Source organism: Shimia sp. R10_1 (assembly GCF_017744095.1).
Lineage (GTDB): Bacteria > Pseudomonadota > Alphaproteobacteria > Rhodobacterales > Rhodobacteraceae > Shimia.
Map to the genome: position 1 here is coordinate 56,014 of NZ_JAGHQX010000005.1, position 57,671 is coordinate 113,684.

Genomic DNA, 57,671 nt, shown 5'->3' on the forward strand with positions numbered 1-57,671 from the left:
AATGAAGCACTTGATGAAAGCCTCTGTCACGGCGTTCGCCCTGATGGCTGCCGCCCCAGCCATGGCGGCGGATAAGATGACCCTTCTGCTGGATTGGTTCATCAACCCCGACCACGGTCCGATCATTGTGGCCCAGGAGAACGGCTATTTTGCCGAGCAGGGGCTTGAGGTGGAAATCGTGCCACCTGCGGACCCATCCATGCCACCACGTCTTGTGGCGGCAGGTCAGGCCGATCTCGCTGTATCCTACCAGCCGCAGCTGCACCTGCAAATTCATGAAGGTTTGCCGTTGAAGCGCGTCGGCACTCTGGTTGCGACCCCGCTGAATTGCCTTCTGGTGATGAAAGATGGCCCGATCAAAACCCCTGCGGACCTGAAAGGCAAAAAGATCGGTTTCTCCGTGGCTGGCGTTGAAGAGGCGGTTCTGGGGGCAGTCCTGAACAAATACGGCGTTGATCTGGCAGATGTTGAACTGGTGAACGTGAACTTCTCGCTTGGGCCATCAGTCATGTCGGGTCAGGTCTCTGCGGTGATTGGCGCTTATCGTAACTTTGAACTCAATCAGATGGACATTGAAGGCGCGCCGGGCACCTGTTTTTACATCGAGGAAGAGGGCGTGCCGTCTTATGACGAGCTGATTTACGTTGCCAATCCTGACACCATGGATGCCGACAAAGTGGCGCGGTTCCTTGCGGCGACTGAAAAGGCCACGCAATACATCGTGAACAACCCCGACAAGAGCTGGGAAATCTTCTCCAGCACCTCTGTGGAACTTCAGGATGAGCTGAACGTGCGCGCATGGGCGGACACATTGACCCGTTTCGCTCTGCGCCCAGCTGGTTTTGACGCTGGCCGCTATGCACGTTTTGAGCAGTTTCTGCATGACAGCGGTATGATCGACAGCATCAACCCAGTTGATGCGATCACCATTGATGTGACTGCAGAATGAGTGCGCCAGATTATGGCCGTGCCTTCGCGCTATTGCGCGCGGAGGCGGGCGACGCATGGGGGGCTTACACCCGCCACGCGTTTGTCGAAGGTCTGAAAGACGGCACGCTGTCGCGCGAGTCCTTTCTGCATTACCTGCGTCAGGATTATGTCTTCCTGATTCACTTCTCCCGCGCTTGGGCGTTGGCGGTGGTGAAATCGGAAACCCACGAGGAAATGCTCGCCGCTGTGGCCACGGTGAATGCGCTGGTCGCGGAAGAGATGCAGCTCCATGTGGGCATCTGCGAGGCCGCAGGCATCCCACAAGAAGAGCTTTTTGCGACCCCGGAACGTGCCGAAAACCTCGCCTACACCCGCTTTGTGCTGGAGGCAGGCTACTCCGGTGATCTGCTTGATCTGCTAGCGGCGCTTGCGCCCTGTGTGCTCGGCTATGGTGAAATCGGTGCGCGTCTGGGTCGGGAGAAATCTTCAGAGACCTACGCAGACTGGATCGCCACCTATGCCGGCGAAGGCTTCCAGGGCGATTGCGCGGCTGTTGGGCAGTTGCTTGATAGCGCGCTTGAACGTCGCTTGGGCAAAGACTTTGACAAGAGCCCTCGTTTCGCAACGCTGTGTGAGAAATTTCGCAAAGCCACAGAGCTTGAAGTCAGCTTCTGGCAGATGGGCATGACACCATGATATCAGCGCCCGGCATCCTCTTTGAAGGAGAGGCGACCATTGAGGGGCGCAGGCTTTTTGCGCCCTTGTCTCTGACGCTGGATGCCGGGCGCTGGACCTGCTTGCTGGGTGGGTCTGGCGTCGGCAAAACAACGGTTTTGCGACTGCTGGCTGATTTGCCAACAGGCGCTGATTTTGTCGGCAGCATCACCGCCACAGATGGCACAAATGTCGCCGACCAGATTGCATATATGGCGCAGGATGACCTTTTGCTCCCATGGGCCACGGTCGAAAAAAACATTGTACTAGGCGCTCGCCTGCGCGGTCAGAGAGCAGATGAGGCCAGATTGGCCCGTCTTCTGGATCGCTGTGGGTTGCGCGAACATCTGGGCAAACGCCCCAGCGCGCTTTCTGGCGGTCAACGTCAGCGCGTGGCGCTGGCGCGCACCCTGATGGAAGACAAACCAATCATCCTCTTGGACGAGCCGTTTTCGGCGCTGGATGCGCAGACACGCGCGTCGATGCAGGATCTGGCTGTGGAATTGTTGGCGGGACGTACCGTATTGATGGTGACCCACGATCCCGGAGAGGCTGCGCGGTTGGGCCATGCGATTCACGTCATGACGTCAGAAGGGCTGACCTCGGTCCTCCCCCCCGATATCGCCGTGCCCCGCGCGGTTGACGCCATTGAAACGCTGACCTGCCAGTCAGATTTGTTGCGCTTACTGATGGGGCAAGCCGCATGAAGATATTCCCGGCGCTTGCCGCAACAGTCTTTGCCGTAGCGATTTGGCAGCTGATCGTTTCGATCACCGATTTGCCGCGTTTCATCTTGCCTGGACCTCTGCTGGTGGCTGAAACCTGGTGGACCAATCTTGCCGTGATTGCGGAGCATACTTTGGTGACTGCGCAGGAAGTGCTGATCGGTCTCGCCATTGGCACGGCGCTGGGCATCGTGACCGCACTTCACCTAGCGACGTCCAAAACCGCCCGCATGTTGGTGCAACCGATCCTTGTGTTTACGCAAGCGCTGCCGGTGTTTGCGCTTGCTCCAATCCTGACACTCTGGCTTGGCTATGGCCTGTGGTCCAAAGTCGCCATGGCGGTTCTGATCATTTATTTCCCGGTGACGTCTGCGTTTTTTGACGGTTTGATGCGCACGCCATCGGGCTACCTTGATCTTGCAAAAACCATGCAAGCCAGCCCGTTTCGCGTGCTGTGGCTGATCCGCGTGCCCGCTGCGCTGCCGTCATTGGGCGCAGGTGTGCGGCTGGCCGCGGTTTATGCACCGATTGGCGCAGTCATCGGTGAATGGGTGGGGGCATCCAAAGGACTTGGATACCTGATGCTGCTTGCCAATGGCCGCGCCAAAACCGATCTGATGTTTGCGGCGATGCTCACGCTTGGTGTGTTGTCGGTGTTTCTCTACCTCATGGTTGCAAAACTCACCCGCCTGCTGGGGGACCGAGAAAGTTAGGCCTTGATATGTGGATTTCCCAAACGTTGCTTGATTTTGCGCCTGACACATTGGGCGCAGATCCCAGAATGTAAAAATCAGTCTGAAAATATGCTTTTGGATTATTGGTTAAGGGTTCTTTAACCACTCAGTGCCACTCACAAGGCAGTGAACAAAACAACTTATTGCTGATCCAAACATGGCTCGACTGCGCACGACAAAGCGAATTTTGCGCCTACGAAGTGGGGTTGCGCTGAGCATTTTGCTGGTCGCATCCATTGCAGCCATGTGGATCGTGTTGGCCGGCCGCGAGGCGGTTGCAACCCAAACGCGCAATACGACCTGTATTGATACGATCCTTTTGTCTTTGTCTGAAATGGCAATCGCGCTGCATCAGATTGAGGATGCGGACAACGTCTATCGCGTTAGCGCGTTCGAAAGCCAAATCCGGCAGGCGGTGGTTGCGGCCGACGAAGCCCACACCGCGCTATCTGACGAAAAAGGGGTGAACGCGTTCTCTCCTGCGGCCCAGGATATTCTGCGGCAGGCAACGTTCAACCCGCTGCAGGAACTTTCTGAAGTCATCTCCTTGGCGGAAATCGTGGTCGATCCGGCTGAAGTCGACGAAGCAACTCACACAGCGGCCAATCTTGCATCAGACTTGGCATACCGATTGATGCCATTCTTTGATCGCATCCGGCAATATGAACTGGAAGCGGCGGAGGTGATTGCAGATCGCCAAGTCATTTATGGCGCGGCCGCGTTGCTGGTGTCTCTCTGTGGGGTGGTGTTTGCCGCCCTTTTTGCGCACCTCCCCATGGAACAATATGTGTTGAACGCCCAGCGCGATATTGAACGCAGTCAGCGGGCCGCCGAAGCTGCTTCTGAGGCAAAAACGATGTTTCTGGCGACAATGAGCCACGAGATCCGAACGCCGTTGAACGGTGTGTTGGGATTGGCAGATGTGTTATCCGACACCAAGCTGGATCCCGACCAACGGCGCATGCTGGGGATGATTTCGAGCAGCGGCAACAACCTGTTGCAGATGATCAATGACATCTTAGACCTTGCAAAACTTGAGGCCGGCAAAACCTCTCTTGAGTTTGTAGATTTTGATCTGGAAATGGTATGTCGGGAGACAACAGAACTTTTTTCCGGTCAGGCAGTGCGCCGGAACGTGCGTTTGAACGTGGAGTCGGCACATTCAGAGGCTGGGTGGTACCTGCACGGAGCTCAAGGAGCCGTTCGGCAAATTTTGAGCAATCTGGTAGGCAATGCGGTCAAGTTTACGGAAAACGGGACTGTTTCTGTCCGACTTGAAGATGTGCCGGGACCGGAAGGCGCACCAAGATTTGTGCGTCTGTCCGTAAGAGATGAGGGTATTGGCATTTCTCCGGATTCTCTGAAACGCATTTTTGATCAGTTTGAACAGGCAGATGCCTCCACAACAACCCGGTTTGGGGGCACAGGGCTTGGGTTGGCCATTGTGAAGCACTTGACGGAAACGATGAATGGTCACGTGCAAGTGAGCAGCGTTGTGGATGAAGGGTCTGAGTTTTCCTTGGTCTTCCCCGTTGCAAAAGCCTTGGCGCGCAAACAGGCGTCCAAAACGCAATTTACCAGCACATTTGATAAACGTGTGCTTGTGGCCGATGATAACAAAGTCAATCAAATGGTGGCACAAAAGCTGCTGCAGAAACTTGGGTGCGATGTGCAACTTGCAAGCAACGGGCTTGAGGCTGTGAACAAGGCGAGATCGTGGGCCCCCGACCTGATCTTGATGGATGTGCGCATGCCCGTCATGGATGGTTTGCAGGCCACACGTGCCATCCGCATGGATGCATCCATACCCGGCTCCGCTACTCTGCCAATCGTTGGGCTCTCAGCAAACACACGAGGCGAACATGAGGAGGCAATAGCCTCCGTAGGAATGAGTGGGTATTTGCACAAACCAATCAATCGCGAAGCCCTTGTGGCAGAGTTGATGCGGCATTGGACAACAGAAGATGCAGACGGCTTAGATCCGAATGATCTGCCTAGCGGCTTAAGCGCGTGAGATTTTTAGGGATACGCTGGGCCTCGCTGCTGATAGTTGGCCTATTGCTGCCTTTGCCAGCACTGTCAGAGGATGTGCCTGCAACGCTTTATTCTTGGCGCGGCAGCGTCCCGCAGGATGTTTTTGACAGATATACTGAGGTCTATGGAGAGGATCTGATTGTAGACAGCTTCATGGCTGCCGATGAAGCCGAAGCCCGTCTTGCGCTTAAAGACGCGCCTTACGACTTGGCGGTTTTGCCGATTGAAGTCGTTCCGCGATTGTTGGCGAACAACACACTTCAGCCTGTGAAGACCCAAGTTGCGGCGCTGAAGGATGTCGCCCCGACACTTCATTTGGATGTGTTCGACGCACTGCTGCCCGATGTGTCCGATTATGTTGTGCCCTATCTTTGGGGATCGACAGGGATGATCATTGATGTGCCAGCAGTGCGTGCACGCCTTCCGAATGCGCCGCTAGACAGTTGGTCGTTGCTGTTTGACTCAAAGAACGCGGAGGCGCTCGCCGATTGTGGCATCTCGATTGTAAACTCCTCGCAAGAGGTTCTTGCGCTGACATTGAGTTATCTGGGCAAAGATCCCAATCGGTTTTCAGAGGAAGCTTTGGATGCGGCTTTCGGGACCCTTTCGCAAGTTATGCCCTATGTCAGCAGCATCAGTGATCTGCACTACAGCAAACTCAGGAACGGCGAAGTCTGTATCGCCCTTGTTTGGAGTGTGCCTGGGGTGGCGCCAAAAATAGAGGGCTTTGGGGAGCAATACACCTATGTGCTCCCCAAAGAGGGGGCAATCATGTGGTCCAACGTGCTGGTCGCTCCTCGGAAAAGAGAGCCATCCGCCCATCTCCAACAGCTGTTGTCGTTCGTTTTGTCAGAAGAGGTCTTTGAACGCCTGGCCGCGCATTCCTTTGCGTCGATGTCGCCTTTCGGCGAAGACGTCGCGCTGTCGCCGATGCAACACATGCTGAAGGCGGAAATTTTCCCAACCAATCAAATGCAGAGACTCTTTATGCTAGAGCCGCTCACCGGAGCGCAGAAACACGATCTCGACACAAGATGGCGGCGGCTGCAGATCGGTCGATATCAGTAAGCGGTGGGCCCTTCGGCTTTGTTCAGAAGGACGCCGAGTATTGGTTTGACGCCAGAAAAGATCCGTTCGACCTTCTCCAACTCCTCGGCCGTTGACACACCGCCGCCTGCCACCAACAGGACCGCGTCCACATTGGGCAAAAAGCCGAGAACATCGTCAAACTCCAAGGCCGGCGGCATATCAAACAGCATCACATCGGCGCAGAGCGTCTCTTCCAGCTCTTCCAACACAGAGGTGATCATTTCTGTTTGAAACAATTCCGCAGAGTTGTCTTCCGGGCGATCGTTCAGCGCCAAAGCCAGATTGGGTGCAGCTTTCACCAGAAAGTTCTCAGGTGCGATCACGCCGCTTAAATAGTCCGCCATTGTGTCGTGGGCGGTCAGCCCCAGTGTTTTGTCCAGACTGGGGGCGCGGAGGTCTAAATCCAGCAAAACGGTCCGCACCGAGTTCAGACGTGCCAAGGCGAATGCCAGATTGGCGGAGACAAAACTGCTTCCGCAACCACGCGTCGGCGCCGTGACCGCCACGCGACTCCAGCCATGTTCGTTGAGTGCCTGCAGCATGCGTGTGCGCAGCATGTCAAATGCGGCATGGGCCGGGTGGCTGCGTGATGCACTGATGATATGGTTTTGCGCCAAAACAGCATCGTCCACCGCGGCCACGCTGAGGTTGTTCCAGAACACCTCTGGATCCTGTAATGCAGGCAGGCTGTCCGCGGGCTCACAGTCCGCTTCGATTTTGGTGTGCTCGTGTTTCATGGCGCAATTGTACCGTCTGTTTGGCAAAGAATTTATCAATCCAAACCGGTCAAAAGAAAGGCGGCATTGCGGAGATTGGGCGTCTCTTTCGCATAGGATCTACCTGAAAGGCTCTGTGCAGCCTTTATTGGTCTGAGATTTGTCGCCATGTCACTTCTTCCCGCGGGAGATATCGGTTCCTTATGGTTTTAGTCTGATACACTGGACATGGACCTCAAGCATAGATAATCAAACACAAACTGCCCAGCCAATCAAAGCCAAGCAGCGTAGATATCGGGAGTATCACATGTTGCGAGCATTTGTTGCGGCTCTGGCTTTGTCTGCCTCTGTCGTTCAGGCAGCAGAGATTGAAACAGCGGGCGGGAAAGTCACGGTTGAGAACGTACCAGCGAAGATCGCTGTGTTTGATATCGCCGCGATTGATACGCTCACCGCCTTGGAGGTGCCGGTTGCCGGTGCGCCGGAGAAGCTTTTCGTAGATTACCTCTCTGAGGTTAGCGCATCCGCTGAAACCATTGGCAATATCTTTGAGCCAGACTTTGAAGCGGTCAATGCGCTGCAACCTGATCTTATCATTGTTGGCGGCCGCTCCTCCAGTCAGGGGCAGGCGCTGACGGATTTTGGCCAAGTCATTGACATGACCATCTGGAAAGACACGGTCGGCGAAGGTCTGGCCCGCTTGGAGGCCTATGGCGAACTCTACGGCAAACAAGAGGAAGCGGCGGCGCTGAAAGCGGATTTCGAGGCGAAACTGGCAGCCACAAAAGCGGCTGTTGCGGATCAAGGCACCGCGCTTGTGCTGTTGACCAATGGGCCTAAGGTTTCCGCTTATGGATCTGCCGGTCGTTTTGGTTGGATCCACAAAGCGCTGGGACTTCCCGAAGCGGTGGCAGACGTCGAACAGGCCACACATGGTGAAGCGGTTTCTTTCGAGTTTATCAAAGACGCCAACCCGGACATCCTGATTGTGATTGACCGTCTGGCCGCCATTGGGCGCCCGGGCGATGCGGCCGCCGCAACGCTGGACAACGCGCTGGTTGCACAGACCAACGCCTGGAAGAACGGCAAAGTGATCTATCTGAATGCCGCGGACGTCTATGTTGCAGGCGGCGGCATTCAATCGATGAACCGCACATTGGATCTTTTCCTGAATGCGATGAACGCCGGATAAGCCCTGTGAACAATCGCGCAGCAATAGCCGGGGCAGCGGCTGGAACATTTGTTCTGGCCGCTGTTTCGTTGTTTGTGGGGGTGATTGATCTCACCCCGCTGGATGTGCTGCGCGATCCGTCTGCACTGACTTTGCTTATCGACAGCCGGTTTCCCCGCACCGCAGCGCCGCTGATTGCGGGTGCAAGCCTGTCCATCTGCGGATTGATTTTGCAAATGCTGGTGCGCAACCGATTTGTGGAACCGATGACGGTTGGGACAGGTCAGGGCGCGGCGCTGGGCATTCTGCTGGTCACAGTATTTGCGCCAACCCTATCGATCTTTCTAAAGATGGTTCTGGCGTCCTCCACAGCTTTGCTTGCCAGTCTTGGCTTTCTTCTGATCGCACGTCGTCTGCCGCCAACACAGCCCCTGCTCGTGCCGCTGGTGGGCATGGTTTATGGCGGTATTCTGGGCGCAGCGGTCACGTTTTTTGCCTATCAGGCGGATATGCTGCAATTCATTGAGACCTGGCTCAGCGGGGATTTCTCCGGCGTGATGCGGGGGCGCTATGAGCTCTTGTGGATCGGCGCAATGGCGGCAGGTCTGACCTATTTGATTGCCGACCAGATCGCGATTGTCGGTCTGGGGCGAGATGCCAGCATCAACCTCGGTTTGAACTACAATCAAGTGATGATCCTCGGGCTTCTGGTGATCTCGATTGTGTCGGCGCTTACGGTTGTCACGGTTGGGGCCATCCCCTTTGTGGGCCTGATCGTGCCCAATATTGTCAGCCGCTGGTTCGGCGACAATCTGCGCGCCACCCTGCCAGTGACCGCTCTGGCGGGCGGCGCATTGGTGCTGTTGTCCGATATTTTGGGGCGCGTGCTGCGCTATCCGTTTGAAATTCCGGTTGGCACGATCTTGGGTGTGCTTGGTGCCTTTGCCTTCCTGTGGCTGCTCTACCGTGGGCCAAAGCATGCGCACTAAAGCCATCTGGATATCCGCCGCGCTTCTGCTGGTCTGTGCCGTGTTGTTCATGACACTGGAGACGCGCGGCAGCTGGGAGTTCGTTCTGTGGTTCCGCGGGCGCAAACTTGTCGCGCTGTTGCTCGTCGGCGCCGCGATTTCCACGTCAACGCTGCTGTTTCAAACCATTGCCCGCAATAATCTGCTGACGCCTTCTATCATGGGCTTTGATGCGCTCTATACGTTGATACTGACGCTGTCCGTGTTCTTTCTTGGCAGTGTTGGCTTCAATCAGTTGCCGCCCGAAGTGGTGTTCCTTGTCACTGTGGTGGTGTTGATCGCCGCTGCGCTGGCGCTGTTTGGGACGTTGCTTGGCCAACACAGGGCCGATCTGATGCGCATGGTTCTGACAGGGATCATCTTTGGCGTGCTCTTCCGCTCGCTCACAGCTTTTGGCGTCCGTATGATTGATCCCAATGAGTTCGTGACCATTCAGGTCAAAAGCTACGCGCGCTTCAACTACATTGATGTGAACCTGCTATGGATGAGCCTTGTTCTGTCAGTCGCGGCTATGGCGTGGTGTTGGCACCTCCGTCGCCGGTTGGATGTGCTGGCGCTTGGGTTTGACATTGCCACCAGCCTCGGGGAGGCGGTCAGCAAACGTCAAACGCAGATCCTCATCCTGATCGCGCTCTTGGTGGCGGTCTCTACGGCACTGGTTGGCCCGGTGGCCTTTCTTGGGCTGTTGGTTGTCAGCCTTGCGCGGCTTGTGGCCCCCAACGAACGCCATGCCACCTTGATCCCTCTGGCCGCGCTGATTGCAGGCATCGTTTTGGTCGGAGGCCAGACCCTGCTCGAACGCGTGTTCGATCTGGCCACGCCGCTCTCTGTTGTGGTCGACTTTGTCGGCGGCTTTGTTTTCCTTGTGCTCTTGCTGCGAAAGGCGCGGACATGATCTCCATTGAGAACCTCAGTTATGAAGTCGGCACCGCACGCATATTGCAGGACGTCACTGTGACCTTGCCCAAAGGCGGGATGACAGCGCTGATTGGGCCCAATGGTGCCGGCAAATCCACCTTGCTGTCGCATGTCGCTCGTCTGTTGCCAATTCAGACGGGAAAGATCTCTGTGGATGATCTGGAAGTCGGTAACTGTGACAGCTCCGCTCTGGCGCGGCGTCTTGCGATCCTTCCGCAGCAGGTGCACTTCGCCACCCGTCTGACCGTGCGTGATATGGTCGCCTTCGGCCGATACCCTCACAGTCAGGGTCGTCTTCGGTCTGAGGATCACAACAAAGTCGCGGAAGCTCTAGAGGCTTTTGGTCTGACACCGTTGCAAAACCGCTTCTTGGATACGCTTTCCGGTGGCCAGCGCCACAAGGCGCATGTGGCCATGACCTATGCGCAGGATACCGACTACCTGCTTCTGGATGAGCCGCTCAACAATCTGGATATCTCAGCGGCCCGCGCGCTCATGGCTTTGTTGCGTGATCTTGCAGACAACAGTGGCAAAACGATCGTGATTGTGGTGCATGATATCAACTTTGCAGCCCAATATGCGGACCATCTGGTTGTGATGAAACAAGGTCAAATCGCGTGTGAAGGCAAACCGGTAGACTTGGTCACAAAGGCGTTGTTGACGGATGTGTTTGATACAGATGCCCACGTTGCGCTGATCGAAGGAAAGCCATTTGTCATGCCATAGGGAAACTGGCATAGAAGGCCAGCGATCCGCGCATGTTCACCGCTTTGCGCGAGCCCTCATTGCGATTCGGCTGTTTTTCCTGACGGAATATCTATCCAGGGTAGTGAGCGCCTCCGATTTTCTGATTGAAATTTTTAGATCTGCAACTCTTGGGGAATTTTGCCTTAAGTACCTCTCCAATAAGGAGATTTTCAGCCTGACGTTAAGGAAATCGCAGCTTCTGGGAAGTCAATGTCCAGCACTTACTAAGACTACCCAATCGCTGAGGACCCCGCGATGAAACTAAGACTCGTCATGCTTTTGGTAATTGGCCCGCTATTTGCGTACGCCGGTTACCTCAAATTTCAAGATATCGCCCACCAACGTGCCGTACTTGCAAAGGCGCATGACATCACTGTTGTAACACACGAAGGCGTCTTGATTGACGATCTGGTGCATGAGTTGCAGAAAGAGCGCGGGTTTTCTGCCGGTTTCATCGCATCGCGCGGACGCGCCTTTAAGGATGAACTGGCGTCGCAGCGACGGCACACAACACAGGCTCTCTCGGCGCTAACGCAAGAGCTGGAAATACTGCAGATCTTGATGCCTGAGGCCATGGCTGACGCCAACAGTCGCCTCTCGCAATTGCAGGATATGCGTGCCACTGTCGATGGCGTACCCGCGTCCGTCAAAGAGATGAAAGCCTACTACACAGGCGTCATAAATCTTCTGATCGAACTGGCTCGGCCCATTGTTGCGGACACCAAAGACGGGCGACTTCAGGTTGTGCTGCATGCGCGTGCGCTTATCGGATCCGCCAAAGAAAGCGCCAGTCAGGAGCGCGCGATGGGCGTAACCGGATTGAGCGGTGGTTTCACGCAGCCTGTCCAAACGCGTTTTGTGGCGCTTGGCGGCGCACAGATGGCATTGCTTCATGAAACGGCTGGGGATTTGCACGCCGCGAGTTGGGAAAAGTCGATTATGCAGAGCCCAGAGTACAAAGCTCTGTACGCAGCGCGCAACCAAATCATTGCTGGCTTTGGCTCTCCGCGGGCGACCCCCATTGCAACTGAGCAGTGGTTCCAGATTTCTTCTAACTGGATTGATTTATTGCGTGCAAAAGAAGTGGAATTTGTCACTGAAGTCGAAGCGCTCACAGCCCAGATTGAGGCAGAAGCGCAGGACACGCTGCGCAATCTGATTTGGATCGGAGCTTTGGTGACAATTGCGGTTCTGGCCTTTGCCGCGCTGTCTTTTGAAAAAGTAATCGCGCGTATCAAATACCTGATTTCGGTGATCCAGGCCTTTGACAAAGGCAACTATGAGATCGAGATCACTGGCACCACTGGGCGCGATGAATTGAGCGAGATGGCCCGTGCATTTGATCTGTTCAAGCAGGACACGCTAAAAATGCAGGCCGCAACAGCCAAACTCCAGGCAGAGCAAGAGCGCTTGAAAGTTCAGCAAGACAAAGTTGTGGCCGAGATTTCGGCCGGACTTGAGTGTCTTGCAGAAGGAAATCTGACCTACCAATTCTGCGGGGAGTTCCCAGAAGAATATGAGACGCTGCGCGAAGATTTCGATGGCGCTATGGCCAAACTCAATGAAACGCTCTCCAGCGTCGTGGACAACACCTCCAGCATTCGTCTGGCGGCCACACAGATCACGGATGCGTCCATTGAACTCTCGCGTCGCAGCGAAAGCCAAGCCGCCACGCTGGAAGAGACCTCCGCAGCCCTGGAAGAGCTGACATCCAGTGTTCAGGCCGCAGCAGAGGGTGCGCGCGGGGTGCAGGACACAACCGTTCGCGCGCGCACAGAGGCAACGGAAAGCGGTGCCGTGGTCAAGCAAGCAATTGACGCCATGTCCGAAATTTCCATGTCTTCCAGTCAGATTGCCCAGAACATCGGTGTGATTGACGACATCGCGTTTCAGACAAATCTTCTGGCCCTGAACGCTGGGGTTGAGGCTGCACGTGCGGGCGAGGCTGGCAGCGGGTTTGCGGTGGTTGCCTCCGAAGTGCGGGCGCTTGCGCAAAAATCGTCTGAGGCGGCGACAGAAATCAAATCATTGATCAGCGAAAGTGCAGGCCACGTAGGCAATGGCGTTGAGCTGGTAAATCGCACGGGCACTGCGCTGGACAGCATCGTGGATCGCGTGGGGCACATCTCAGAGCTGGTCTCGGAAATGGCTGTTGGCTCCAACGATCAGGCAACGGGCCTGGGCGAACTCAACGCCGGTGTGGCGCAGCTTGATCAGGTGACGCAGCAAAACGCGACGATGGCGCAAAACGCGAATTCCACATGCCACACACTCAAGGAGGAAGCAGATGAGCTGGAGCAGCTCGTAGGCCAATTCAAACTCTTTGATCGGGCATCCTCTTCTGCTGAAGGCGAGGAAAGCGCGCCACACGCAGTCGCTATGGTTGCTTAAAGCCGTTTGCGTTTTATGTGAGACAATCGGATCGCCTCTCGCGTTCGACTGAATGGGAGAGGCCGCGAGAAAGCGATCCAGTTGCACACGCAAGTTGCGATGGGACTACACCCTAACCCACAGGGCGGCGTCACTTATATTCAATGATGCGCATGTTGCGTTTCATCAGGCGCCGCCAGTGAAACATAAAGATTCCCAATGTGTTGGGGATCTTTGACAGTGTAATCAGCCGTGAATGTCGCCAAGCTTCCCAATACGGCAACCCAGCGGAGACGAGGCCGTTTTTCGTGCGAATATAACTGGCAGTGTAAAGGGCAAGCACCAGAACAAAGGCCCAACGATTGGCTGCCAGTCCCCACACAGCCATCATTGGCATGAGCGCGCCATAAACCAGTGCCCGCGCCTGTTCGCGCAAAGCATAAGGCGGGTGCATCCAGCCCACCTGCGCATAAGCGTGGCCACCGCGCACCGCGCGTTGCCACCATTGTGAAAACGTCAGCATTGCAGCATCGTGGCGCGTCATTTCTTCTGGCAGTCGGCGCAATTTCCAGCCCGCCTTACCAAGTCTAAGACAGAACTCTTCGTCCTCGCCGGCGATCACTGTGGGATCAAAGCCCCCCGCCTGTTCAAAGGCTGCGCTGCGCACCAGCATGTCGCCGCCGCAGACCGTGATCTCGCCCGCAGGCCGGTGCCATTCAAAGTCACATAATGCGTTGTAAACGCTGCGCTCTGGGTAAAGTTCAGCCCGCCATCCTGTGACCAGTCCGAGCGTGTCGTCGGCCTTTAACGCAGCTTCGCCAGCAGAAATCCAACCGGGGGCAACCATGCAATCCCCATCTACAAATTGCACAAACTCAGGCAAATCTTCGGTTTCGGCCAATGCATCAAAACCAGCCTGTCGCGCGCGCGCTGCGGTAAATGGTAAGCTGTCATCAAGCTCCACAACCAATGCACCAGCGGCGCGTGCTTCGGCGACAGAGGCGTCCGTGCTGCCGCTATCGACATAGACGATCTCGACGCCTTGTGTGGTCAGAGACGTCAAACAGGCCACCAAACGCGCGCCCTCATTGCGCCCGATGACAATTGCAGTGGTCGCGCTCATTTCAGCCCGTCCCGAAGCAGCGCACCCAGGCGCGCGGCCTCTTTATGGATGTCAAATGCCGCTTCCACTTTGGCCCGCCCCGCAATCCCCATGGATCGGGCGCGCTCAGGATCGCTCAGGATCTCATCAATTGCCGTGGCTAAGGCGCTCACATCTCCCGGAGGCACAAGCAATCCGGACACGCCGTCGCTCACCAGTTCCGGGATCCCGGCAATATGCGTGGCCACCACAGGACGCTGCGCGGCCATCGCTTCCATCAACACCACGGGCACGCCCTCCGCAAAGCTGGGCAGCACCAGCATATCTGCCTCTGCCAGAGCCTCCGCCACCTCGGATTGGGACTTATAGCCGACAAAGGAGACATGTTGTGATAGCCCCGCAGATGAGACTTGTGATTGTAGCGCTTTCCGTCCGGGGCCGTCACCAATCACATTGAGATGCACATCAGGATGCGTTTGCACAAGCTGCTCAAGGCTGCGCAGCAAAATCGGCAATCCTTTGACCGGTGCCAGTCGCCCGACAAACAGCAGCTGCTTTCCCGATGCGCCGCCGCCGGGTGCATAGCGCTCAGGATCTACGCCACAGTGAATGATGTGCAGTTTGTTCCAGTGCTTTGGATTGCTGAAAGCCATGGCTTGGGAGCGACAAAACTGGCTGATGCAGGCAACAAATCGTGCGCGCGCGATTTTTGCGCCCAGCCGCCAGTGGTCTGGTGCAAAGAAAATGTCCGGCCCATGGAGCGTGAAACTGAAGGGAATCCCCGACAGCTCTGATGTCAGCATCGCCACAGAACAGGACGATTTTGCAATGTGATTATGCAAATGCCGTACACCGCGTTTGCGTAGATGCGTGGCCAGCACCGCCGCCTCCAGAAAGTAAAACAGCTGATAGATCTGGTTGCGCAGGCCGGGCGGTGCGGTTCTGATCGCCAACAGAACGGTGCGCAGAAATCGGGTTGGGCTGTGAAATAGGGCGCCAAAAACAGCAGAGATCAGCGCGATTGGTGATTTTGCAGCGGACAGAACATAAAACGTTCTCTCAGCTTCGGCCCTTTGCTCTTCCCCAACAAGGTGCGCTTTGCCCGTGCGCCGCACCGAGCAGGTCTCCACTGGTTGCCCCTGCGCACGCAGCGCGGCCACCTCACGTTGAATAAACGTATCGGTTGCACGTGGGTATTCTCCGGTCAGATAGGCGATGGGGGCGGCTTGCGATGTCACGGCTGATGTCACGGTGTCTCGGTTTGATCTATTTGGCGCGCGAGATCTGCGGCCATGGCGGTTTCAAATGACACGCTTTTGGGTGCCCCAAGCACTTTGTGCATCCGGGCGTTGTCATATGTCAAAGGGCGATGGCGTGTTTCCAACACGGCACGGCGCAGAAGGCCGGGCATTTTTTCAGAATTTGGCGAGAGTGTCGCAATCCCTCGCCAGAGCCACAGTGGCGTGCGCACCACGCGTTTCGGCCACCCACCAGCTTTGAGCGCCCGTATAAATCGGGGTCGGTCGGGCAGATCATCATCGACTACGTTGATTTTTCCAATGCCTGCACGATATTGGACCGCCCGAAGCAACATGGCAGCGGCGCGCTCGACGCGACAAAGCGGCACGACCCCGCCGCCATCAATCATTACCAATAAGGTTCCGAAGGCTGGCCCCACATGCGCGTTAAACGCACATCCCGGTCCCCAGACCGCGCCCAGTCTAAGTATGCTCACCGCTACCCCATGCGTTTTTGCGGCGTCTTCAAACATATCTTCCTGGGCTTGCTTTGCCTTGGCATAGGGAGTGCGCCCCTGCGTGCCCAACGGACAGGCTTCTGTCAGAGCTCCATGATCTGGCAGGGTGCGCACATCATAAACGTCTAAAGAGCCTGCAAGCACCAGATGTGGCACTTCGGCAGAGACACTGGCCGCTATCACATGCGCACTCACCTGCAAGGTGTCGCGCCGCTGATCTCCAGACAGCGTCGCAGCGCAGTGGATCAGCGCATCAACCCCAATGAGGGCCTTTGCCAGAGTGTCGGTTTGTGTCGCCAAATCCAATGCGATCAAGGTGATGTTGCGGTCTGCGCGCCAAGAGGGCGGTGCGCTTTCCAAGCGCCGGACAAAGGCAATGACATGCATGTTTTGCCTGCGTGCTTGCGCCACACAATGGCGCCCAATGAACCCGGCAGCGCCGGTGATCGCCACATACGCCATCATCAAACCGCCCAGGGCATGGGCGCAACAGGATCACAGCGCGTCGTCATTTCCTGAATGCCGTTCTCCGCCCCAGAAGCCTGTATCGCCAGCGTCACCTCGTTCAAATGCAGGGCAAAATCCGCTGACAGGCGGCACTCCCTTCCTTCGGCCAGCGCATCCAGCATTTCTGCGGGCCCCAGCGCAAAATTCATGGCCGCGGCGCCCCAGCGCGGCACTTTGGGATGTGTCGCCCCACTGGGGCGCAGACGCTTGCCGATCGGATGTTCCATCAACCGCCGCCGCATCACAAACCGTTTGTGAAAGCGCACAGCGGCCTCATTGTCCCAGGCGCGTTTAACCGCCAGCACGCCCTTTTCACCAAACACCTGAATGCTGTGATTGTGGCGCGCAACAATGGAACAGGTCAGCCGTGCCACGACGCCATTCTCAAAAAACAGTGTCGCGGTTGAAAAATCTGGCGTGCCCGGCACCCCTTTGTCAGGCAGGCACTCCGCCGACGCTGCGACAACCCGGCGGACCGTGCCAAACATGGCAATCAGCCATGTTAGGTAATACCCTGCATGTTCCAACGTGCAGCCCACCGAAAACTCATCAGTCGCAGGCCATGGCGCGCCGCTGTCGCTCTTCCAGTCCGCATAGGGCGCTTGGGGTATGAAGCCATCATCAAGTTCGGCATAGATCAGGCGCACCGCGCCAGCCACATCCTCACGTATGGCCTTTGCCAGTGTTTGCGCCGCTTGCCCCAGGAAAGAGCAGGGCGCAGAGGCCAGCAGCAAACCGTTGCACGCGGCCAAGTCATGCAACGTGATAGCGTCCGCCATCTCCATGGCCAGAGGTTTTTCCGAATATACGTGATGCCCGGCCCTCAGGCATGTCTCTGTAATCTCAAAATGCGCGGTCGGATTGGTCAGGTTGAGCACCAAAGAGCCTTTGGGCAAATTGCCGAGAAACCGATCCAGACTCTCCGCTGTGTGGAGGTTCCAATGCTGGGCAAAAGCCTTCAGCCGTGCGGGATCATGGTCGTACACCTGTGTCACCGCGATATCGGGATGGGCGGCAAACGAACGCATATAGAGATCGGCGACAAAACCACATCCAATAATGGAAACACTGCGCCTGTTCGTCATCACCATCGCGAAACTGTCCCTGTAAACTCTTCAAACAGATTATAGGGTTATGGGCATCTTTGGCAGACATCAGTGGGGCCGCTTTCTCCAGATGTGGCGCAATTGAACCACTTGGCGCATATTCAACCCTGCGATTGTGACAGTCGATTTTTCTTGGTGCTAAGCTGTGCCCCATCCAAGGTCCAAGGGTCATTTTTTGCAGTTTTCCACGCGCACCCAGCCGATAAACGTGAACATCGCATCGCGCACCGCGCTGCGCGCCGCGGTGCGTGGGCGTTTTGCCTCTGGCGAAGGCTTTGCTCTGGCAACGGTCAATCTGGATCATCTGGTTAAGCTACAGAAAGATGTGGCCTTTTGTGAGGCTTATCTGGCGCAGGATTTTGTCGTCGCCGATGGCAATCCGATTGTTTGGCTGTCCCGTCTTGCGGGCAAAGAGGTGGCGCTCCTGCCCGGTGCAGATCTTGTACGGCCGCTTATGCAATGGGCGGCAGACGATCAGGTGCCAGTGGCTTTGATCGGGGGGACAGATCGCGCGCTTACGGCTGCTGCGCATGCGCTCAGAGCAGAGGTGCCGCAGGTGGATATCGTGGCCACGATTGCCCCGCCCATGGGCTTTGATCCTGACAGTGCCGCCGCAGAGATTGTGTTGCAGCAAGCCGCCGACGCTGGCGCGCGGATGGTGTTTTTGGCGTTGGGGGCCCCAAAACAGGAACGTCTCGCTGCGCGCGGGCGCCAGCTTGTCCCGCACATGTGTTTTGCCAGCATCGGCGCGGGATTGGATTTCTGGGCTGGCACGCAGAGACGCGCGCCGCTTTGGGTGCGTAAGTTGGCGTTGGAATGGCTGTGGCGCCTGCTCTCCAATCCGGCCAGATTGCTCACGCGGTATCTGCGGTGTCTGACCCTCTTGCCCGTTCTGGTTCTTGCCGCACTCAAACAGCGCAACACCTCCGGAAAACCGCAGTGAGGCGCTTTCGCCGCGCATTTGGCGGCACCACATAGCCTGTGTGCAGATAACGTTGCACGGCCCACAGGGGCGGTCTACTGCGGGTCTTACTGGGGATGTCGCGTCATAACCGGGTAAAAAACCGCCCGCATGCGCTCAGCCGCTGCATTGGTCACCAGATTGTTGTCAAAGAACTGTCCGACCCCTGCCTGAACCGCATCACAGAGGAACGGATCACAAAACCATTGCCAGGTATCGATGATCTGTGCACCGCTTTTTTGTAGGGCAGCCTGCGCACCGGCCGCCCGCTGATTGGCATCCGTCACACTGATCTGTCCAATGCGATGTGCCAATTGAGGCGGCAATCTGCCATGCACCAAGGCCCGCGCAACATCGGGGGCGTGATAATGCTCAAACTCGGGTGGTTGCCGCAGCACAAATACGTCGCGGTCCAACACGGCGATTTCATTCACCGTCGCGGCGAGCGCTGTGGCCAACAGTCTGTCTTGCGTCATTGGGCCAAAGGTCGGGCTGCTCAGGCGGATTTTTTTGTGGGCATCGTGACCGATCCCTGCGCCGTCTGCGTAATAGGACCATCGCCCGATCAATAGAACGTCACGCAGATAGGGCAGGGATTGCAACGCGGTTTTGATGTGTTGGTTTGCCTCTGCGCAGGCCACATCATTTGCCTGCGATGTGGTCCGCTCTGACTTGCGGATATCAAACACCGGCGCGCAACCCTCACGCCATATCACCAGCCCACTGCGTTGCGTTTCCTGCGCAGCTTGATCCAAACCGGCCAAATAAGCCCGCGCGTGCTCGTCTCCCCAGATGATCAGGGTGTGTTCGCGGGTTTGCGGACCTATGGGGCAGACCTTCAACCCTTTGAAAGCTCCGATGTCGGCTGTGTGGCACCGTGAAAGATCCTGCGCGACGTCGCTGGAGGCCGCGATGTGCAAGCGCGCCTGCGCATCAAAGCGCTGGGGCAGACCGTCGGTGCGATAAATCCCAAAGGAAAAGCTCACCGCCAGTGCAGAGGCGGCCACCATGGCACTGAGCAACGACCAATTCGCCAACTGGGTGGTGTTGCGCACAGGCTCTTCGATCAGCCGCCAGGACAGTGTGGCCAATACAAAGGAAATGGCCATCCAAAGCGCGGTTTCTGCTGGTCCAGCATAGCTTTGCTGCAAATAGGTGGTGAGTGCATAAACCGGCCAATGCCACAGATAAAGCGAGTATGAAATCAGGCCAATCAACACCGGCACCCGCATGGAGAGCACGTGATTGACCCAGTTCTTTTGGTGCCCATTTGCGATCACCAAAAGCGTGCCGAGCACCGGCAACACCACTTGCCACCCCGGAAAGGTTTCGCTCGCCTGCATAAAGCAGATTGAGACCAACAAAAGGCTCATACCGACCCAGCTGAGCGCCTGATGCGCACGCAGGATGTCTGGGCGCTCAATGCGCAGGATGGCCAGGCCAACCCCTGCAAGCAGTTCCCAGGCGCGGAAAGGAAACAGGTAAAACGCTGCGGCCTGCGCTTGTGGCACAACCAACAGACTACCCAGCAGGGAAACGGCAAAACAGGCGGCCAGCGTGATACAGATGGCGCGCGCACTGCGTGCAAAAACCAGAAAGATCAGTGGCAGGAAAACATAAAACTGCTCTTCCACAGAGAGCGACCATGTATGCAGCATGATCTGCTCTTCTGCGGCGCCATCGAAAGGTTCGGATTGCCCATAAAACAGCACATTTGACAGAAAGACCGTCGCGGCCATTATCCCCTTTGCCGTGTTGTGAAAGTCGTTTGGCAGCAAAATCCAGGAGCCGACTACCAAAACGGCAAAGATCATAGCAAAATAGGCGGGGGCAAGCCGTCGTATCCTGCGCATCAAAAACGATCCCAACGCGACACGCCCGGTGTGCTGATGTTCACGCCACAACATGCCGCCGATCAAGAAACCTGAAATCACAAAGAAGATGTCGACACCGACAAAACCGCCGCCAAAGCCGGGCACTCCAAAGTGATGAAACATCACCGCCAAAATCGCGATGGCACGCAGCCCGTCAATCTCTTTGCGATGATCGGGCTCTCCAAACACAGCTGCTGTTTGCGTGCTGGACGCGATTCTTGCGCTGTCTGTTTGATCCGAAAACTCTTGTTTATAAGCACGAGGCATGCGCGCGCAGTTCCTTACTTCAGTAGAGTTGGCGCACAGAAATCGTCTGTGTGCCCTTTGGGCGGGGGTCGCCGAGCTCTAGAGTAACATTGCTTTATTAAAGAGGTTTTGCGACAAAACGCTCAATTGCGCGCGCGTGCGTATTACTGTCGGGAGGAGACCGTATTGCAAGACAATACTCATGTTTCAGCAACGGTGCCTGACTGGAGCCGGGAGCGTATTTCACAGTTCTGGGATCCGGCTCCCAAACTCCTGCGCACCATTCGTCGCTATCAGTCCGCACGTGCCAAAGGGGGCAGCTGGCCGCGTTTGGTGTCTCGCTACTGGGTGCTTGTGCATCGGTTCTGGTCCGTGATCGCGCAATCTGAACTTCATTTGAACACACAGATAGAGGGGGGGCTGTGTCTTCCCCATCCCAACGGCATTATTGTGCATTCGGATGCCAAAATTGGTCCCAATTGTATGCTGATGCATCAGGTCACCTTAGCGGGCGCTGTTGTGCTTGAGGGGCATGTCGATATTGGCGCAGGGGCAAAGCTCATTGGCCCTCTGGTTGTCGGCAAAGATGCTGAAATCGGGGCCAATGCGGTCGTCACCCGCGATGTGCCAGCTGGGGCGGTCATGGGCGGTGTGCCCGCCCGTATTCTCAAGATGAAGCCGGGGTATCAGCCTGCGGATCAGGATGTATCGCAGGCCAGTTCATAAAATTGTGCGCGGCGCGTCTGCTTCTGTCTCAGTTGCCGGACTGGTGTCAGGTGCGGTTTGATGCTCTGGATGCCGGCGCTGCTGGGCCAGTCGCTCGGCATATCCAAACAGCGTCCCAGCGATCAGCCAGGTGATCGGGGTCAGCGTTGCATTTGGCAACAGATCGATCATGTTAAAGCCAAGCATCACCGCAAGTGGCCCGACAAAGGGGGACAGCGCCTCACTCTGATGTGGCGTTGCGCGGCGCCTGCGCGCACCACTGGCAGGGGATGCGGGCTCCACATGGCGCATCTCGCGAAAAATCAGCCAAATTGGCAGCGCGATCAACCCGAATTGAGCGATATACCCCACCCATCCCCAGACACCAATCACGATGATCCAATACCCATCAGACACCGTGGTGATTTCACCTGTGGTGCTGTCATGAATGTGATTGCGGCCCCAAATGCCCCATCCAAACAGAGGCTTGGCCATCGCCCTCTCAAACAGAATGTCCTCGTTTACGATGCGAAAGCTGAGCGATTGGGCGCGCTCCGCACTGAGCGTCTCTGCCTGTGCGACAATCGCGTCACTGGGCACAACATCCGCAGACTTCAAAACCGGGTAGGCAAGCAAGATCGCAGCCAGTCCCATCGCCAGTCGCACCTGCGTTCTTTGACGCAACATCAGGATCGCCCCCGCCGCCAAAGATGCATAAACCAGTGTCGCAAGTGTCTTGCACAGGACCAGCACAATGGCGAGATACAGCGCCGCGATCAGAAACTTGGATGCGGAACGCCCATTGGCAGCTTTCCAAACCGTCAGGGCCGCCAACAACGCCGTCAGCACAAAATAGGCCAGCCATATACCGTGGTAGAGAAACACCATAGGGCGATACCCACCACCGCGGATCGTCTGCGAAAACAAATGCTGGAAATAGCCATACACCCAGTTGTTGAGCTGTGGGCTCAATCGGACTTCGAGCAGGATCGGCACAGAGTAGGCCAAGGCCGCGAGCACGAGCGCCACCAGAACATCGCGTTGATCGTCTGGCGTTTGCAGCAGGGCCCGCGCAAGCAGGAATCCCAACACCAGAATTAAGTTGTTGATCGGCTGTGCCACAGCGTCTTGCAGGTAGAGGCCGCGAATATAGCTTTGGGTGAAAACCAATGGCTCGCCATTGCCCATAACAGTGGCGACCGGGCTCAGCACAAACACCGCGAGCAAAAGGCGCGCAATCTTGTTCTCTGGCAGGAGTTTGGGCCGCTGCGGCAAGACCAAAAACGCGACCACCACAATCGCAAGATTGGTCAGGCTGGTTTTGTCCAGCGCAGGCATCAGGGGAAAGTCAAACACAGCAGGCGGCGGAGGCAAAAGCAGATAGGCCCCCAGCAGCGACCAAATCAGCGCGCGTCCTGGTGGCAGCGCAACAAAAAGGCGCCAAATAACAATGGGCCACAGCATCAGCATCAATGTGGCGAATGCATTTGGCATGCTGCGGCGTGTCCTTCTTTTGCGCCCGCCAACGGACTGCGCGGCCAGCGTGGTTGTGAGGCCAGCCTGTCTTACCCCCTCCCAGTCTAGAGCGGGATGCCCGCGCTGGGAATGGGGTTTTGCCCTCAGAAACTTTGGAAAATGGGTGTGCGACTTACCTGTCTCAACACCGGAATTGCCCCCATGTGAGCAGGGTCAGACGTTCACACACCTGTGCCTTGCGCCACGACAAACACCGTCCGAAAGACAACTTTCAAATCCGTCAAAAACGTGATGCTGCGCGCATATTTGGTGTCATGGTAAGCGCGTTCAGCAAAGCTGCATTCATTGCGCTCTGATGTCTGCCAAAATCCAGTTATCCCGGGGCGCATCAGGTAGTAGGCCGTCCCCGGATAGAGTTTTGTCTGGTCGGTCATCATTGGTCTCGGGCCGACCACCGACATGTCTCCGACAAACACGTTGAAGAACTGGGGCAACTCATCCAGAGATGTCTTGCGAATGAAGCGGCCCAAGCGTGTGATGCGCGGGTCATGTGTCAGCTTTTGCTTTTCGTCCCATTCCGCGCGCGCCGCTGCATCATTTGCCAGATGGGTTTCCAGCATTTGATCTGCATTGGGCACCATCGAGCGCAGCTTGATCATATGGAAACGCTTCCCGTGTTTCCCAACCCGCTCTTGACGATAAAAAGGGGTGCTGCCGTCGCGCGAAATCAAGATTGCCAGAACCAAAACAATCAGCGCTGCTGGCACCGCTGCGATCGCGACAATCGCAAGGTCAAACACGCGTTTCACGCCGCTTTGGTAAATGCTTTGTTGAGTGGCGCTGACGGCAAAGCCGCGCGAAAAGCTCTCGTGCGAAGAATATGCCATGCGTTTTGTCCCTTCACCCTACCTTGGGGGCATCGACAGGCACAAAAAGAGTCTGCATTCAAAGCGCGTGCTTTGAAGGTCGATTGTTTCGATCAATCCGAAAAATTGTCCCAAGCCTTAACGGCGAATTGCAGCGTAGTCCCCAGTTTGTGTCTTTTCGATGCTTCTCCTAAGAAGCGCCCACCCAAGGACAAACTTTAGACACAATTTTCACGAAATCCACCTTAACTTAAGTATAGTTTTGGCGAAAACCCTTGAAATAAAGGTGTTTTTGGAGATTTTGGTCCGAAAAACCCGCGGTTTTGGTTAACGCGAGGCGCGAGTCTGACAGCTTCATTTCGCGAGGAGGAAACGGTTCGCAGCGGTCGAGCGGCATTGTTTCGATAGGCGGGTTAATGCCGACGAAAAATGAGTGCTTTGGGGAGAGGTGATTCGGCTTGGTTGCGTGGCAAGCAGCTGGAATGTGTCCGAATTAAGGCGCGGGCTGCCCCATTTGTAGGATGACAATCGCCAATATGACGAACATCACAAGCAGGGTGCCAAACTTTGCTATGGCGCCCGTGGTGCGCCAGCGCCGCTGAGACGTGGTTTCCAGCGCAGGGATCACGGCAACCGCCCGCAGCCCGAGTTGTTGCTCCAACTGGGCCGCTGTTCGAATTTGCGGGCTGCGCAACTCCAGCGCCACAACCGCCGCCAATGCAACGGCAAGACTCAAGAGCGCGCCCATCGCCAAGGTGCGTTTGCGCGACGGAGCGACAGGGAAGTCCGGCGCGAGCGCCTTTTCCAAAACGGTGAAGCTTTCGGAGTTCTGGCTTGCCTCAAGCATTTGCTGCATTTCAGCGCCTGCTTTTCCAGAGATGATCGCTTGGTACTGGTCTTCAAGTTTGGCCAGCTCCCGTTCGAGTTTGCCAAATTGCTGTTCCAAACGCGGGGTATCAGACAACGCTGCCTCAATTTCCGCAATTTCCAACTGAAACAGCTGGCTTTCTTCGCGCAAGCGTCGCAACCGCTGCGCCCGCACCGAATTGCCGCCAGAAGCCGCACTTTGATTTTCCAGGATTTGTCGCTGTATTTCCAGATCGATCTGTTCAAGATCTTCCAGACGTGTGCGCAGCGCTTCCACGCCACCGGGCAGCAGCACGGCGTGGTCGCGTTTGAAGTCAGCGATCTGCTGCTCCATTTCAACAATGGCGGTGCCGATGCGTTTCTCTTCACCATCAAAGAAACTCAGCGTTTCTGTCACGCGTGCAGTGCGTCGCGCGCGTTCTTGCTCCAGCACGTTGTTGACGAGTTCATTCACGACGTTTGCTGCCAAAACAGGGTCTGACATGCGCGCATAGACCAGCAGCGCGGATGGGCTGATGTCTTGACGCCAGAGAAACTCGGGGTCTATCACCCTGTCCACGCGGGCAGCCTCCCTAAACAAAGCAACACGTTGCAAGTCGCTCAGCGTTGGGTCGTCAAACAGGTCATACTTTTCAATGATCGTCAGCAGGTTGTCGCGCGCCATAACGCGTTGTTCCACAATCTGCAGCTTTTGCAGCATATCGGCGTTCAGCGCGCCGGGGGTGGTGCTTCCCGTCTGAATAGAGGGCTGTTCAATCTGGATGGTGGCCGATGTTTCGTATTCGCTCTCGAGGCTGAGCACATAGGTCAAGGCAATCAGCAGACCAATAGAAAACACCACCGCAAACACAAACGCGCGCCGCCGCAACGCGCTTAGAATTTCGCCAACAGACTGTATCTTGCCCATGACCATCCCCAATGGTGTCTCAGTCGCTACACAATTTTGCGCATGCGTGGATCTGTTTAAATCGCGATTGTGGTTATCCCGTGGCGCAAAGGTGGAAATCAGCGTTTTCCATGCCCTGACGCGCCCCGATTGTCACCAATGATATCACCTGGTGTTGGGTGACGATTTGCGCTCCTGTCAAACTTGCATTGGCAGGTATCTGTGCCGTCGGTTGGCAAAATCGTGCTGCAAATCTTTTGCCGCTTTTGTCATATGTTATCGCAAGGCTTTCAAAGCCGAACATCGCACCACTCAGCATATACTGCGCCTTAAACGTAGCCTCTTTTGCCGAAAAGATCCGCCTTGCCCAAAGCGCTTTTTCGGCACGGGTGCAGGCTGAAAAAGGGTCCAGTTCTGCCGCCGTACAGACTTCGGAAATCAGCGCGTCCTCCAATGGCGCGTCGGGTTCAACATCTACACCAATTGCGCTGAACTGATGGCGCTTGCCAAGTACAGCGATACAGACATCTGCATCATGGCTGATGGAACCTGTCAGCGTTTCTGGCCAAATCGGCGCACGATCCGCGCCGCTGGGCACTGCCTGCACCCGCGCCCCAAGATCCTGCATGGCGCCGCGCGCCGCATGACGGCCCGCCGCATACTCGCGTTGACGCGCTGGACGTGCATTGGTGATCGCCACCGCTTCTTCAGGCCAAAGCGCGGCATAGACAGCTTTTGGATCGCTGATTGCGATCGCAACCCCTTCAGGTGCGATGCATCGAACGGCATGTTGCAGGTCGCTCAGCGATAGCGCGTGCTCTGTCATCAGGCCCGCGCCCGCCTGCGCGCCCGCATCTCGCGCCGCTTGCGCATGATCTCAGCTCTGTTTGTGGTCAGCGACCGCTCTTCGGAAGCACCCTCCGCAGTGGAGGATGGCTCTGCGTCATCCAGACCCAGCAATGCCTGCACCCGGCCAGCCAGTGCCTCCAATGTCGGGAACCGGAACACATCTGTGATGGATAGCTGTTCCGCCCCAGAGCGGCTGCGGATTTCCCGATGGGCCTGCACCGCCAACAGACTGTGCCCACCCAGATCAAAGAAATTGTCGCCCAGCTCAATCACCGTGACACCCAGAACCGCGCTCCAGACATCTGCAACCAGTTTGGTGATGTCGCTATGTGCCACCACAACGGGCTCAGCAGTCGTGGGCGGCTGTGCTGGTTGTTCTGCTTGCGCATTGGGGGGCGGTAGCGCCTTGCGGTCCACCTTTTTGTTGGGCGTCAGCGGGAACCGCTCAAGCGTCACATAGTGCTGCGGCCGCATGAACCCCGGCAAGCTCTCGCGCAAAGTCGCGCGGATCTCAGCCTCCGTCGGCACATCCCCACGCAGATAGGCCACCAGCCGCACATCCCCCGGTACATCTTCGCGCGCCATCACCACGGCCTGCGCAATGCCACCGATCTCCTCCAGCCGCGCCTCGATTTCACCCAGCTCAATCCGGTAGCCCCGCAGCTTCACCTGATGATCCACACGGCCAAGGAAGTCGAGCTTGCCATCCTCCCGCCAGCGCACCAGATCCCCGGTTTTGTAAACGCGCCCTGCGCCAAAGGGATTGTCGATAAATCGCTCTGCGGTCAGCGCCTCACGCCGCCAGTAACCGCGCGTCACGCCTGCACCGCCAATCCACAGCTCGCCAGGCACGCCCACAGGCACCGCTGCGCCCGCTGTGTCCACCACATAGACCTGCGTGTTGGCAATTGGGGTGCCCACATGGGCCACCGCGTCCTCGGCATCCGCCAGCGCGGTGGTGGACCAGATCGTCGTTTCCGTTGGCCCATACATATTCTGTATGCGGGCCTTGGTCGCCGCTTGCAGATCGCCCACCAGCCCACCAGAAAGCGCCTCGCCCCCCACCATCATGTGTTGCAAACCCGCGAGCGCAAACCGCGCTTCGTCATTGTCCGCGATCAGACGCGCCATTGACGGGGTGCATTGCAGATGGCTCACTTCATGGCGCAGCATCTGCGCCGCAATAGACACATCTTCAGCGTCAAGCTCACAGCCTGCATTGGCACGCCGCAACACCTCGGCCACAGGTTTCAGCCCCTCCAAAACAGTCGCAGTCGAAATGCCATAATCAATCAGACAGGCAATCTCCGTCACGCCGATCGCCTTGACCTCAGCCACCCGCGCCAGCGCATCTTCTACGGTGCCAAACAGCCCGCTCTCTTCAAAATAGCGCTGGAAGGCGAAATCCAGAATGCCCTCCAGCTCGTCTGCGGTCAGACTGCCAAGGTCCAGCTGGAACGCATTGTCCACACCCTCAGGCCGCTTAAACGCAGGAAACGCCCAGGCATATTGCTTGATCAACCCCGCCGCAGAGCGCAGGTAATCTTTCATGGGCTCTCGCGCGATTTCGCGCGCTGTGTCGCGATCCTCCGCCAGAAAACTGTGCAGCATCAGGGTGACATTGAAATCCGCAGGATCATGCCCTGCCTCGCGCAACGCCGCGTGATACAGCGCGATTTTTTCGCCCACTTCCGCAACGCTCTGCCCCAACAGATGGGTCAGTACATGACAGCCGTTGCGTCCCGCCTCTTGCCAGGTTTCCGGGTTGCCTGCCGTGGTCACCCACAAAGGCAGTTCTTTGGACACCGGGCGCGGTTGGGTCACCACAGGGTGCAGGCTTCCGTCCTGTTTGGGAAAGGCAACTTCCTCGCCACGCCACAGCTTTCGCAACGCATCCATCTGCGCAAACATCGCCGGTTTGTTGGCGGGCGGCGTGTTTTCCGGGCGCAGCACAAAATCATCCGGCTGCCAGCCGCTGGCAATCGCCAGCCCCGCACGGCCATTGGTGAGATTGTCGATCACCGCCCATTCTTCGGCAATCCGGGCTGTATGGTGCAGGGGTGCCACGCAGGATCCGGCGCGCACACCGATCTGTTTGGTCACCGCCGCCACCGCCGCACCGGTCACCGATGGGTTGGGATAGGGGCCGCCAAAGGCGTGAAAATGCCGCTCTGGCGTCCAGACTGCGCTAAAGCCATGGGCATCGGCAAATTTGGCGCCTTCCAACAGAAGATCATATTTCTTGCTGCCCGCACCATCGTCATTGCCCCAATAATAGAGCGAAAATGCCATGCCATCTTGCGCAGCGGGCAGATGCCCACTGGAAATCTGGGTGGTCGTATCATCGCCAGACAGCACCAGCTTGAAGCCGCGCGAGAGTGTCCAGAACAGCTCCAGCACCGAAATATCAAACGACAGCGAGGTGACAGCCATCCAGGCGTCACCTTCTTCATAAGGAATGCGCCTATCCATCCCGGCAAAGAAATTGGCGACATTGCCGTGCTCCACCATCACGCCCTTGGGGGTGCCGGTGGAGCCGGATGTGTAGATCAAATAGGCAAGGTCTGTGCCTTTCGCGGCCAGCGCGGGATTGTCACGCGCAGCGGAGGCGAGCCGCGCATCCGTGTCGATCTCAAGCACCTGCGCCTGATGCTCTGGCAACGCGGGCGTGAGAGCAGCTTGCGTGACAATCACTCCGCATGCGCTGTCGGTAATATAATGCGCCAGCCGGTCGGTTGGATAGCTTGGGTCCATGGGCACATATGCCCCGCCAGCCTTCAGGATCCCAAGGGCCGCAACAACCATATCGACAGAGCGGCGCAGGCACAGCCCCACCATGGATCCCGGTACTACACCCATGTCGCGCAGCACATGCGCCGCTTGATTGGCGCGCGCATTCAATGCGGCATAGCTCAGAATGTCATGCTCAAACACCAGCGCGGGCGCGTCCGGTGTTTTGGCAGCCTGCGCTTCAAACTGCGCAACCATGGTGACATCTGGGTCAAACTCCGCCTTTGTGGCGTTCCAGTCGGTCAGAATCTCGGCGCGCTCGGCCTCAGACAGGGCACTGATCTCACGCAGGTTGTCTGCCGTGGCAATCTGCCTGGCAATCTGTTCCAGTCTTGCCGCCATCTTTGCGGCCTGTGCCGCATCAACGCGCTCTGTGTCAAAATGCAGATTGGCGGTGTCCCCGGTCATGGCCACTGTCAGTGCCGCGCCTGGGAGCGGGCCATCGCCGCGATGCACGGCCACATCCGGCATGCGCAAGACAGACAAAGCCGGATCGCGGGCAATCAGATCACGGGCAAAGCCGCCCATTTGTTCGGCCTCAGCGGCCGCTGCGCTAAAATGCGCATCTGCCGCAGGCAGCGCACTGTCCAGCATATCTGGGGACAGGCGCAGTGGCACCCATGGGCAGACCAGCGCCGTCGCTGACAATGCAGGGCCGCGATAGGCCAGATCGCACACCTCCGAAATCCCTGACCGCAGCGCCCAAATGGCCACCGCGGTCAGGACACTCTTGGAGGGAGTCTCAGATAGGTTCAGCGGCAGGCTTTGCGTTGCCGCCGCCGCACTGCTGTCGCGCACATCCGGCAGGGTAGCGGGCACAAACTCCGCCAATTGCGCGCGCCAGAATGGCTCTGCCTTTGCCACAGGGGCCATCGCAGCTGTCCAAAGTTCGCGGGCCTCCTGATCCAACGACGACAGCACTTCGCCACCTGTCAAAACCGAGGCAAGGCGCACAGCGCCGCCATCCAGATCCGTCAGGCCGCCAAGCCGCACGGCACCTTGTCCGCAGGCCACGGTTAGCGTGTCCGCGTCAAAGGACAGCACGGTTCCGGCAGCCGCCTGTCTTGGATTGCTTGCAGGCTCTGCTGTTTGGATCAGTAGGATGCGATCCTTCGCAGCAATCTTTGGCGCCCAAAGCGGGTTGTAGTAATCCCCGTGATCAAGCGCCCGTACCAGCGCCACAACCGCTTCTGCATCTTGGGTGAAATCCACACGCCCGCCACCCTCTGGCCGATCCGCGCGTCCAAAATAGCTGCGCTGGCTTAGGTCTTGGGAGGCGGCTTCGGGCAGGTCCGCCGCCAAGGCAGCCACCACCTCTGGAAAGCTCTCGATTGCGGCGGTGTAGCATTTTGTGTTCAGCGTCAGCGCTGTGTCGCTCTGCTCCACATCAAACAGGCGCTGGGCCACGATCCTGCCGGTATCGGCACGGGCTTCCATCGTGTGCCAGGTGATGCCATGGCGTGGCTCTTGGTTGAGGCGCGCCCAGACTGGTGCATTCAACCCGGCATATTTCGGCAATGGCCCGTCATGAAAATTCACCGCGCCTTTTGTGGGCAGATCCAAGACCGCTTGCGGCAGCATGTCGAGATTGGCCACGCTCAGCAGCCAGTCAAATTCCATGTCCGCCAGCGCTGCGCCAAAATCTTCGTCTGGGGACAGCACCCGCAGCCCTTCCGCCTCAGCCCATTCGCGAATGTTTGGCGTGCGTGTCACCACAGCTTCCACACCGTGGCCCATATCCCGCCACAGCGTGGCGCATTGCACCAGCAGGCTTTCGTTGCCAATCATCACCGCACGCATCGGCGGACGATCCATCAAACGATCAAGGCTCATTGTGCAGCCTCCTGTTGTGTCGGGAGGGCAGGGATCTCAGCGCCTTTGGTTTTCGCCCGTCGCAGCGCATGCACGACCAGATCGCGCAGGAAGTGCTCGGGATCCCGGCGCGGCTTGCGCCCCACAACCCGCCGCAGTTTCCACAGCAGGCCGCCCACCACATGCGCCACCGTCGCCGCCACCGCATAGGCCGTGCCATGATTTTTGCGGAAGTAGTGCTGGCGGCTGTCAAACCAATACTGCGGCATCCGTTGCCAGTTTTTCATGCCTGTTGAGACAGAGCCGATGTGCATCACTTCGCTCGCGCGCACATAATCTACACGCCAGCCCGCACGCCGTGCCCTGAGGCACAGGTCTGTCTCTTCAAAGTAAAGAAAGAACCTCTCATCAAAGAGGCCAATCTCCTCCAGCACCTGCCGCCGCATCATCATCGACGCGCCGGCCAGCCAATCCACCCGTTTGGTCGCCTGCGGCAAGGGTAACGGCACCACATAGCGTGACAGCAGCCGCGAGATCGCGCCAATTCGCGCCGCACCCTCAAGCTCGCTCCAGATCGAAGGGAAGCGGAAGGCGGTGAAATGCGGTGCACCATCCTCCCCATGAATATAAGAGCCAGCAAAGCCACAGTCCGGCGTGTCTTCCAGATGCGCAATCAGCGCGGCAATGCTGCCCGCACCCGGAAAGGCATCAGAGTTCAGGATATAGATATAGTCATAGGCTCGCTGCGCCAGCGCATGCCGGATGCCAAAGTTATTGCCCGCGCCAAAGCCGCCATTGCGGCCCGATTGCACAAGTTCCACACGCCCCTGCGCCCAGTGAGCGCTCGCCAGCGCCGCGTGCATCTGTTCAAAAGAGCCATCACCGCTGTCGTTGTCGACAATCACAATCTGGCCGTCGATGCCCGCCATTTCGTGCGCCGCAGCCTCTGCGGCCTTAAGCGTCATCTCCGGCGTGCGCCAATTCAGGATCACGGCCAAAAGGCTGGGGGCTGCACTCATTCTGCCGCCTCCCGCAAGAGCTGCGCAGCGGGCGGGGTCTCAGCTTCCGCCGCCGAAATCACCGCCTTCAGCCGGGTGGCAAGCACCCGCACATTCGGCTCCAGCACCATGGAATCGTGATCCCCCGGCACCTCATAGACCGCGACATCAGGCACCCATTGGCCCCAGTCATTGTCATGGAACACATAGGCGCGGTCCTGATCCACAAGGCGCCCATGGCCCATGTCCCATTTGCCCCGCAGCGGCGGGCGGAACAGCGCCAGATTGCCGTCCCAGCCCTGCATCGGATATTGCGCCACCGCGCGCAGGAAGGCCGCTTCAATCTCCGCATCATGGAACTGCTGGCCCTGTGGCTGCGTTTCTTCTGTGGGTCGACGTTTCGCAATCTCCCAGGCGATGCGGTTTTTCGCCCAGATCACCGGATACAACACGCCCTTGGCACGTAACTCCTGCCATTGGATGCGCATCCGGTCTGAGCGGCTCAAGGCCCGGCGCACCGGCAGTGGCGTATCCAGCATCGCGACCAAGCGCACCTCATCGCCCATCGCTTCCAGCTGGCGCGCGATTTCATAGGCCGTGATGCCCCCACCAGAGAAGCCGCCCAACAGATACGGCCCCTCAGGCTGCACCTGCTTCATTTCGGCGATGTAATCTGTTGCCGCCGCGACCAGATCATCATGGGGCTGCGCATCGCCAAAAAGCCCACGTGCCTGCAGACCATAAAATGGGCGATCCGCCCCAATCAGATGTGCCAGATGGCGCAGGTTCAACACATTGCCAAACATCCCGGCCACAAGGAAAAACGGCGTTTTGGCCCCCCCTTCGCCCTGATGCATCGGCACCAGATGGGTAAAGCGTGGCGCGGTTTTGGGGCTTTCCTGCCCGTTACGCGCGTCTGTTTCTGCAAGCGCCTGATCCCCAATCTGCGCTGCAATCATGGCTGCGCAGGTCTCAATCGTGGGGGCTTCAAACAGCACCGAAATCGGGAAATCAATCGCCCAGGCTTTCTTGACCATGGCAAACAGGCGCACCGCAATCAGGCTGTGCCCCCCCAGATCAAAGAAACTGTCCTGCACCCCAACCTGATCAACGCCCAGAAGCTCCTGCCAGAACCCCGCCAATGTGCGCTCAACATCCGTGCGCGGGGCCACAAAATCACTCTCAAGCTCAGGCCGTTCAAAACTCTGCGTTGGCCCTGCGTCCTCCTGCACACCCGCATCAGCCTGCGCGATCAGCGCGGCCAGATCGAGAGAGGAGACAACCAGTTGCGCGCGCTTGTCTTTCAGCGCCGCTTCAAACATCTGCGCGCCAAGCTCGGGGGGGATGCCCTGTGACAGATTATGTGCCAGCCGCTCCTCCGCCGCAGACAGCGGGGCTTGCGCGGCACGGCGCGCGACAAACTCAACCTCACTCTTGCGCAGGGGTTGCGCTTTGGCAAAGCCAGCGGCGGTTTCCACCTGTCGCAATGCCAGCCCGGTGACCTCAACACAAACCTTGCCTGTCGTGTCGGTCAGCGTCACATCAAAGCGCGCGGATCCGGTCGCGCTGTCACCGCTCACCAGCTGCACGTGGCTCACCACTTCTGTCGGCAGGGGCGCAAACCGTGCCAGACGGCCATATCCCACAGGCACCCACAGATGGCCCTGCGCATACTCCGGGATCAGATCCATCGCCCAGCCGGTCGCAATATCAAGCAATCCCGGATGCAGCTGCAGCCCATGCGCCTCAAACGCTCTCTCCAGCCGCAGGTGCGCCACGCCTTGCGCGTCGCCAAGCGCCGTGTCGCGCAGCACTTTCCAGCGCGGGCCAAAGCGCATATGCGCCTCCTGCGGGGCGCTCAAAACTGCGCCGCCTCGGTCTTTTCGGATCGTGCAGTCAGCCCGTAGGTCTGCGATGTTCAGCGCCTTTTCAGGGATTTGTCGTATCGGCACAAGCTGCGCCTCGGCATGGGTTTGCCAGCCATCCTGACCGTCAAACGCCACGGCGCTCTGTACGGCAAAGGCATATCCGGTTGGGCTGCGTTGCAGACGCACGCGCAGATCGCAATCTGCATCATCTGCCACATGCAAGGGCCGCAGGAACAGCAGATCTTCAACAGCAAAGGCGGCGGTTTCCCCCTGCGCTGCCAATGCCTCATAGGCCAGTGCGATATAGCCTGTGCCGGGCATCACCGCCGCGCCATCAAGCGTGCGGTGCTCATCCAAAATCCAGTCCTTCGGGCTGAGCCTCGCAGAGAAAACCCTGTGGCCCTGTGCATCAAACCCGGCCCCGGTCAAAAGCGGCGTGTCGATTGCCTCCATCGCCGTTTCCGCCCCATCGCCTTGCCGCGCGGCCACGGCTTCTGCCGCCATGCCGACCTCAGCCCAAAGCCCCCAATTGACCGCCCGCACCCGCGTTTGCGCACCTTGGCGCGCCTGCGCATAGGCATTGAGATAGGCATTGGCCGCGACATAGTCGATTTGCCCGGCTGGCGCTGTGGCGGTGGAAGAAGAAGCAAACAGCATCAGCCAGTCCAGACTGCCATCGGGAAACAGCTGTTCCAGCACCTGTGTGCCATGCAATTTTGGGGCCAGTACATCCTCAATACTGGCGGAGGTTTTGGCCAATAGCGGCCCGTCATCAATCACACCGGCTGCGTGGATCACGCCGTTGATTTCACCAAACGCCGCTTTGGCCGTTGCCACCGCCTCAGCCATCTCAGCGCTGTTGCACACATCTGCCCCAAGCGGCAGCACCGTGCCGCCAAGGCGTTCCAGCCGCTCAACCGCGCGCATCTTTTGTGCAATGCGATCCTTCGGGGCATGGGCTTTCAGATATTGCGCCCAGCAATCGCGTGGCGGCAAACCCTCGCGCGCGAGCAGCACCACATTCGCTTGCGCCTCGCGGATCATCCGCTCCGCCAGCGTCAGCCCAATGCCGCCAAATCCCCCGGTGATCAGATAGGTGCCGCCCTGTTGCCAGACAGGCATCTCCTCACCGTCAAGCGCGGTTTTGCGATAGCCACGTTCAAACCGCTTCTCTCCGCGCCACGCCGCAATCTGCGCCTGCGGCGGTGCCAGCACCTCTTCCAACAGACGCGAGGTGAGCGTGCTGCGTGTTTTCCTGTTGGGTGTTTCCACATCCAGCAGGCTCGCACTGACACCGGGCAATTCGCGCCCCATCACCTGTATCGGTCCAAGCGCCGTGGCTTTTTCAGGGTAGGGCAGGGGCTCTTTGCGCACCTGTACTGCGCCGTTGCTCACCGCCGTGATGTGCAGCGGCGTGGGCAGGTTTTCTTCGCTCACCGCTTGGGCGAGGAAGAATAGGCTCATCAACCCCTGTTCCTGATTGCGGTGGAAAAAGCTTGATCCGGGGCGGTGGCGCTCATCTTCGGTCAGCAGCCACAGATGCACAATCCGATCCGGCGCGCGCCCCTTGGCCATCAGGTTTTGCAGCAACGCGTCATAGCCCTCGCGGCCACGTTCCGGGGCCAGCACATAGGCATCTGGCCCGATCTCGGCAAAGGCATCCCCGGTTGTGACGGTCACCACATTTTGCCCGGCTTTGCGCAGTCGCGCCGCCAGCGCCGCACCCGTGCCGCCCTGATCGACAAAGATCAGCCAGCTGTGCGGTTCGGCACTTTCAAGCTCGCTGTCCACGTCAATGTCACAGGCGGCCAGCTGCGGCTTCCATACGGGGGCGTAGGTCCAGTCATCCGTATCTTCGAGACGCATCAATGGGTCATCGGCGGCATCCACATGCCCGGTGCCCGGCTCAATAAAGTAGTGGCTGCGCTGAAACGCATAGGTTGGCAGCACGACCTTCTGGCGTGGCACTTCACCCCAATAGTGGTCAAAGTCTACATCCACGCCACAGGCCCAGAGCTGGCCCAGGAGGTTGAGGAAATAGGCGTCATCCGCAATCTCCTCCTCCGGGTGGCGCAGCGACGACAGCACCTTGTCCGCTTTCACCTGCCCATGCATTTTGGTGAGCGACGATAGCGCTTTGCCCGGTCCCACTTCCAGATAGATCCGCGACGTTTTCTCAGACAGTGTCGTGATCCCATCGGCAAACAGCACCGTGTGGCGCAGATGGGCCACCCAGTAGTCTGGATCCACTGCCTCCTGCGCTGTCAACACGTCCCCGGTGCGGTTGGAAATGATCGGCAGGCTTGGCGCCTTCAAATCAATCGCACGCAGGTAGTCCTCAAACTCCGCCAAAATGGGCTCCAGCATCCGCGAATGCGCCGCGATGTTGATCGGCACACGTTGTGTGTCGATCTTTTTCATGGCGAGTTTTGTCGCCAGCACATCCAGCGCCACATCAGATCCAGAGACCACCGTCAGCGTCGCTGCATTGACGGAGGCAATGTCCAGCTCGTCACCCAGAAACGGCGCAAGCTCAGCAACCGACAAGGGCACAGACAACATGCCGCCCGCTGGCACCCGATCAAACAATTGCCCCCGCAGCTGCACCAGCCCAAGACAGTCCTCAAAGGCCATCACACCCGCCAGGCAGGCCGCGGTGTTTTCTCCCATGGAATGCCCGATCAACGCCGCAGGCTTCACGCCCCAGCTGATCCACAATTGCGCCAGCGCATATTCCACCATCATGATCAGTGGCAGCTGCAGGCTGGGTCGTTTCAGTCGCTCTTCAGCTTGACCAGCCGCAGACCCTTCTGCCAGCCACAAGGCACGCAATTCTGCGCCCCCTTTGTCTGCCAGATGCGCAAATCCCTGCTCCATCCACTCGGCAAAAACCGGCTCCGTCTCATAAAGTTCGCGCCCCATGCCCACATACTGTGCGCCCCCACCGGGGAACATGAACACCACCTCCGGCGCAGCACTGGCCTCTTGTGTGAACACCCGCCGGGGATCATTTGCTTCAAGCAGTGCCGCGGCGTCTTCATGGCTGTCCGCCATCACAACCCGGCGCTTTTCAAACGCGCGTCGACCATACAGAAGCGTATGGGCGACATCCGCCAATGGCTGCTCAGGGTGGGCGCGCAGATGCGCCGCCAGATTGGCTGTGTTTGCCTCCAGCGCTTTTGTGCTGCGCCCGGACACCGCAATCAGGTGAAACGGCCAGTCGCTTGGGGCACTTGCCGCGCGTGTGGGGGCTTCCTCCACCACCGCATGCGCGTTGGTGCCGCCCACGCCAAGGCTGTTTACGCCTGCGCGCCGTGGCCCATTGCGGGGCGCCCAATCTTGCAAGGCGGCGTTCACCGCAAATGGGCTGGTGTCAAAATCAATCGCCGGATTGGGCGCTTCAAAGCCAAGGCTTGGCGGCATTTCTTTGTGATGCAGCGCCAGCGCGGTCTTGATCAGGCTGGCGGCCCCGGCGGCTGTGTCCAGATGGCCGATATTGGTTTTCACCGACCCGATCCGGCAAAAGCCCGTCTCGTCGGTGCTTTGCCGGTAGGCTTCGGTTAATGCGGCCACCTCAATCGGATCGCCCAGATAGGTGCCCGTGCCGTGGCACTCCACATAGTCCACAGTGTCCGCAGGCACATCTGCCACCGCCAGCGCATCGGACACCGCCGCCGCCTGCCCGCCAACAGAGGGCGCAAGATAGCCCGCCTTGTCCGCACCATCATTGTTGACAGCGGAGCCTTTGATCACCGCCCAGATGTGATCGCCATCCGCGACCGCATCGTTGAGCCGCCGCAACACAATTGCCCCTGCGCCCGAGCCAAAAACCGTGCCTTGCGCCCTATGGTCAAAGGCATGGCATTCCCCGTCAGGAGACAGGATTTCACCTTCGTTGAACAGATACCCGCGCCCATGGGGCAATTCGATGGTGACCCCCCCGGCAATCGCCATGTCGCATTCGCCATTCAGGATTGACTGCGCCGCATAGTGCACCGCCACCAGCGCAGTGGAACAGGCGGTCTGCACCCCAAGGCTTGGCCCCTTCAGATCCAGAATATGGCTTAGCCGCGTGGCCAGAAAATCCTTGTCGTTGCCGGTGTGGCGCAGCAGGAACATGCCGGTCTTGTCCACCAGATCGCGGTTGGAGCAGAGGTTGAAATAGAAATAGCTGCCCATACCGCAGCCCGCAAAAACCCCGATCGGCCCGTCAAAGCGTTCTGGCACATGGCCTGCGTTTTCAAGCGCCTCCCAGCTCACTTCCAGAAACTGGCGGTGCTGCGGATCCATAATCGCCGCCTCCTTGGGCGACAGCCCAAAGAACTCCGCATCAAACTCGGCAAACCCTTCAAGCGTCGCCGCCGCCGGGACGTAATTGGGCTTTGCAATCCGCGCGGGGTGTTCGCCATTGGCCAGCAGCTCATTTTCGCTGAGCATTTTGATCGAGCGGATGCCCGCCCGCAGGTTCTTCCAATAGGCATCAATGCTGGTCGCACCGGGCAAGTGCGCTGCCATACCGACGATGGCAATATCCGTCTGTTGTGCCGTCTTACCCTGCGTGTCGCTCAAACTCTTACCCGCCAAAGTCACCTGCGCCAAAGCCGCGCGTCTTTTGAGGCCTTTTTATGTAAAAAGGGTCTTTCATTTCGCTTAAGCGTAAAATTCTATCTGATCTTCAGAAAGGTCAAATCAGGGCAAATTAAGGGCAGAAAGCGCGAAAATCGTCTTTTGATGCAAGATCCATACCAATGCCCCCACACACAGACCCACGACCCAAAACAGAGCGTCGTGGCGCGCATCCCAGGCGGCGTGTTTGCGCGCAAGCCATACAACCACGGGGTAAGCCAGCACCATCGCCATACCGTAGCCTAGCAAAGCGCCGATCAAACCAAACTGTGCGGCCCCCACAATCAGGCCTGTCATCACCAGCCCGGCACGGGTCGCCGCCAAAATGAAAAACCCGCGGCTGTCCCCTGCAGCCAATGCCGCCTGATCATAGGTCAGCGCGATCATTTGCGGGATCTGCAGCAGTGCCAAGAGCACAACGACACCGCCAGCCAGTTCATAGCGCGGGTCATACAAGGTCTGCACAAGCCACGGGCCCAGCACCGCAAAACCCGTCAGGAGTGTAAATAAACCCGCACTCAACAGCAGGCGCATCTTATGCAGATGTGCACGGTTCTCAGCGCTCGCAGAGGGGGGCTTCTCGCGATAAATGGGGATCAACAATCGCCCTGCAACCATGCCGCCCAGCAGCCACGGGAAAGAGGCGAGGAAGTAGCCAATGTTATAGATGCCAAGCGCCCCAAGGCTCAGAAACTTTCCAAGCACAATTTTGTCGCCCTGACTCAGCAGAAACCCCGCGGCGGTTGAGAGAAAAATCCACTTGCCAAAATGGATCAGCTCACGCGCCGCAGGGCGCTCCCATCGCAGGGCATTGCGCGCTCCGGGCAAAAAGATCTGATAGCAAAACAGCTGCAACAGCTGCGACACCATCGCGCTTGTCACCAAGGCCCAGACAGATCCTGTCTGCCAAGCAACCAAAACGCCCGCGATCAATCCGATCAGTTGCGCGCTCAAATCAATCAGTGTGATGCGGCCGAATGTAAGACGGCGGTTTGCGCTGTCTTTCTTTGTCGGGAAAACCCCGGAAATCAGCAGTGTGACCCCAACAACAGGCAGAATTTGCGCCAGTTCCGGGGCCTCATAAAACGCAGCAACAGGCGCAGCCAGCGCCCATGTCAGCCCCATCAAGATCACGCCGCGCAGCACTTGCAGGGTCCAGGCCGTGTTCAAAAACGCCGGGTCTTCACCGCGTTTGGATTGCAGGATCGACTGGCTGACACCCATATCGCTGAGATTGTTCAGCCCCTGCATAAACACCCAGACAAGGCTCATCAGGCCAAAGGCTTCCGGGAACAGAAGGCGGGTCAGGATCAGATTGGAGGCCAGTCTCAGCGCCTGACTGCCCCCATATCCCAAGATAGTCAGCCCGCCGCTGCGCAACGCCCGCGCACCAAGCGATTGGCCTTTCGTGATCTGCTGCAGGCGGCTCATCGGCCGCGCTCCCAGGTCTGTGTTGATTGGGGGGAGAATTTTACCGCCAACGCCACCGCTGCATAAACGCCGAACCCAATTGGATCGCGCAGTGCCATCTCCAGCATCTGACGCAGGCCAACAGGCCGTTTTTCATCATTATTGGCAAGGGCAGGATACCGCGCAAAGACCTCATCGACCCCGGCATTCTGCCGCCGCCGCACCCTGACAAGGGCGCGGAAGCCCTCCACCAATGGCCAATCATAGCCAGCGCACACACCTATGCGCTCTTCCGGTGTGAATGACAGCCGCACAAAGGTGTCATCTGAAATAATGTCTGGAAATGCGCCCCAGCGTGCACGTCCGCTGGCATTCACCGCAAACAGCCCTGCGCCGGGCACCCCGTCGGTGACAAACGGCACCTTCGCATAGGTGCGCGCATAGGCACGCGTTGACCAGCTTGCCGCTGCGCTGAGCCGCAAGGTGCCGCTGGCATAGCGTGGGTCTGGCGTGGCCAAAGCCTGCGTGAGTTGGGAAAACAGCGCCGGATCGACCAATACATCCGCGTCCAGATAGGCGCGGGTTTCAAATTTGGCAGCCGCATCCGCTGCATTCAGCGCGCCGATCTTGCCAATCGCGGGCAGCTCCAGAACAGTCAGTTCCCAGCCCTTTTGCACGGCGGCTGCGGTGTGGCGTTTCGCGATTGCAGCGGTCTCGTCATCGCATCCATTTGCGGCGACAACGATCTGCGCATGTGCCAGTCCTTCAGACCGCAGCACGGCATCAAGGCACGCACCGATATGGGCGGCTTCATTGCTTGCTGGAATGAGGATGCTCAACACCGCCGGGATGCCCTCTGTAAGTCGCTGGCGGCGACCCTAACAGAGCCGCGCCCATCCGTGCAGGGGGATTTGCCTGCAATATCAGTCCTGTGTCTCAAATGCCCTTCACAGAAAACCTGACAATGGCAACACCAGCGCAGGGGCATCTTCAAAGGCCACCGCCTCAATCTCGGTCAACAGATAGTCGCGGCCTTCTGCCGTGACACGCACACGGTCGCCCTCTTGTGTCCAGCGATAGTCGGCGCGGGTGCCGGGCAGCAGCACCCGGTCCAGCCCGCCCCCGCCGTGCAACAGATCCCCTCTGCCTCGGGCCACCAGAATGTCATTGCCACCCCCGCCCAGCAGCACATCACGCTTGCCCGTGCCCTCCAGCCGGTCGCGCCCGTCGCTGCCCAGATAGATCCCACCATGCAAAAACGCATCTTTCGCGCGCGCTTCCGTCCAATGCGCGCCCTCCAGATTATAGGCGGTCAGCGTCTCGTGCCGTGGGCTCTTGTCCCACAGATGGCGCAGATGCCCCCAGCTGCCCCATTTGCTGGGGCGCCCAACATCGCTGTAGCCATTGAACCCCTGTCCGCCCAAAGCACGCCACGCGGCAAGCATGTCACTATACACTTCTGCCAGTTCGTCACTGGTGCTGAACGCGGTGAACATATCCGTAAGCGCATCATCGTTGGCCTCTTCGCCCACGCCCACCACATGGCTGCCGCCTTCATACATCAGGAGATCCAGGCCCGCTGCACGGGCGCGTTCAGCGTGATAGGGCAGATACTCCTCGGTCATCTGCCGCAGATCGCCGGTGCGCAGCGCCTCAGCGGCTTTTGCAAACACCCCATCATGGCGGCGCGCCTGCACAAAACTGCGCAATGCCGCCCGTTGCAGCCCCTCCGCCGCGCCCGCTGCCTCAGCGGCAGCGCGTGCCTCTTGGAGCCAGCCACGCACCATTTCCGCGCCATCCTCAACCCCCAGAGAGACACCGAAATAGCCTGTGACAGCGTAGGCCTCAAACAGATCGACCGGCGCTGGGTGGCCTTCTGCCTGCCACAGCGGCGCCTTGAGCAAATCGTCTTCATATCCGGGCCAGCCTGTGTGCACAGCGATCACACGACGCAGGCGTGTGTCCGCATCATCGCCGTAAACATCCCCCCAGATCTGTGCCATTTCCGCGGCTTTCATTCCGGCAAACTGCATCTGCACATTGCTGCCATTGCCCCAGCGGGCCTCACCTTCGCGCAACACCCATTGCGCCTGTTCAAACCCCCAGTTCCAAAGTTCGTTGGAATATTCCACATGGGCCACAAGCTCAGGATCAAGGTGGTCGCGCACATAGGTGGCAAAGCGTGTGATATAGTCCGGCTCGGCGAGATGCGGCATGTTAAACCACGGATCAGCGCCGATTTGATTGGCCAACGCCACCATTACCTCAACCGGAACGCCACGCCAGGAATAGGTGAAATCCTGTGTCGCGGGCCGCGCAGTCCAGGCGGATTGCGTGGAGGCATTGGTCTGCATCCAATCCATAAACCGGACCTGCCGCAGGTCATCCACAACATTCAACCAGTCCGGGTTGAAGATCATACCCGCCCGGGCCAATGGGATATGGACCATCGCCAGGACTTCAATGTCGCGGATGTAGTCCCCGGAAAGATCTGGATCAGGATTGCTGATCCTGAGCCCAACCAACCCCTCGCCAGGGGTGTAGTCAAACCAGATGGTGTTGGCCTCTTCGCGCACCACGCGTGCCCGGCCCGTCACCTCGATTGCCCCCTGACCTGCCCAGGTCACGCGGTAGCGTCCGGCCAGCCCGGTGGACTCCTCCGGCTGATCCGTGAACAGCACCGTTTCAATGGCTTCAATGTCCTCAGGCAATCCCCAGATCCAACCTTGGTCATCCACAAGGCCAAGATCTTGCAAATCTTCGAAATTCAATGCGCCCCAGCGGCCATCGACATGGCCCACCCAGGGGCGCGCTGTCTTCATGCGATTGAGAAATGGGTGCTGGGTTGACCAGTCTTTGACTTCGCTCAGCCCCATGGAAAGTGCCGGGTTTGCGAGCCCCAGACCAGCCAGTGAGGCCGCGCTGTCTTGCGCCGCTGACAGCCCGCTCTGCGCCAGTTGAATGCGTTTCTTTTCTGCCTCAATCGGGCGCAGCACCAGCCGGTGAATTTCATCGCGCACGGCTTCCCAATAGGTGCGCACATCTGGATCGATGGTGGCAGGCAGCGCAACCGCCAAAGGCAGCTCTGATTCAAACAAAGTTACATATGTGATCGCCCCGGCGAGCAGATAGAGGGTGGCCGTGCCATGGGGGGCATCGTCGGTGAAAAGCACATCAGAAGGGATTCCTTCCAGAACGCCGCCATCCAAAAGTTGGGTGAGCACTGTCGCCACGGGAACAAGGTCAATTTGCACCTCCGGCCGGGCCGCGCGCAGTTGGGCCACATAGGTGTCAAACCAATCGCGATACGCGCCCGTGTTGTGGCGCAGATATCTGAGCATCTGTTCCGCATCCGGCGGAAAACTGTCGATCTGATTGCCCATATACGCCCAGCCCTCATAAATCGCGTAGCGCACGGGGGCAGCGTCTTGCAGGCGTCCTTCAATATTGTCGATGACCGCCAAAGTGGCAGAGAGCGGCGACGCATTGGAGGGGTTGCTGTCTTCATAAGGCAGCTCTGGGGCGCGGTATTGAATGAAATTGGCGGGGGTGATCAGCACCGTGTCCCAGCCAACATCGCCAAAATTGCGATAGGCGCGGGTCCAGGCCCGTTCAACGTCTTGCAGGCGCCAGTTGGCAGAGGGTCGGCCGCTTTCGGCAAAATCGCGCAAAAACCCCCATTGCCCATCAAGGCGCAGCTCGGTTCCGGCCGCCTCAGCCAAAACAGCCATCCAGTGTGGCACCGTGGTCTCGTCGCTGTCCGTAAGATGGTGAACCAGACTGTTGCCATAAACATATATGCGCTGGTCGTCAGTTTTGTCGGTGTTGGCGTCTGTCTGTGCCAGCGCACCCTGCGCAGCGCATATCATGGCGACCAACGCCAGACCGCGTCTGATCCACAATGTCGTATCGATCATGGTTTCTCCCTGACCCGCAGCTTCTTGCCGCCCGAATTCCTGTCCGAAGTCACATCTACACAATCACTATGCTGTGATTCCCATACAGCATCAAAGCCGATGAGCTTTAATAGATCGTGCCATTGCGTGGTTTTGTTCAAAAACTACGTAGTCTTACCACCTTGCCCGCCCAGAGGGCTGCGGGCAGTGTTTGGGCATGTGCGATGGACTTGGGAGGAGCACAATGATCGGCAATGCGCGTCCGGAAACCCGTGGCTTTGCGCCACAGCGACTTGCGGTCCTGTCTGGCTGGATGGATCAGTTGGTGACAGACCGTAAATATGCGGGCTGTGGCATTCTGATTGCGCGCGAGGGGGATGTGGTGTTCGATCACAGCACCGGACAGCGCAGTCTGTCGCGCAACCTGCCGTTTGAACGTGACACCGTTGCACGTATTTACTCCATGACCAAACCGATCACCACGGTTGCGCTCATGATGCTGGTTGAACGGGGCCTGCTGCATCTGGATGCCCCGGCGTCTGAGTTCATCCCGGCATTCGCTGACAGCCACGCATTGATTGCAGGCGCGACGTCAATGGATCAGGTGACACCCTGCGCCAGCCCGACCCTGCATCAACTGGCAACCCACACCAGCGGTCTCACCTATCCGTTCAATCCGGGCCTGCTGGCGCAGGCGATGGATGCCGACGATCTGATATTCAAACCCAATCAGGGTCCTCTTGAAGGCGTCGTCAATAAAGTTGCCGCGCTGCCGCTTGCCTTTGTGCCGGGGCAGCGGTGGGAATACTCTGTGGGCATCGACATTCTGGGCCGGGTGATCGAAGTGGTTTCGGGCAAGTCTCTCGAGGTGTTTCTGCGCACAGAAATCCTTGATCCGCTTGGCATGACCGAAACAGGGTTTTCCGTCGTGCTGGGCACACAGTCGCGCTTTGCCGATCTTTACACCCCGCTGGAAGGGGACGCGATGGCGCTCAACGCAGCCAAGGCTGGTGCGGACACCCTGCGCGAGGTCGACAGCGCTGAGAGCTCGCCTTTCCTGAAGGCAGAGACGTTCTCCGGTGGCGGCGGGCTTGTGGGCACCATGGATGACTATTTGCGATTTGCCGAAATGCTGCGGTGCGGTGGCGCGCTGGGCGAGGCGCGCCTGCTCGCGCCACGCACTGTGGATTTCATGATGGCCAATCACCTGCCCGGAGACATCGCCTCCATGGGGCCACAGAGTTTTGCCGAGCAGCCGATGGATGGCATGGGCTTTGGGCTCGGTGGTGCTGTCGTGCTGGATCCCGCGCGTGCGCGTTGCCCGGGCAGCGTCGGCGATTTCAGCTGGGGGGGCATGGCCTCAACCTTCTTCTGGGTCGACCCAAAAGAAGCCCTATCCGTGGTCTTCTTCACGCAGCTGTCTCCATCAAGCTCCTATCCAACGCGCGCCCAGCTCAAAGCACTGGTGCAGGCAGCCCTCCTTTAGAAGGGCTGCCACAAGTGTTAACGCGTTTTGGTGGGCCGAAATTCCACCTACGCAATACCGTTGGGATACCGACGCAATACCGACGTCTCTGCAAATGGTTAATTTTGCGCTGGGCGCAGCACGCGCCCTGCGATGGTCATCACCAGAAACAGCACCGCTGCCACGCAGACCACCGATGGTCCAGCCGGCGTATCCATTTGATAAGACAGGCCCAATCCGCCCACAGCCGCCGTTGCGCCAATCGTTGCCGCCCCAAAGGCCATCGCTTCCGGAGACCGCGCCACAGCCCGCGCCCCTGCCGCTGGAATGATCAGCATCGCCACAATCAAAAGCGCCCCAACCACCTTGATCGCCACCGCCACAACAATGGCCAGCGCAAAGGTCATAAGCTGTTGTTCTCTATAAGGATTCAGCCCGCTGGCATAGGCCAGATCCCGGTTGAGCGTGGCCGTCAGCAGCGCTTGCCAGCGCCAGGCCATGATGCCCACAACCAGCGCAGCACCTGCCCAAATCACAATCAGATCCGTCTTGCTGACTGCCAGAATGTCTCCAAAAAGATAAGACATGAGGTCCAACCGCACCCCTTGCAAGAAGGACACCGCCACCAGTCCAAACGCCAGCGCCGAATGGGCCAGAACCCCCAGCAGCGTGTCCACGCCAAATCCTTTTTCTGAAAGATTTGAAACAGTTAGCGCCATCGCGAGCGCGATCGCCATGGCCCCCGCAAAAATCGACACGCCAAGCGCCAAAGACAGCGCGACCCCAAGGATCGCCGCATGGGCCGTGGCGTCCCCGAAATAGGCCATCCGACGCCAGACCACAAAACAGCCCAAAGGCGCCGCGGCAAGGGCGACGCCAACGCCTGCGAAAAGCGCGCGAACAAGAAAGTCGTCAAACATATCAGGAGGTTCCGTGATCATGATGCGCGTGGTCGTCGCAATGGTCGTGATGATCGTGGTGGTGATCATGTTCGTGTCGATAGAGGGCCAGCGCGCCGTGCGTACCCGTGCCAAACAATGCACGATATTCGGGAGCCGAGGCGACAATTTCCGGTGTGCCGTGGCAGCAAACATGCCCATTCAGGCACACAACCCGATCAGAGGCGCTCATCACAACATGCAGCTCGTGGCTGACCATCAAAATGGCTGCCCCAGTGTCCTGCCGGACCTGTTCAATTTGTGTGTAAAGGTCGGCAGATCCGGGCTGATCCAGCCCCGTTGTGGGCTCGTCCAAAATCAGTAAGTCTGGCGCGTCCATCAGTGCGCGCGCCAAAAGCACCCGCTGAAATTGTCCGCCTGAGAGGCCCGCCATGGGCCGGTGTTCCAGGCCTTGTGCCCCGACTTGCGCGAGCGCTTCTTGTACCTGTGCTTTGCTGCGCTTGACGGGCAGCGACAAAAAGCGTGCTGCGGTCAAAGGCATCGTTGCATCAATCGCGAGGCGCTGTGGCACATAGCCGATGCGCATGCCAGCCGCCCTTAAAATGGTGCCATGATCTGGTTTCAGCGCGCCGATAATACAACGCAAAAGTGTCGATTTGCCACTGCCGTTTGGCCCCACGATGGTGACAATCTCGCCTTTGTCTATCGTCAGATCCACGTTGCTGAGCGCCTGATGCGAGCCGCGTTTCACCGACATTTTGTTGACGGTCACCAGTCTCATGCGGGCGCATCCGCCATTGGTGCGCAGTCCGGGCAAAGGCCCTCCGCTTCAACCACCGTGCTTTCTACGACAAAGCCCATTGATTTTGCCGCAGCCCCCAAGGTCGATTTGAGCGACGCAGCCGTTTCCCCAACCGTGTTGCATCCGCGGCAGATCAAGAAAATTGGCGTGTGTGTGTCGCCGGGGTGGGCGCAAGCCACGTAGGCGTTGAGTTTCTGCACCTTATGGACAAAGCCATTAAGGACCAGAAAATCGAGCGCACGATATACAACCGGAGGTTGTGAGGCATAGCCCTCATCTGAGAGGATGCCCAGAATGTCATAGGCCCCCATGGCACGGTGTTCTTGCAGCAGAATTTCCAGCACGCGCCGGCGCCCTTTGGTCAGTCGCAGGCCTTTGGCTGCACAGGTTTCTTCCGCTGCGCGCAATCCACTTCCCACACAGGCCGTATGGTCATGGCTTTGAAATCCCACGGTTTGCATGGTGTCTCCTGACGGTTTCAGACGATTTGTCACTTGATATAGTATAACGTTTCAAATACAGCCAGCCCCGTAACAACAAAAGGAGCGCTGACATGCGATTCATTCCTATGGTCTTCGCGGCGACCTTACTCGCCGCGCCTCTGCGGGCAGAAGCGCCTCGCGTTGTCACCGATATCCTACCAGTCCAAGCTCTGGTCGCCAAGGTCATGGAAGGTGTTGGAACACCTGAACAACTTCTCCCCGCAAATCAATCTCCTCACAGCTACGCCCTACGCCCATCGGAAGCCCGTGCGCTGCAAAACGCCGATCTGGTGGTTTGGATTGGCACCGAGCTCTCTCCGGCAATGGACGAAGCCATCGACAGTCTCGTCAGCGAAGGCGAAGCATTTTCCCTACTCCACTTGAATGGCACACGCGAGCTGGAGTTCCGTGAAGAAGGGGCTTTCCTTGAGATCTCGTTGAGCGAAGACGGCGACCATGAGGGTCATGGGCACGACGCACATGGCCACGACGATCACGGTCATGACGACCACGATGATCACGCCGATGAACATGATCATGACGATCACGCGGATCACAAAGACGACGATCATGCAGGGCACGACGATCATGATCATGGTGAGGAAAAGCATGCCGATCATGATGCTCACGACGCACATGAAGGCCACGACGATCACGATGATCACGCAGAAGCAGGCCATGATGATGAACATCATCACGACCACGACGGAGTAGATCCTCATGCGTGGCTCGACCCTCAGAATGCACAGTTCTGGATGGGCGCAATTGCCGAGAAACTGGCAACGCTTGATCCCGAAAATGCCGAAGCTTACCGCGCCAATGCCGTCGCAGGTCAGGCCGAACTGGAAGCGTTGAGCACGGAAATTGCCGCAGAGCTGGCTCCGCTGAAGGGTCACGGTTTTGTGGTCTTCCATGACGCTTACCAGTACTTTGAAACCCGTTTTGGTCTGTCAGCGTCCGGCGCGATCTTGTCGGGTGATGGCGCGGCCCCAAGCGCTGCGCGCTTGGATGCCGTGCGGGATGTCCTGCATGAAAAAGGCGTCACCTGTGTCTTCACAGAGCCGCAGTTCAACGCAAAAGTTGTGAAAGCGATCAGCTCAGGTTTGGATTTGCATTCCGAAGAGCTCGACCCCCTCGGCGCGACGCTTGAAACAGCAGACTATCCCGCTCTGATCCGCAATATGGCAGAGCAGTTTGAGCATTGCCTTGGTGGTCACGACCACTAACCTCACGTCCGTTCGGAATTAGGTCCAATGCAATTCGGCGGGGCGTATTTCAAATGAAATATGATGCGCCCCGCCTGCCAGCCCTTCAACGGTATGGTTTGCCAAAGCCCGCCAATAGGGTTGGATGGTCACTGCGTCGTCCTGTAGCATCCGCTCCCCTCGCTCGACCAGCGAGCGCCGCTTGTTTAGGTCAAGCGTTCCGATGGCCTCATCCAGCAAGGCGTCAAATGCGGGGTTTGCATATCCAAACTCATTCCAGGCTTCGCCGCTGCGATAGGCCAATGCCCAGATCTGCACACCCAGTGGGCGGTGGTTCCAGTCCGTCGCGCTGAAGGGAAATCTGTCCCAGTTTTCCCAATAGACATGGCTGGGCACAATCGTGGTTTTGGCCTTGAAGCCCGCGTCGCGCAATTGGGCAACCACCGCATCGGTGGTATTCTTGCGCCAGAGATCGTCAATGGTATGGACCTCCATTTCAAACCCGTCCCAGCCTGCGTCTTTTAGCAACGCGAAGGCTGCGCGTGGATCATGTTCGGGCTGTCCTATATTGGTGTATTCTGGATGCGCGGGGCCGATATGGTGATTTTCAGCGGGCATGCCGTGTCCGGCATTGCCCAGTTCGAGCACAATCTCATTGTCCACTGCCATGGCAATCGCACGCCGCACACGTGGGTCTGCATAGGGGGTCTGGCCGCCCACTTCTGCAGTTTGGCGCGGGCGCACGACCACCGTTGCCATTGAGATCACGTCGTTTTTGATCCAGTTGTCGGTCCCGCCAATCAAATCTGCATATTCGCCTTCAACGGAGTAGGTCATGTCAATTTCGCCAGCTCTTGCTGCGTGAGCCCACACTGCGGGGTCTGTTCCCAGATCAATGAAGTCGATCTGATCAACCCATGCGCCGTTGCCTGCGTTCCACCATGTATGATCCATATTGCGCTTCAATACGCCACGTACGCCAACCTCCAGGCTTGCAGGCAGATAGGCTCCCGTTCCTACAGGGTCTTCCAGCATGGTCTCAGCATCAAAATCGGCTGGCACTATCGCCGCCGGGTAATCTGTCATGCTTGGAATCAGCGTGATGTCGGGTTTGGGAAGATTGAGCCGCACAGTGTGCTGATCCAAAAGCTCGATGGCGCCCGCCAAAGCGGAGTTGGTGTTAGGATCGATCAATGTGGAAAAGCGCCCCGCCATAGAGTTGCCAGCAACATTGCGTTCGCACCACCGCCCAATATTGCGCGCCACGTCTTCTGCCGTGAACGCCGCGCCATTGTTCCAGCGCACGCCTTTGCGCACGTTTAGTGTATAGGTGCGCGCATCTTCTGAAATCTCCCAGCTTTCCAAAAGGGCGGGCCGAAATGTGCCATCGTTCTCATAGGTGACAAGATACTCCAGCCAACCCCGTGTGAAGTTCGCAATTTGTGGCCAATCAAACAGTCTTGGATCCTTGAGGGCACGCACGTCTTGCTGAATGCGCACAACACCGCCGCTGGAGGCAACAGCCTGTGCCATAGCGGGGCGGGTTTGTCCAAGCATCGCATAGGCCGTGGCGGCGCTGGCGCCAAACGCACTTGCGAGGGTCAGAAATTCTCGTCGCGAAATCTGATCGCGTCCTGCGATTTGCGCCTGGTCAATCAGGCTTTGTGGCAGGGGGGCTCCTGTGCGGCTTAGAAATGGCATTGGCGTCCCTTTGGGGGTGGCTAGCGTATATGCGAATAATTCTGTTTGTCGGAATGTTTGGCCTTCATGGCCAAAATGTCAAAGCTTCACGGGTCACAATTCGGGCTGAGGCCGCATTTCTTTTTGCAGCAGCCCGTAGATTTTTTCGGCACACACTCTACGGCGTATGTGTACCTGCGAAGTCTCATGTGTGATGCAACCTTTAAGGATTTTGTCGCAGAGGCTTTGCACGCCCTTTCCCTGTGATATGCAGACCCTATGAAACTTGCCCGCGACATGGCGCAAACGCGCATTCTCAGCGTCACTTCCGTGCGAAATGAGGCGCCGTATCTGTTGGAGTGGATCGCACACCACAAAGCCGCGGGCGTCACGGATTTTTTGATCTTCTCCAATGATTGCGATGATGGCACGCACGAGATGCTGGTCACGCTAGACGATGCAGGTGTTCTCACTCATGTGCCGCACGCGCCCACGCCAGGCAAAAGCATCCAATGGCAGGCGCTGCGCCAAGCCTGGAAGCATCCGCTTCGCAAGCAGGCTGATTGGATTTTGGTCTCCGACGTAGACGAGTTTCTCAATATTCATGTGCCCGGCCATCGGATCCCTGATCTGCTTGCCAAGTTGCCTGACGAAACTGACGCGATTGTCCTGCCTTGGCGGTTGTTTGGGAACAATGATCAGGTGTTGATTGAGGACCGCCCGGTCACAGAGCAGTTCACGCGGGCGATCGCGGCCGATGCGCAATATCCCGTTGCGGCAAGCCTGTTCAAAATGCTGTTCCGTACCTCGGGTCCATTTAATCAGCTTGGGGTGCACCGACCAAAACAAAAGGCCCCGGAGAAGGCGGGTTTGCCCAATATCTTTGATGGCTCTGGTCACCCTGCGCATCCGTATTTGGCAGAAAACCCAGCAAGGCTGTCTCTCTATGGGCTTGGTGTGGCGCGTAACTTGGTCGAACTCAATCACTACGCCGTGCGTTCAGCAGCATCGTTTGTTGTGAAAAACGAACGAGGTCTGCCCAATCGGACAGGCAAAAAGGTTGATCTGGCCTATTGGGTCGAACGAAACTTCAATTCTGAAGACTGCCGCTCAATTGCGAAGATGCGCCCAGCCACCGAAGGGGTGCTGGGGGAATTATTGTCAATTTCCGGGATCGCGGATCTCCACAAGGCAGCTGTGACCTGGCACCAGGAACGGTTTGTGACGCTTGTGACGCGACCAGAGGGGCAAGAGCTTATGTCTCAAATTCTCACGGCAGGCAGCAGTCAGGTGCCACCCCAGCATTTGCAGCGGCAGTTGGTAAGGTGGTATCAACGTGCAAACAATAAAATGTCCTGAAGGCAGCTTGCGGTCAGGACAGCAGGCGAGGCAAAGGCGAACATATGCGTAAAGCTGCATTTCAACTGTGCGAAGTGAGCAGCGTCGATCTTGCCGGGGCAAGGTTGCTCTCTTGTGTTACGAGCTCTGAGGGTGAGGGCGGTGAAGCCCAGGCGTTTTTTAAGTCAGGTGTTGATGCCGCGGCTTTTGAGGCGCGGACAGGCACAGAGATCTTGGGGCGTCGCAGCATTGGCAGCGCGGCAGTGCTCCACCTCAGCTACACGGGTATCAACCCGCAGCTACACTTTCAGAACTCACAATTCAGCTTGCCGCTCACACAATCAGAGGGAGAATTGTTTGAGGGGCTGAATGTTGCGTTGGCAGTGCGCAATGGCGAAACGGCGACGGCCACACTGGCTTGGCTTCGGTATCATTGTGCACGTCACAACCTGCAAGGCGCAGTGATTCTGGATCGCGCGCGGCCGGGTGCCGATCAAGACTACATTGCGGATGTTGAGGCCGGACTTTCCGAAATTAAGGGCCTAAAGCAGGTTTTGGTCGTGCGCTTTGATGTGCCGCTTGGTCATGAGGATCAGCCTGCAGAGGCACATCCGATCAACGCGCCCGATGCCCCCGGCAAAGACCGCATGGAAATTCCGGAGGCTGCGCCGTGGGAGTCCCCGCTTGGGGAAGTGCAGGTTTTTGAGTTGCTGCGGCACCGTTGGCTTAACAGTGCACGGGCTGTCGCCTTGTTGGATATCTCTGATTTGGTGAGCGAAACCACCGGGAAAGGGACCAAAGGGCGCACGTTGTTTGATATGGCTGTAAAGTCGGAGAGCGGTGTGGTGACGCTCTTGGGACAGCATTGCTATCCGTGGCGCGTGCGGAAGGATCAAGAGGCCACGCATGCCGACCATATTTGTGTTCAGTTTGATGCCACCAAACTGCGCCGCCGCTGGGTGATCGCCCCTAAAAAGGCGGCAAAAAATGTGGTTTGGCGCTTGATCCGCGTGGTTGGGGCACAAACACAAGCCGACGAATGGGTTAAGTTTTATCGCTGTATGGCCTTGCGCCATCCAACGCCGAATGTTGGGCGTATTGTGCCCAAGACATCTCTGATCGAGGACCGCGAACTGCTCAAGCTTGCGCGTAAGAAGTTTGATCACAAGCCACTTCGCATGCCAGAGATCCCAGCGCCGAAGGTAGACCCGGCAGAGAATGATGTGGCCATCATTACCTGTATGAAGAACGAAGGCCCCTTCATTCTGGAATGGCTCGCGTATCACCGGGCGATCGGCGTGAACAGGTTCCTTGTTTATACCAACGATTGCAATGATGGCACAGATAGCTTCTTGGATTTATTGCAAGAAAAGGGGTTTGTTCAACACAGAGACAACCCTTTCAAAGGTACGGATCTCAAGCCGCAACATGCGGCATTGCAGGCAGGTGAGGCTGAACCAGTGATCCAAAACGCCGATTGGGTCATCTCTATGGATGTGGATGAGTTCATCAATGTGAAAACCGGCGACGGCACGCTGGCGGCACTTTTCAAAGCTGTCGGGGATGCCAATTTGATCTCCTGCACATGGCGGCTGTTTGGCAATTCCGATGTGCATGAATACAGCGATGCGCCGCTTATGGCACAATTTACACGTTGTGCGCTTGAGCAAACCCGTAAACCGCATCAAGCTTGGGGATTTAAGACGCTCTATCGAAACATCGGGCTTTTCAAAAAGCTGGGTGTGCATCGACCCAAGGGGCTCAATCCTCAGCTTTGGTCGCATATCCATTGGGTTAACGGCTCCGGACAAGCCTTGCCCAAAGATATGTATCGCAATGCATGGCGATCCACGGCGAGTACCGTTGGCTATGATCTGGTGCAGCTCAATCACTACGCCGTGCGATCTGCGGAGAGCTTTCTGGTAAAGCGTGATCGAGGTCGTGTGAACCATGTCGACCGAGACCAAGGCATGGCCTATTGGTTCCGAATGAACAACAATACAGTTGAAGACACCTCCATTCAGAGAATGATGCCAGCCATGCAGGCCGAAATGGATCGTCTTCTGTCAGACCCGGAGATCGCCGCAGCGCATGCGTTTTCGGTAGAGCGTCATCAAGAAAAGATCCGAGAGCTTCGTAAAACATCAAACTATTCAAAATTTTACGAGGATTTGACGAGCGCTAGGCAAGAACGGTTGGCCCGCTTGCACCCGCATTTTGGGGCCAATGTTTTTTTGGCGGGCCCTGAGGTTATCCCGGATTGGGTGGTGGAACGCGACCTGCCTGATGATTTCTTTTTTACAGTCGAGAAACAAGACACAGCACATTGAGTATCCCTTGGATTGAAAATCAAATGGAAACAGTGCAGCGTGTCACGAGAACGCCCGGTAAGACGGCGAAAGATCTAATATGAAACAGGCGGACTGGGAATGAAGCTTCCAACGATTGCGGCACTTTGGATGGAAGGGCCGCTCAGCTATCTTGAGCAACTTTGCTTAAAGTCTTTTGTGGACGCTGGGCACCGGGTTGTCCTGTATCACTATGGCCCTTTGCAGAATGTGCCGGATGGGATTGAGCTTGCGGATGCGAGCCCGATTTTGCCCAGAACAGATTTTCTGACACATCAGCGCACTGGAAGCCCGGCTCTGCATTCCGACTTGTTCCGCTACAAGATGTTGGCGCAAAGCGAAAACACCATTTGGGCGGACACGGATGCCTACTGCATGAAGCCGTTTGAGACACCCAATGGTCACTTTTACGGTTGGGAAAGTTCCAAGCATATCAACGGTGGCGTTCTGGGCTTGCCGCAGGACAGCGAAACACTGCGCGCTTTGCTGGAGTTCACATCCGATGAATTCGCAATACCGAGCTGGTACGGCAAAGACTACCAGCAGGAGTTGGAAGCAGCGCGTGATGCTGGCCAGCCAGTTCATGCAAGTGAACAGCCCTGGGGCGTCTGGGGGCCACACGCTGTAACACATTTCTTGCATGAAACAGGCGAGGCGCGTTTTGCGCTGCCTCAAGAGGGCCTCTATCCATTCACGTTCAAAGACCGCCGCAAAATGCTGCGTCGCAACTTTGACGTCAGTCCCTACATTACAGACAACACATTCTCTGTTCATCTCTATGGGCGGCGGATGCGCGCGCGCCTTGTCGAGCGGGAAGGTGGCGTGCCTCATCCCAAGTCTCTCTTGGGGACATTGCTCAAGAAACATGATGTTGATCCCCTTAAGGCGCCTATCCCGGTGAAACCCAAGCCCGCTGGTGTTGCCCCAGTACAAACCATTGAAAAGGTTGGGCGCGGGCAGGTGAACCTGACGGATCTTGCCGACAGTCTCGAACTTGATCGGGGATCTTCTAAGCATCGTTATACCGAGCTCTATCAACTCCTGTTGTTGCAGTATCGCAATCGCAAGATTGAGTTCATGGAAATTGGGCAAGAGGCGATGGCATCGCCGGAACAAGGCCATGCTGACGGTGCAGAAGTCCCTTCAGTTCAGATGTGGCTAGAGTATTTCCCTAAAGGCCAAGTTTCTAGACTGGTGCATGGCGAGGCGGCGGCCTTTACGGATGATCGGCTCGCTCAGATGGCTTGTCGTCTTGAGGATCGGGCGAGCATCAAGGCAGCGGTCCCGCAGAACAGTAAATTTGACGTGATTATCGACGATGCCACCCAAGCAAGTCATCATCAGCAAAATGCCTTTCTGGAACTGTTCCCGAAAATCAAATCTGGCGGTATCTACATTATTGAAGATTTACGCTGGCAGCCGAACAAGCTTGAGATTTCTGGTGTGACCAAAACGTCTGAGCTTTTTGAAAGTTATCGCAAGACTGGCGTATTTGAGCACAGTGACAAAGATATCGCTGATGCCTTTAACGCGCTGCGAGTGGATTTTTCTGGCTGCTTCATGTTCCAGGTTGATTTTGACAAATCCAAACGCAACCAACTGCTTGTGGTCCACAAACGATGAGTGACGTTGCTTGGGAAGATCAAACCAAGGCGCAGTGGCAGGCCGAGATGGCGCGGTTCGGTGAGGAGCGCGGTTTCTTTGAAGCATTAGGAGACGAGCACAGCGCGCTTTATGTCAAGAACGGCAAAACATTGATCGTGACATTTGAGAACTTGGATCATGTCTACTCTCGTGCCGAAGATCGCATGCCCTGGGGCTATGATTTTGTGACATCCAGAGGGTGGTCGATGCTGGGTCTGATGGCGCATGGCTGGACATGGTATCGCGATGAGGCCGTGTTCGACTTCTTTGACCGTTTGCGCGATGAGGGGTTTTTTGCACAGTTTGACAACGTTGTTTTCTACGGCGCTTCGATGGGGGGCTATGCCGCTGCGGCGTTTTCTTCTGCGGCACCGGGTGCAAATGTAATCTGTATTTCGCCGCAAGCGACTCTGGATCGAGACATCGCTGGCTGGGAGACGCGCTATCATAAAGCGTGGCGCCGCTCCTATAAGGGGCGGTATGGGTATGCGCCGGACTTGATTGAGGGCGCGCAGAAAGTGAGCTTGTTTTATGATCCGCGTTCACACTTGGATGCGATGCATGCGGCGCTCTTTCGTGGGGGTAATCTGACAAAATACAGATGTCGGTTCATGGGGCACAGGCTCGCATCTCTGTGGCAGCAGATGGGTGTGTTAAAGCCTGTGGTCGAAGGCTGCGTGGCGGGAAGTATGACGGAATATGATTTCTATCGCCTTATGCGCAACAGGCGTGAAATTGCTCGTTTTCAGAAGCAGCTTCTGAAGACACTCGAAGACAAAAACAGGCCGGGGCTGATCGCCCAGTATTGCGCTGCTGTGCTTGCGCGTCGGCGCGCTCCACATTTTCGAAAAGCGCTCAGAGCGGCGCGGTTGCAACTTTAGACCGACTGCACCTTTGCACCTCAGCTGTGCTTTAGCGTATCGCCAAAGCTGATGGTGGGAGCCAAGGTGACAGCTGCGTCTTTTTCTATGCCCTTGGTACGCGCGGCAATGATTTCGGCAGCTTTGATGCCAATTTCACGACGGCAGGCATCCATGGTGGCCAATTGTCGGGGCAGGCCCTGCAGCAGTTCAACACCATTGAAACCTGCGAGCCCGATCTGGCCCGGCACGTCGATGCCTTTCTCCAGAAGGTAGAGCAGGCCGCCTGCGCCGATCATGTCGTTGCTGTAGTATATGAAATCAATATCGGGGCTGCGCTCCAGCACGGCTTGGGTCATCTCGCGGCCCTTTGCGAGAGCAGATCCGCCGGAATAAAATTCCCGATCTGCCACTTCTATTCCAGATTTGGCGAGAACTTCGGTGAAGCCTTCGAACCTTTTGCGGGCGCGGTGATCGAGCGGCATCTTGGTGCCCAAGAATGCAATCTTTTTGTAGCCTGCCTTTAGAATGGCTGCTGCCATTTCGCGGCCTGCGCGACGGTGGGAAATGCCCACCATGGCGTCCACAGGTTCGCCATCTGTATCCATGATCTCCACAACAGGAATGCCGCTCGCATTCAACATGGCCCGGGCTGCTTCTGTATGTTCAAGCCCGGCAACAATCACGCCTGAAGGGCGCCATGACAGCATTTCGTAGAGCACCTTTTCCTCTTTTTCCGGGAGATAGTCGGTGACGCCCACAACGGGCTGAAGCTCGGTATCTTCGAGCACCTGACTGATGCCGCTGAGCACTTCTGGAAATACCATGTTGGAAAGCGAGGGGATGATGACGGCGACAAGGTTGACCCGTTGGCTTGCCAGAGCGCCGGCAATTTTGTTGGGCACATAGCCCAGCTCTTTGGCGGCACGCAGGACTTTGTCGCGGGTTGCGGGTGAGACATCTCCGCGGTTGCGCAACACGCGGCTGACCGTCATTTCAGACACCCCCGAAGCCTCAGAAACATCACGAAGGGTCAAAGAACGATTTTGTTGAGTCACAGACTGTCATCCCCATATGGTCGCTTTGATGTTATCGCGATCACCGGCGCGTGTTCAAGCGATCAGTCTTCAGACTGTACTCATTGAGTGTTATGATTAAGTGTCTGCGGATA

General features: G+C 57.6%; 41 protein-coding genes (1 of these 41 running past the window's edge). 19 read left to right on the top strand and 22 right to left on the bottom strand.

Annotation, left to right across the window (positions count from 1 at the left end):
• The first annotated feature begins 13 nt into the window (after nt 1–13).
• The 6 genes from J7413_RS10840 (at nt 14) to J7413_RS10865 (ending at nt 6,205) form a co-directional block, all read left to right on the top strand.
• Nucleotides 14–949: an ABC transporter substrate-binding protein gene (locus J7413_RS10840; RefSeq protein WP_209098482.1), complete on the top strand. Its 936-nt coding sequence runs from the start codon at nt 14–16 to the stop codon at nt 947–949.
• The gene (locus tag J7413_RS10845) at nt 946–1,626 is read left to right on the top strand and encodes a TenA family protein (RefSeq protein WP_209098110.1); all 681 of its coding nucleotides are present in this window, start codon (nt 946–948) and stop codon (nt 1,624–1,626) included. The genes J7413_RS10840 and J7413_RS10845 overlap by 4 nt, the downstream gene beginning before the upstream one ends.
• Nucleotides 1,623–2,351: an ABC transporter ATP-binding protein gene (locus J7413_RS10850; protein WP_209098111.1), complete on the top strand. Its 729-nt coding sequence runs from the start codon at nt 1,623–1,625 to the stop codon at nt 2,349–2,351. The genes J7413_RS10845 and J7413_RS10850 overlap by 4 nt, the downstream gene beginning before the upstream one ends.
• Nucleotides 2,348–3,082, top strand: a complete 735-nt coding sequence (locus tag J7413_RS10855; RefSeq protein ID WP_209098112.1) for an ABC transporter permease — start codon at nt 2,348–2,350, stop codon at nt 3,080–3,082. The genes J7413_RS10850 and J7413_RS10855 overlap by 4 nt, the downstream gene beginning before the upstream one ends.
• A 241-nt stretch (nt 3,083–3,323) precedes the next feature.
• Entirely contained in the window at nt 3,324–5,117 is a 1,794-nt protein-coding gene (locus J7413_RS10860; protein WP_209098113.1) for an ATP-binding protein, read from the top strand.
• The gene (locus tag J7413_RS10865; protein ID WP_209098114.1) at nt 5,114–6,205 is read left to right on the top strand and encodes an extracellular solute-binding protein; all 1,092 of its coding nucleotides are present in this window, start codon (nt 5,114–5,116) and stop codon (nt 6,203–6,205) included. The genes J7413_RS10860 and J7413_RS10865 overlap by 4 nt, the downstream gene beginning before the upstream one ends.
• Here the strand turns inward: J7413_RS10865 and J7413_RS10870 are convergent.
• Nucleotides 6,199–6,963 carry a CpsD/CapB family tyrosine-protein kinase gene (locus tag J7413_RS10870; protein ID WP_209098115.1) on the bottom strand — a complete coding sequence of 255 codons (765 nt, stop codon included), beginning with the start codon at nt 6,961–6,963 and terminating at the stop codon, nt 6,199–6,201. The genes J7413_RS10865 and J7413_RS10870 overlap by 7 nt on opposite strands.
• A 286-nt stretch (nt 6,964–7,249) precedes the next feature.
• On the opposite strand from J7413_RS10870, the gene J7413_RS10875 reads away from it, so the two are divergent.
• The 5 genes from J7413_RS10875 to J7413_RS10895 all read left to right on the top strand — a co-directional run bounded on the left by J7413_RS10875 (nt 7,250) and on the right by J7413_RS10895 (nt 13,197).
• Complete coding sequence (locus tag J7413_RS10875) at nt 7,250–8,134, top strand: siderophore ABC transporter substrate-binding protein (RefSeq protein WP_209098116.1); 885 nt, start codon at nt 7,250–7,252, stop codon at nt 8,132–8,134.
• Nucleotides 8,135–8,139: 5 nt separating this feature from the next.
• Entirely contained in the window at nt 8,140–9,102 is a 963-nt protein-coding gene (locus J7413_RS10880; protein WP_348538741.1) for an iron chelate uptake ABC transporter family permease subunit, read from the top strand.
• Nucleotides 9,092–10,036: an iron chelate uptake ABC transporter family permease subunit gene (locus J7413_RS10885; RefSeq protein WP_209098117.1), complete on the top strand. Its 945-nt coding sequence runs from the start codon at nt 9,092–9,094 to the stop codon at nt 10,034–10,036. Before J7413_RS10880 ends, J7413_RS10885 begins: the two co-directional genes overlap by 11 nt.
• Nucleotides 10,033–10,785, top strand: a complete 753-nt coding sequence (locus J7413_RS10890) for an ATP-binding cassette domain-containing protein (protein WP_209098118.1) — start codon at nt 10,033–10,035, stop codon at nt 10,783–10,785. Before J7413_RS10885 ends, J7413_RS10890 begins: the two co-directional genes overlap by 4 nt.
• Nucleotides 10,786–11,061: 276 nt before the next feature.
• Nucleotides 11,062–13,197, top strand: coding sequence for a methyl-accepting chemotaxis protein (locus tag J7413_RS10895; RefSeq protein WP_209098119.1), 2,136 nt, complete (start codon nt 11,062–11,064; stop codon nt 13,195–13,197).
• Between the two features lie 130 nt (nt 13,198–13,327).
• Here the strand turns inward: J7413_RS10895 and J7413_RS10900 are convergent, their stop codons facing one another.
• From J7413_RS10900 to J7413_RS10915, 4 genes are read right to left on the bottom strand one after another with little or no spacing between them, the layout of a single operon-like run.
• A complete protein-coding gene (locus J7413_RS10900) occupies nt 13,328–14,299 on the bottom strand; it encodes a glycosyltransferase (RefSeq protein ID WP_209098120.1) in 972 nt (323 codons plus the stop codon).
• A complete protein-coding gene (locus J7413_RS10905; RefSeq protein WP_209098121.1) occupies nt 14,296–15,516 on the bottom strand; it encodes a glycosyltransferase family 4 protein in 1,221 nt (406 codons plus the stop codon). The genes J7413_RS10900 and J7413_RS10905 overlap by 4 nt, the downstream gene beginning before the upstream one ends.
• A gap of 8 nt (nt 15,517–15,524) precedes the next feature.
• Nucleotides 15,525–16,499, bottom strand: a complete 975-nt coding sequence (locus tag J7413_RS10910; protein ID WP_209098122.1) for an NAD(P)-dependent oxidoreductase — start codon at nt 16,497–16,499, stop codon at nt 15,525–15,527.
• Nucleotides 16,499–17,626, bottom strand: coding sequence for a Gfo/Idh/MocA family oxidoreductase (locus J7413_RS10915; RefSeq protein WP_209098486.1), 1,128 nt, complete (start codon nt 17,624–17,626; stop codon nt 16,499–16,501). Before J7413_RS10915 ends, J7413_RS10910 begins: the two co-directional genes overlap by 1 nt.
• A gap of 196 nt (nt 17,627–17,822) precedes the next feature.
• Here J7413_RS10915 and J7413_RS10920 point away from each other — a divergent pair, with 196 nt between their 5' ends.
• On the top strand, nt 17,823–18,590 hold the full coding sequence (locus J7413_RS10920) for a WecB/TagA/CpsF family glycosyltransferase (RefSeq protein ID WP_209098123.1): 768 nt from the start codon (nt 17,823–17,825) through the stop codon (nt 18,588–18,590).
• 86 nt (nt 18,591–18,676) lie between these two features.
• On the opposite strand, the gene J7413_RS10925 is transcribed toward J7413_RS10920, so the two are convergent.
• Complete coding sequence (locus tag J7413_RS10925) at nt 18,677–20,749, bottom strand: acyltransferase family protein (protein ID WP_209098124.1); 2,073 nt, start codon at nt 20,747–20,749, stop codon at nt 18,677–18,679.
• 165 nt (nt 20,750–20,914) lie between these two features.
• Between J7413_RS10925 and J7413_RS10930 the strand changes: the two genes are divergently transcribed.
• Complete coding sequence (locus J7413_RS10930; protein WP_209098125.1) at nt 20,915–21,454, top strand: serine acetyltransferase; 540 nt, start codon at nt 20,915–20,917, stop codon at nt 21,452–21,454.
• On the opposite strand, the gene J7413_RS10935 is transcribed toward J7413_RS10930, so the two are convergent.
• The 10 genes from J7413_RS10935 to J7413_RS10980 form a co-directional block, all read right to left on the bottom strand.
• On the bottom strand, nt 21,449–22,927 hold the full coding sequence (locus tag J7413_RS10935) for a hypothetical protein (RefSeq protein WP_209098126.1): 1,479 nt from the start codon (nt 22,925–22,927) through the stop codon (nt 21,449–21,451). The genes J7413_RS10930 and J7413_RS10935 overlap by 6 nt on opposite strands.
• Before the next feature lie 203 nt (nt 22,928–23,130).
• On the bottom strand, nt 23,131–23,796 hold the full coding sequence (locus tag J7413_RS10940) for a sugar transferase (RefSeq protein WP_209098127.1): 666 nt from the start codon (nt 23,794–23,796) through the stop codon (nt 23,131–23,133).
• A 472-nt stretch (nt 23,797–24,268) separates the two neighbouring features.
• The gene (locus tag J7413_RS10945; RefSeq protein ID WP_209098128.1) at nt 24,269–25,549 is read right to left on the bottom strand and encodes a Wzz/FepE/Etk N-terminal domain-containing protein; all 1,281 of its coding nucleotides are present in this window, start codon (nt 25,547–25,549) and stop codon (nt 24,269–24,271) included.
• 73 nt (nt 25,550–25,622) lie between these two features.
• The gene (locus tag J7413_RS10950; protein ID WP_209098129.1) at nt 25,623–26,354 is read right to left on the bottom strand and encodes a 4'-phosphopantetheinyl transferase superfamily protein; all 732 of its coding nucleotides are present in this window, start codon (nt 26,352–26,354) and stop codon (nt 25,623–25,625) included.
• Nucleotides 26,354–31,000: a MupA/Atu3671 family FMN-dependent luciferase-like monooxygenase gene (locus J7413_RS10955; RefSeq protein ID WP_247743465.1), complete on the bottom strand. Its 4,647-nt coding sequence runs from the start codon at nt 30,998–31,000 to the stop codon at nt 26,354–26,356. The genes J7413_RS10950 and J7413_RS10955 overlap by 1 nt, the downstream gene beginning before the upstream one ends.
• Nucleotides 30,997–31,998 (bottom strand): glycosyltransferase family 2 protein, encoded by a 1,002-nt coding sequence (locus J7413_RS10960; RefSeq protein ID WP_209098130.1) that lies wholly within the window; start codon nt 31,996–31,998, stop codon nt 30,997–30,999. Before J7413_RS10960 ends, J7413_RS10955 begins: the two co-directional genes overlap by 4 nt.
• Complete coding sequence (locus tag J7413_RS10965; protein WP_348538746.1) at nt 31,995–38,435, bottom strand: SDR family oxidoreductase; 6,441 nt, start codon at nt 38,433–38,435, stop codon at nt 31,995–31,997. Before J7413_RS10965 ends, J7413_RS10960 begins: the two co-directional genes overlap by 4 nt.
• A gap of 99 nt (nt 38,436–38,534) precedes the next feature.
• Nucleotides 38,535–39,902 (bottom strand): oligosaccharide flippase family protein, encoded by a 1,368-nt coding sequence (locus J7413_RS10970; RefSeq protein WP_209098131.1) that lies wholly within the window; start codon nt 39,900–39,902, stop codon nt 38,535–38,537.
• Entirely contained in the window at nt 39,899–40,723 is an 825-nt protein-coding gene (locus J7413_RS10975; RefSeq protein ID WP_348538742.1) for a glycosyltransferase, read from the bottom strand. The genes J7413_RS10970 and J7413_RS10975 overlap by 4 nt, the downstream gene beginning before the upstream one ends.
• 105 nt (nt 40,724–40,828) lie before the next feature.
• Nucleotides 40,829–43,798 carry a calcium-binding protein gene (locus J7413_RS10980; protein WP_209098132.1) on the bottom strand — a complete coding sequence of 990 codons (2,970 nt, stop codon included), beginning with the start codon at nt 43,796–43,798 and terminating at the stop codon, nt 40,829–40,831.
• A 292-nt stretch (nt 43,799–44,090) separates the two neighbouring features.
• Between J7413_RS10980 and J7413_RS10985 the strand changes: the two genes are divergently transcribed.
• Nucleotides 44,091–45,263: a serine hydrolase domain-containing protein gene (locus tag J7413_RS10985; RefSeq protein ID WP_209098494.1), complete on the top strand. Its 1,173-nt coding sequence runs from the start codon at nt 44,091–44,093 to the stop codon at nt 45,261–45,263.
• Between the two features lie 98 nt (nt 45,264–45,361).
• On the opposite strand, the gene J7413_RS10990 is transcribed toward J7413_RS10985, so the two are convergent.
• Genes J7413_RS10990 through J7413_RS11000 form a run of 3 tightly spaced genes read right to left on the bottom strand, consistent with a single transcriptional unit; the run spans nt 45,362 to nt 47,404 of the window.
• Entirely contained in the window at nt 45,362–46,162 is an 801-nt protein-coding gene (locus J7413_RS10990; RefSeq protein ID WP_209098496.1) for a metal ABC transporter permease, read from the bottom strand.
• A 1-nt stretch (nt 46,163) separates the two neighbouring features.
• Nucleotides 46,164–46,922 carry a metal ABC transporter ATP-binding protein gene (locus J7413_RS10995; protein ID WP_209098133.1) on the bottom strand — a complete coding sequence of 253 codons (759 nt, stop codon included), beginning with the start codon at nt 46,920–46,922 and terminating at the stop codon, nt 46,164–46,166.
• The gene (locus J7413_RS11000; RefSeq protein WP_209098134.1) at nt 46,919–47,404 is read right to left on the bottom strand and encodes a transcriptional repressor; all 486 of its coding nucleotides are present in this window, start codon (nt 47,402–47,404) and stop codon (nt 46,919–46,921) included. Before J7413_RS11000 ends, J7413_RS10995 begins: the two co-directional genes overlap by 4 nt.
• 92 nt (nt 47,405–47,496) lie before the next feature.
• On the opposite strand from J7413_RS11000, the gene J7413_RS11005 reads away from it, so the two are divergent.
• A complete protein-coding gene (locus J7413_RS11005) occupies nt 47,497–48,651 on the top strand; it encodes a zinc ABC transporter substrate-binding protein (protein ID WP_247743466.1) in 1,155 nt (384 codons plus the stop codon).
• Between the two features lie 18 nt (nt 48,652–48,669).
• On the opposite strand, the gene J7413_RS11010 is transcribed toward J7413_RS11005, so the two are convergent.
• Nucleotides 48,670–50,331: an ABC transporter substrate-binding protein gene (locus J7413_RS11010; protein ID WP_209098135.1), complete on the bottom strand. Its 1,662-nt coding sequence runs from the start codon at nt 50,329–50,331 to the stop codon at nt 48,670–48,672.
• 258 nt (nt 50,332–50,589) lie between these two features.
• On the opposite strand from J7413_RS11010, the gene J7413_RS11015 reads away from it, so the two are divergent.
• The 4 genes from J7413_RS11015 (at nt 50,590) to J7413_RS11035 (ending at nt 56,521) form a co-directional block, all read left to right on the top strand.
• Nucleotides 50,590–51,669: a glycosyltransferase family 2 protein gene (locus tag J7413_RS11015; RefSeq protein WP_209098136.1), complete on the top strand. Its 1,080-nt coding sequence runs from the start codon at nt 50,590–50,592 to the stop codon at nt 51,667–51,669.
• Between the two features lie 44 nt (nt 51,670–51,713).
• Nucleotides 51,714–53,978 carry a glycosyltransferase family 2 protein gene (locus tag J7413_RS11020; protein WP_209098137.1) on the top strand — a complete coding sequence of 755 codons (2,265 nt, stop codon included), beginning with the start codon at nt 51,714–51,716 and terminating at the stop codon, nt 53,976–53,978.
• 99 nt (nt 53,979–54,077) lie between these two features.
• Nucleotides 54,078–55,619, top strand: coding sequence for a hypothetical protein (locus tag J7413_RS20530; RefSeq protein WP_247743467.1), 1,542 nt, complete (start codon nt 54,078–54,080; stop codon nt 55,617–55,619).
• A complete protein-coding gene (locus J7413_RS11035; RefSeq protein WP_209098138.1) occupies nt 55,616–56,521 on the top strand; it encodes a phosphoadenosine phosphosulfate reductase in 906 nt (301 codons plus the stop codon). Before J7413_RS20530 ends, J7413_RS11035 begins: the two co-directional genes overlap by 4 nt.
• Nucleotides 56,522–56,541: 20 nt before the next feature.
• Here the strand turns inward: J7413_RS11035 and J7413_RS11040 are convergent, their stop codons facing one another.
• Both J7413_RS11040 and J7413_RS11045 read right to left on the bottom strand, forming a co-directional pair.
• Nucleotides 56,542–57,537, bottom strand: coding sequence for a LacI family DNA-binding transcriptional regulator (locus tag J7413_RS11040; protein ID WP_247743468.1), 996 nt, complete (start codon nt 57,535–57,537; stop codon nt 56,542–56,544).
• A 117-nt stretch (nt 57,538–57,654) separates the two neighbouring features.
• A protein-coding gene (locus tag J7413_RS11045; protein WP_209098139.1) for a DUF427 domain-containing protein crosses the window boundary here: on the bottom strand, nt 57,655–57,671 show its 3' end. The gene runs 1,537 nt beyond the window's last position; the window shows 17 of its 1,554 coding nt (coding positions 1,538–1,554); its start codon lies beyond the right edge, outside the window; its stop codon occupies nt 57,655–57,657.

Bases quoted from the DNA above. Each gene is read 5' to 3' on its own strand.
- J7413_RS10840 (WP_209098482.1), top strand. From the start codon at position 14: ATGAAAGCCTCTGTCACGGCGTTCGCCCTGATGGCTGCCGCCCCAGCC.
- J7413_RS10845 (WP_209098110.1), top strand. From the start codon at position 946: ATGAGTGCGCCAGATTATGGCCGTGCCTTCGCGCTATTGCGCGCGGAG.
- J7413_RS10850 (WP_209098111.1), top strand. From the start codon at position 1,623: ATGATATCAGCGCCCGGCATCCTCTTTGAAGGAGAGGCGACCATTGAG.
- J7413_RS10855 (WP_209098112.1), top strand. From the start codon at position 2,348: ATGAAGATATTCCCGGCGCTTGCCGCAACAGTCTTTGCCGTAGCGATT.
- J7413_RS10870 (WP_209098115.1), bottom strand. From the start codon at position 6,963: ATGAAACACGAGCACACCAAAATCGAAGCGGACTGTGAGCCCGCGGAC.
- J7413_RS10875 (WP_209098116.1), top strand. From the start codon at position 7,250: ATGTTGCGAGCATTTGTTGCGGCTCTGGCTTTGTCTGCCTCTGTCGTT.
- J7413_RS10885 (WP_209098117.1), top strand. From the start codon at position 9,092: ATGCGCACTAAAGCCATCTGGATATCCGCCGCGCTTCTGCTGGTCTGT.
- J7413_RS10890 (WP_209098118.1), top strand. From the start codon at position 10,033: ATGATCTCCATTGAGAACCTCAGTTATGAAGTCGGCACCGCACGCATA.
- J7413_RS10895 (WP_209098119.1), top strand. From the start codon at position 11,062: ATGAAACTAAGACTCGTCATGCTTTTGGTAATTGGCCCGCTATTTGCG.
- J7413_RS10900 (WP_209098120.1), bottom strand. From the start codon at position 14,299: ATGAGCGCGACCACTGCAATTGTCATCGGGCGCAATGAGGGCGCGCGT.
- J7413_RS10910 (WP_209098122.1), bottom strand. From the start codon at position 16,499: ATGATGGCGTATGTGGCGATCACCGGCGCTGCCGGGTTCATTGGGCGC.
- J7413_RS10915 (WP_209098486.1), bottom strand. From the start codon at position 17,626: ATGACGAACAGGCGCAGTGTTTCCATTATTGGATGTGGTTTTGTCGCC.
- J7413_RS10925 (WP_209098124.1), bottom strand. From the start codon at position 20,749: ATGCCTCGTGCTTATAAACAAGAGTTTTCGGATCAAACAGACAGCGCA.
- J7413_RS10935 (WP_209098126.1), bottom strand. From the start codon at position 22,927: ATGCCAAATGCATTCGCCACATTGATGCTGATGCTGTGGCCCATTGTT.
- J7413_RS10940 (WP_209098127.1), bottom strand. From the start codon at position 23,796: ATGGCATATTCTTCGCACGAGAGCTTTTCGCGCGGCTTTGCCGTCAGC.
- J7413_RS10945 (WP_209098128.1), bottom strand. From the start codon at position 25,549: ATGGGCAAGATACAGTCTGTTGGCGAAATTCTAAGCGCGTTGCGGCGG.
- J7413_RS10950 (WP_209098129.1), bottom strand. From the start codon at position 26,354: ATGACAGAGCACGCGCTATCGCTGAGCGACCTGCAACATGCCGTTCGA.
- J7413_RS10955 (WP_247743465.1), bottom strand. From the start codon at position 31,000: ATGAGCCTTGATCGTTTGATGGATCGTCCGCCGATGCGTGCGGTGATG.
- J7413_RS10960 (WP_209098130.1), bottom strand. From the start codon at position 31,998: ATGAGTGCAGCCCCCAGCCTTTTGGCCGTGATCCTGAATTGGCGCACG.
- J7413_RS10970 (WP_209098131.1), bottom strand. From the start codon at position 39,902: ATGAGCCGCCTGCAGCAGATCACGAAAGGCCAATCGCTTGGTGCGCGG.
- J7413_RS10980 (WP_209098132.1), bottom strand. From the start codon at position 43,798: ATGATCGATACGACATTGTGGATCAGACGCGGTCTGGCGTTGGTCGCC.
- J7413_RS10985 (WP_209098494.1), top strand. From the start codon at position 44,091: ATGGATCAGTTGGTGACAGACCGTAAATATGCGGGCTGTGGCATTCTG.
- J7413_RS10990 (WP_209098496.1), bottom strand. From the start codon at position 46,162: ATGTTTGACGACTTTCTTGTTCGCGCGCTTTTCGCAGGCGTTGGCGTC.
- J7413_RS10995 (WP_209098133.1), bottom strand. From the start codon at position 46,922: ATGAGACTGGTGACCGTCAACAAAATGTCGGTGAAACGCGGCTCGCAT.
- J7413_RS11000 (WP_209098134.1), bottom strand. From the start codon at position 47,404: ATGCAAACCGTGGGATTTCAAAGCCATGACCATACGGCCTGTGTGGGA.
- J7413_RS11005 (WP_247743466.1), top strand. From the start codon at position 47,497: ATGCGATTCATTCCTATGGTCTTCGCGGCGACCTTACTCGCCGCGCCT.
- J7413_RS11010 (WP_209098135.1), bottom strand. From the start codon at position 50,331: ATGCCATTTCTAAGCCGCACAGGAGCCCCCCTGCCACAAAGCCTGATT.
- J7413_RS11015 (WP_209098136.1), top strand. From the start codon at position 50,590: ATGAAACTTGCCCGCGACATGGCGCAAACGCGCATTCTCAGCGTCACT.
- J7413_RS11020 (WP_209098137.1), top strand. From the start codon at position 51,714: ATGCGTAAAGCTGCATTTCAACTGTGCGAAGTGAGCAGCGTCGATCTT.
- J7413_RS20530 (WP_247743467.1), top strand. From the start codon at position 54,078: ATGAAGCTTCCAACGATTGCGGCACTTTGGATGGAAGGGCCGCTCAGC.
- J7413_RS11035 (WP_209098138.1), top strand. From the start codon at position 55,616: ATGAGTGACGTTGCTTGGGAAGATCAAACCAAGGCGCAGTGGCAGGCC.